The following is a 53,556-nucleotide window of genomic DNA, read 5'->3' on the forward strand; positions in this document are numbered from 1 at the left end:
GCCCGGTTACATTCCGAACCCGGAAGCTAAGCCTCACAGCGCCGATGGTACTGCAGGGGGGACCCTGTGGGAGAGTAGGACACCGCCGAACAATTATTGGGAAAACCCCCGCACCTTTGGTGCGGGGGTTTTCTGCATTTCAGGGTCTTTTCAGAAGGTCACGTCGGCCGTCTTGACGATTCCGCCCCGGCGGCCCGGTGCCGACTGGTCGCTCCAGTAGAGGTTCGTGTGGGCGATGACCTGCTCCGCGGCCGGCGCGCCGTACTCGGTGAGGTCCTGCGTGGTGTGGGCGTCGGCGACGAGTGTGGTGTCGTAACCCCGTGCAAGGGCGCCGTGCAGGGTCGAGCGGATGCAGAAGTCGGTCATGGCGCCCGTGACGAGCAGTCGGCCCACTCCGCGCTCGGCAAGGGCCGACTCAAGGACGGTGTCCTCGAAGGAGTCCCGGTAGGCCTTGGCGACCAGGAGTTCGGTGTCCAGGCGCTTCAGTTCCGGGACGAACTCCCAGCGCTCGGTGCCCGGCACCAGGTCCTCGTCCTGGTGCTGCACCCAGATCACCGGGACGCCGGCGGCGCGGGCCTTGTCGATGAGGGTCGTGATGTTGCTGATGACGGCGGCACGGCGGACGGCGTGCTCCACCACACCGTTCTGGACGTCGATGACGAGCAGTGCGGTGTGCGGGCGGTCGGGAAGTGTGGTCATGCGGACCACGATATGTCGTGTTACTGACAGGCCAGGCCGGAATGGGTGCGTCCTAGACCGGTAGGTGCTGGTGGGGCCAGCGGGTGCGGGCTTGTTCGGGGGAGCGGAGGAGGGCCAGGGTGGGGAGGCCCTGGTCGGCGCCCGTGGCCAGGAGGTCCGGGAGTTGGGGGACGGGGGCCACGGCCGCGATGTCGTCCAGGATCAGGGTGAGTGGTGGGTCGAGCCGACCGGAGGATGACCGTTCGGCCATGCGCCGGCCGCGCTCGACCACGCTGGAGACGAGGGCCGTGAGAAGAGGCATTGCGCCCGGGTGGGTCCGCGGGTCCTCGATGGAGTCACCCACCACATAGAGCGTTCCCCCTTCGTGGACAAAGGAATCCAAGGCGAGCGCATCTGTTCGGTTTGGAGTGCATGCCTCGCGGACGTTGACCGTGGAGAGGGCCGACAGGGCGCGGCTGGTCAGCTCGTGGGCCATGTCGCGGCGCTCGGGGTGTGCGGTGAGCGCGGCCTCGAGTTCGCCGGCGGCGCCCGGGGCGGCCTTGGGGTGGGTGCGCAGGGTGCGGACGGCGTCCTGGACCTGGGTGCCCTGGGCCCAGCGGTGGACGTGCCGGATCGTGCGGTTCTCCAGGGCGGCGGCGTGCAGGTAGCTGCGGAGCAGGGTGATCGCCGTGTCCGTGAGGATCTGGTCGATCTTGGCGGTGGGCTGCACCGGCGCGAGCAGGGCGGTCGCTCGCTGGAGGGCCGTCTGTTTGTCCTCGCAGCCGGTCACCGGGGACCAGTGCAGCCGGGCCGGGGTGTCGCAGAGGTGGGTGGGGTCGTAGAGGAGGCTGGGGCCGAGTTTGGCCCGGGCGTCCTTGGTGTCCTGCCAGAGCGCGGGGTTGGAGGTGACGAGGAGGGCGGGGCCCTCGGCGTCGAGGAGGGCCTGGGCGGCGGGGGTGTGGCGGGCTTCCCTGGGGGCGTAGAGCAGCACGGTTGGTTGGGCCGTGAGGGTGGGTGGAGTGGGTGGGGCGGGTGCCGTGGTGACTGTCCCTGGATCCCTCTCCGGCTCCCGCTGTGGCAGGGGGACGGCTTCCGTCGCTTGCGGCTGCGGCTGCGGCTGCGGCTGCGGCTGCGGTTGGGGCTGGGGTGCCGGTTCTGTGCGGGGTACGGGGACGTCGTAGCGGAGGTTCTGGGACTGGCGGGTGCGGGCTCTGGCCGTGCGCCAGCGGGCTACCGCGCCCATCACGAACACCGTGAGGACGAAGAGGATCATCAGCTGGGCGATGAAGAGGCCCCAGAACAGCCCCCAGCCGGAGAGCCGGCCGGCGGGGGTGTCGGGCCAGGCGCCGGGGAGGTCGTGGGGGTGGCCGATGAGGTGGCGCATGGCCAGGGGGGTGCGGGTGAAGGTGACGCCGTCGGGCCAGTCGCCGTGGGCGAAGAAGGACGCCAGGCCCGTGGCCGTCCACACCAGCACGGTCATGCCGAGGAGGAACGCGAGTATGCCGACCAGCAGGCCGTCCGGGATGCCGCCGGCCCGGCCGCCTGGGTGCCCGCCGCTCTGGTGCCGGTCGCGGCGCTCGTCGGGTGTCACCGTGTTCCTCCCCTGTTTCCCCGGCCTGCCCCGGGTCTCCCTGGCCCTGCCCGCCTACGCCACCGTCGACTCGGAGTCGCCCAGGTGCTGTTCCACGAAGGCGGCGGCCCGCTGCTCGGCCTCCAGTTCGGCGGCGTGCAGGGCGTCGTCGGCGGTGAGGTCGCTGGAGGACTCGGTCATCGCGCGGTCGGTGAAGACCAGGGGGCGTTCGGTCTCCGTGACCAGGTGTTTGACGACCTGGACATTGCCGTTGACGTCCCAGACGGCGATGCCGGGGGTGAGGGTGGGGATGATCTCCACGGCCCAGCGGGGCAGGCCGAGGACGCGGCCGGTCGCCCTCGCCTCGTCGGCTTTCTGGGCGTAGATCGTCCTGGTGGAGGCCATCTTCAGGATGGCCGCGGCCTCCTTGGCGGCCGCGCCGTCGACGACGTCGGACAGATGGTGGACCACCGCCACGAAGGAGAGTCCGAGGCGTCGGCCGAACTTCAGCAGGCGCTGGAACAGCTGGGCCACGAAGGGGCTGTTGATGATGTGCCAGGCCTCCTCGACCAGGAAGATGCGCTTCTTCCGGTCGGGGCGGATCCAGGTGTGTTCCAGCCACACGCCGACGATCGCCATGAGGATGGGCATGGCGATGGAGTTGCGGTCGATGTGGGACAGGTCGAAGACGATGAGGGGGGCGTCGAGGTCGATGCCGACGGTGGTGGGGCCGTCGAACATGCCGCGCAGGTCGCCGTCGACCAGGCGGTCGATGACGAGGGCGACGTCCAGGCCCCAGGCCCGTACGTCGTCTATGGCGACGTTCATGGCCTCGGCGGACTCGGGCTCGGGGTGTCGTAGCTGCTCGACGATGTCGGAGAGGACGGGCTGGCGGTCGACGATCGTCTCGTTGACGTAGGAGTGGGCGACCTTGAGGGCGAAGCCGGAGCGTTCGTCCAGGCCGTGGCCCATCGCGACCTCGATGATCGTGCGGAGCAGGGCCAGCTGGCCGGTGGTGGTGATCGACGGGTCGAGGGGGTTGAGGCGGATGCCGTGGTTCAGGGCGGCCGTCGGGTCGAGGCGGATGGGTGTTATCCCCAGCTCCTGCGCGATCAGGTTCCATTCGCCGACGCCGTCCTCGCCCTGGGCGTCCAGGACGACGACCTGGCGGTCCTTGAAGCGCAGCTGGCGCAGGACGTAGGTCTTCTCCAGGGCCGACTTGCCGTTGCCGGACTCGCCGAGGACGAGCCAGTGCGGTGCCGGGAGCTGTTGGCCGTAGAGCTGGAAGGGGTCGTAGATGTAGCCCTTTCCGGAGTACACCTCGCGGCCGATGATGACGCCGGAGTCGCCGAGGCCCGGGGCGGCGGTGGGCAGATAGACGGCCTGCGCCTGGCCCGTGGAGGTGCGGACCGGGAGACGGGTCGTCTCGACCCTTCCGAAGAGGAAGGACGTGAAGGCGTCGGTGAGGACGGACAGCGGATCCCGCATCGGCGAATCAGCCCCTACCTTCGGATGCCGGTGGCGAAGGGAAGTGTGTTCACGAAGGCGCGGTGGTGCTCTCGGTCGCACCACTCCAGCTTGAGGTACGACTTGCCGGCGGAGGCCCTTATCGTGCGCTTGTCGCGGGCGAGGGCGTCCGGGGTGCGGGAGGACACGGTGATGTAGCCGACCAGGTTGACGCCGGCCGCGCCGCTGGCGAGGTCTTCGCCGCGCTGGTCGAGCCGGTTGTGGGCGGCGATGTCGCGCGGGTCGACGGTGCGGTTCATCTTGGCGGCGCGGGAGGCCTCGGCCACGTCGTTGGTCTTCTCGGTCAGCATGCGTTCGATGGCGATCTCGGTGGGTTCGAGGTCCATGGTCACGGCGACCGTGCGGATGACGTCCGGGGTGTGGACGAGCAGGGGCGCGAGGAAGTTCACGCCGACGGGGGTCATGGGCCATTCCTTCACCCAGGCGGTGGCGTGGCACCAGGGGGCGCGGGTGCTGGACTCGCGGGTCTTGGCCTGGAGGAAGGTGGGTTCGGTGGCGTCCAGTTCGGCCGGCCAGGCGTTGCGCTGGGTCATCGCCTGGATGTGGTCGATGGGGTGGTCGGGGTCGTACATGGAGTGGATGAGGGAGGCGAGCCGGCCCTGGCCGAGGGGCTGGCGGACGCGGATGTCGGCCTCCTGGAGGCGCGAGCAGATGTCGGTCAGCTCGCGGGCCATGACGACGGCGAGTCCGGCGTCCCGGTCGACCTTGCCGCCGTGCGCGCGGACGGCGCGGGCCATGGCGTTGGCCTCGGCGGCGAGTTCGCGGTTGAAGTGCATGCAGGCGACGAGGTAGGCGCGGTGCTGCTCGCTGCTGGTGGAGACCATGGACTGGAGCTGGTCGTAGGACTGCTGGAGCCAGCTCGGGGCGCGGTCGTCGCCGCGCTGGGCGACGTCCTTGGCGTGGGCGTCGGGGTCGGCGGGGAGGGTGCGGGCGAGCATCTGGAGGCGGGTGACGAAGCCGTCGCCGTTGGCCACGTGCTTGAGGAGGGTGCCGAAGCGGTCGACGAGGGCTTCCTGGTCCTCGGAGTCGCGCAGGCCGACGCCGGGGCCCTCGATCTCGATGGCGGCGGTGACGGTCTTGCGGTCGGCGTGCAGGAGTACGGCGATCTCGTCGGGGCCGAAGGGGGCGGCGAGCCAGGTGATGCGGCCGATGCCGGGGGGCGGGCCGATCTCGATCTCGTGGCCGTCGAGGCGGGTGCCGGCCTCCATGGCGCTGGAGCGGTAGACGGCGGCGCCGCGCTTCAGGGTGCGCTTGTAGCTGCGGTTGATCTCGAACCACTTGTAGAAGGTGCGGCGCTTGTACGGCACGTAGACGGCGGCGAGCGCGAGCAGGGGGAAGCCGGTCAGCAGCACGATGCGCAGGGACAGGACCGGGACGAGGAGGCCGCACATCATGCCGAGGAACGCGCCGATGACGATGAGCGCGATCTCGCCGGACTCGCGGTTCCGGCCGATGATCGCGTTCGGCCGGGCGCGGCCGATGAGATAGGTACGGCGGGGCGTGATCGGGTGGGACGACAGGTGGGACTCGGTCGTCAACGCCCTTCACCTCCTGTGCGGTTGTTGCGGGTGTTGCTGGCGTGCGGGGTGTTGACCGGGCTGGGTGCGCGGGGGGCGGGGGTGGCGGAGGGGACGGCTCCGCCGGTGCCCGTGCTGGGGGTACGGCTGCTGTGGGCGGCGACGCCGCCGGTGGCGGGGTTGGCGGGGCGGGGGGCGCTGCTTGCGGTGCCGGCGGGGCCGTTGCTGTCGGCGCGGGTGCTGTGGGTCTTGATGCCCTGGGCGACGAGGCTGGCGGGGGAGCTGATGACGGCGGCGGCCTTGGATTCGGCGCCCTGCATGATGCGGTTGTTGCGGCCGGACGCGATCTCGTCGCCGAAGCCGGGGACGAAGCGGTAGATGGCGGCGCTGGCGAAGATGGCGAGCAGGATGATGGCGAGGCCGGAGACGACGGCGGAGAAGGCGTCGGGGCCGTTGCCGGAGGAGAGGGCGCCGGCGAGGCCGAGGACGATGACGATGACCGGCTTGACCAGGATGACGGCGATCATGATGCCGGCCCAGCGGCGGACGTGTCCCCAGAGGTTCTTGTCGACGAGTCCGGCGTAGACGACGGTGCCGAGGAGGGCGCCGACGTAGAGCAGGGCGGCGCGGATGACGAGCTCCAGCCAGAGGACGCCGGCGGCGAGGATGCTGACGAGGGAGACGACGATCAGCATGATGGGGCCGCCGCCGATGTCGTTGCCTTTGGCGAGGGCGCCGGAGAAGGTGCCGAAGAAGATGTCGGCCTGGTCGCCGGTGGCTTTGGCGAGGACGTCGGTGACGCTGTCGGTGGCGGAGACGACGGTGTAGAGGATCAGGGGGGTGAAGGCGGAGGCCAGCACGGTGAGCCAGAGGAAGCCGACGGCTTCGGAGATGGCGGTGGTGAGGGGGACGCCGCGGACGGCTCGCTTGGCGACGGCGAGGAGCCAGAGGACGAGGGTGAGGATGGTGGAGGCGGCGAAGACGATGGCGTACTGCTGGAGGAACTTCTGATTGGTGAAGTCGACGGTGGCGGTGTCCTTCACGGCCTTGCTCAGCTTGTCCACCGTCCAGGAGGCGGCTTGGGCGCAGCCTTTGGCGAGGGAGGAGAGGGGGTCCTGGGTGGAGGTGTCCGGGACGTTGGGAACGGCAGATCCGCTGGTTGCGTTGCCGCGTTCGCAGTACTTCTTGGCGGGTCCGCGGATCACGTCGCAGTGGTATTTGGCCGACGGCGAGGGCGACGGGCTGCCCGTGGGGGTGGGCGTGGGTGCGGCGAAGGCGCGCGTGGCCAGCAGCACGGCCGTGGTCTGCACGGCTGCCACGACTCCGGCGAGCTTCAGCGCACGTTGCGGGCTACCGGGCATACGTGAACCCTCCGTACTCCTCTACGGCCTTCGTCATGTCGTCGGCGGTGGAAGCTCTCTGATCACGGCCTACGGGGACGGGCCCGTCCTTTTGCTGGAAGTCGGTGACCTTCCAGTCGTTGCTGACCCATTTCAGCTCGAAGGTGTTGGTGAACCAGCTCTCGGTCACGGGGTTGGTCGATGATGTGCCCGACAGGCCGAACAGCGACGTGTACCAGACCTCCACCGTGGCGGTGTCCGTCGTTGACGCCGTGACCTTCGTACCGACAGGAATGACCCGGGAGACGAAGGTCTGGCCCGGTGGTGCGGTGCCGTCCTTCGTCAGGCCGATGTTGGAGAGGAACTCCTGGCTGGCGTACACGCGGTCCAACTCAGACTGCCGGGAAGCGGCGACGTCGGGCGTGTAGACCGTGTCGACGATCGCGTGCCGCTTCGTCATGTCGAACATGTCGGCCGATCCCATCGCCACCGCGTAGTTTGCCGCCGCGCTCTGCGCTCCCTGCTCCGTATGGGCGAAGCCCGAGGGGATGCCGGCGGTTTTCGTGTCCACCGGGCGGGTGCCGGACGGGGCGGTGGCCGTTGCCTGGGGCTGGGCGCCCTTTCCGGATGGGCTGTCGGCTGGTGAATCGTCTCCCCGGTTCGCGAATGCGATTGCTGCGATCAGGAGGACCACCACGCCGACGACCGTCACCAGGCTTTTCGAGGAGCTGCGGGTGGGGCGGCGGGGGGCGCCGCCGTAGGGGTCGTTGTCCGGTAGGCGGGTGCGGGTGTGGCCCGTGTCGGTGTGGTCGTGGTACGGCTGGTCGTCGCCGGGATTCATGGGACTCATGCCGTGCGTGCCCCCTCCGCCTCGTGGATATACGACGGTAGCCGTGCTGGTTCCCGCGCGGGCGCGGTGTGGTGACTCGACATCAGGGAAACGCAACCTCAGCCGGTGGGCACGACGGGTGGGTGGGGAGGGAGAGGGGGAGGGCTCAGACCGCCATGCCGTAGACGATGGTGAACAGTGTGCCGAGGGAGCCGATGATGAAGACTCCGGTGAGGCCGGCGATGATCAGGCCCTTGCCCTGTTCCGCGCTGAAGGTGTCCCGCAGGGCCGTGGCGCCGATGCGCTGTTTGGCCGCGCCCCAGACCGCGATGCCCAGGCAGAGGAGGATGGCCACGGCCATGACCACCTCGATCATCACCTTCGCCTCGTTGCCCAGGCTGCCGAAGGGGCCCCAGTTCGGGGCGATCCCGCCGATGATGGTGTTGATGTCTCCCTTGTCGGCCGCAAAGAGCATGTAAGTCACCGCCCCTGGTGGGTAGTTCCGCGAACGCCCCTGCGGGTGTGCAGAGGTCGGGCCTCATTCTCGCCGACAACGTCGCCTTCGTATGTCGACTTGACGTCATTGGCTGACGGGTTTCGTACGAATAGCTCGTACGGTCACTCTGTGTATCACGGCAGGTCACCCCGGGCAACGAGGTCAGATCGGAACCTGCCGTGGGTTCCGTCGTTGTCCCCCTTTACCGAAGATGTTCTCACGGTACGTCAGGCACCGGTCAGAACAGGGAAAACGGGTCACGGCCGGTTGCCGTGACCCGTCTTCCTTTCCGTGCCGCCGAGGGGACCCCACGTCCCCCTCGCACTGGCGGCTCCCCGTGACCCGACGGGGTGGACCTGTCGAGCCTGGTCAGCCCGTGAAGGCGTCCGTGCCCTCGGGGGTGCCCCAGCCGGTCGGGCCGTCGTAGCCGGACCGGGCGGTGCACAGGTAGCTCGCGCCGGCGGAGCAGCTGCCGTTGCTGCCGCTGGTGACGTCGTTCAGGGCGGAGGTGCCGGCGGCCGCGTAGGGGAACTCGGCCGGGTAGCTGCCGCTGCTGGGGGTGCCGGCGAGGGCGTAGACGCCGGCGATGATCGGCGCGCTGGCGCTGGTGCCGCCGAAGGTGTACCAGCCGGCGGTGACGCCGTAGGAGTCGTAGACCGCGACGCCGGTCGCCGGGTCGGCCACCGCCGACACGTCGGCGATGGTGCGCTTGGCGCAGCCGGTGTCCGTCTGCCAGCTGGGCTTGGCGTCGTAGGCGGAGCAGCCGGAGCCGGTGCCCTCGGTGGAGCTGGTGTTCCACACCTTCTCGGTCCAGCCGCGGGAGGTGGACGAGGTCGACAGGGCGGTGCCGCCGACGGCGGTGACGTACTTGGAGGCGGCCGGGTACTCGGCGCCGTAGCCCTCGTCGCCCGCGGAGACGGTGATGGCCACGCCCGGGTGGTTGTAGTACGAGGAGTCGTAGGTCGAGTCGGAGGAGGACTCGGAGCCGCCGTAGCTGTTGGAGACGAAGGTGGCGCCCAGCTTGACCGCCTCGTTCACCGCGGTGCCGAGGTTGGTCATGGACGCGGACTTGGCCTCGACCAGCATGATGTTGCAGTTGGGGCAGACGGCGGAGGCCATGTCCAGGTCGAGCGACTCCTCCTGGGCCCAGCCGGAGTCGGCGGTGGGCAGGGAGGTGGTGGAGCCGGTCTGGCCGACCTTGGTGAAGCAGCCGTTGGCGGTGGTGCAGGAGGAAAGGCCGTAGTAGGAGCGGTACTTCGCGAGGTCCGCCTCGGCGTTCGGGTCGTCGTAGGCGTCGACGATCGCGATGGTCTCGCCGGAGCCGTTGGCGGAGGCGGCGTCGGTCAGGCCGTAGGCGTCCTGGAGGTCGGAGGGGCCGTACCCGGTGGGGCTGGCGGCGGCGGCCTTCGGGGTGGCCTTGGCGGCCTTGCCGGTCCGCTGGGCCAGGGCCTTCTCGAAGGCGGTCACCCCGCCGGTGACCCGGAAGGAGTTGCAGGCCAGGTCGCCGTGGTGCTTGGGCGTGGCGCAGGGGGTGGCCGCCCAGGTCACCTTGGGGGCGGTGGCGGTGGCGGTGGCCGTGGTGGCGGCGTCCGCGTGGGCGGCGGTGGCCAGGCCGGCGGCGAGCAGGGCGGCGGTGGCCGCGACGGCCGAGCCGGCCCGGCGCCATCTGCCGGATATGTGGGGGGAGCTGGGGGTGGTCGTACGCAACGTACAGCCTCCTGGAAGTGGTGGGCAGAGGCCTGCGGGTGGGGGGACCACCGGTGGGTGACCGGTGGGGGCGGCGGCCCGCGCACGACACTCGCTTGTTGAGTACGCAACAACAAGCGGCTTTCGGAATTCTGACTCTCGCGTTACTGAAGGAGGCCCGGCGATTACCGGCCAATGGCGGTGGGATGGCTGTGCGCTGGCAGCCGCTTGACCGTGATCACAGCGGGGGCACAGGGGCGGGCCCAGGGGCGGGTCGCGTCGGTCAGCGGGGCGTGAGGCCGTGCAGCAGCAGATGGACGTGGTCGTCCAGGCCGGCCAGCGCCTCCTCGGCGTCCAGCGCGCAGGCGGCGATCAGCCCGGCGAGGCCGTGCAGGCTCGCGGCGGCGACCAGGGTGAGGCGCTCGGGGTCGCCCGGCACCAGCTCGCCCTGTTCCTGGGCGGCGGCGAAGGTGCGGGTCAGGGAGCCGAAGGAGCGGTCGACGGCCGCGGCGAGCCGGTCGGAGCTGTCCGGGTGGTGCTTGCGCGCGAACATCAGCTCCAGCAGTTCCGGGTTCTCCACGGCGAACTCGAGGTAGGCGCGGGCCAGGGCCGTCATCCGCTGTTCGAAGGTGCGGCCGGGCTGGGCGGCGGCGCCGTCCAGGGCCTGGGTCAGGCGCTCGTAGCCGTCCAGGGCGAGCGCGTCCAGCAGGGCCTGCTTGTCCTTGAAGTGGCGGCCGGGGGCGGCGTGGCTCACGCCGGTGTCCCGGGCCAGCTCGCGCAGCGAGAGCGCGCCGGCCCCCTTCTCGCGCAGGGTGCGCTCGGCGCTCCTGAGCAGGGCGGCGCGCAGGTCTCCGTGGTGGTAGGGGCGGCTCTGGCGGATGCGCGGCATGTGGGCCATCGTAACCGGATGTTGTCAGCGTCAGCTTTGTTGTCGTCGACTTCATTGTTGTCGTTGACTGCATTGTTGGCGGTGTCTACATTGGGTCCATGGCTGCTACGAGCGCACAGCGCGAGACCTGGAACGTGAACCGTCTGCCCGACCTGACCGGCCGTACGGTCGTGATCACCGGCGCCAACAGCGGCATCGGCCGCACCACCGCCCAGGCGCTGGCCCGGGCCGGGGCGCATGTGGTGTTCGCCGTGCGCGACCCGGAGCGCGGCCGGGCCGCGGCGGCACAGGCGGGCGGCAGCACCGAGGTGCGCCGGCTGGACCTCGCCGACCTGGACTCGGTGCGCGCGTTCGCCGCCGGCTGGGACCGCCCGCTGGATGTGCTCATCAACAACGCGGGCGTGATGATGCTGCCGGAGCTGCGCACCAAGGACGGCTTCGAGATGCAGTTCGGCACCAACCACCTCGGCCACTTCGCACTGACCAACCTGCTCCTGCCGCACATCACCGACCGCGTGGTGACCGTCTCCTCCGGGCTGCACCGCGGCGGCGACGGCGTGATCCACTTCGCCGACGTCAACCTCACCGGCCGTTACTCGCCTACCCGCGCCTACGCCCAGTCCAAGCTGGCCAACCTGCTGTTCACCCTGGAGTTGCAGCGCCGGCTGACCGAGTCCGGTTCGGCCGTGCGCGCCCTCGCCGCGCACCCCGGGTACGCGGCGACCAACCTCCAGAGCCACGCGGGCAACCCCCTGCTGCGGGCCGCCATGGCGGTCGGCAACCGGCTCTTCGCGCAGGACGACCGCTCCGGCGCCCTGCCCACGCTCTTCGCCGCGACCCAGGACCTGCCCGGAGCGGCGTACGTCGGTCCCGGCGGCCTCGGCGAGATGCGCGGCGCGCCCACCCTGGTCGGCCGGAGCGCGGCGGCGAGCGACCCGGCGGCCGCTCGCCGGCTGTGGACGCTGTCGGAGAAGATGACCGGGGTGACCTGGCCGTCGGCGCCGGTCAGCCGACCGTGATGTGCTGGTCCATGCCGAGCTGCTTGTGGCCGTCGACCGGGCAGTACAGGTCGTAGGTGCCCTTCTTCAGAGTGACCGTGAGCGTGGCGTGCTGCCCGCCCGCGATGGTCTTGGTGTGGGCGTCCTCCACGCCGGGTCCGTCGATCGACAGGGCGTGGGTGATGTGGCCGGCGTTGTCGGAGACGAAGGTGTAGGTGCCCGGGGTGAAGGACGACCGGGACAGCTTCAGCGCGTACTCCGTCTCGGTGACGGTGACCCGGGTTCCCGAGCCCGCCGTCCCCGAACTCGCCGTCCCCGGGCTCGTCGCGGGACCTCCGGTGCCTCCGCCGCCGGTGCCCCCGCCTCCGCCGCCTCCGCAGGCGGCCAGGAGGAGGGCGGCGGAGAAGGCCACCGCGGTGCCGCCGAGTGCCGTACGGGCTGTATGTGCCGTACGAGCGGTATGTGCCGAGAGCGCCATCAGAACCACCTCTTCCAGCTCTTTCCGGGTGCTCGCTCCCAGAGGTGCTTATAAGGGGTACGTCCGGACACGGCAGGGCGTTCAGTGGGGCGGTCGAGCGGATACGGTGACGGGGACGGAATCTTCCCCGCACACGGAGGGCGGCAGGGCATGGACGGCACCGGCGGCCCGGTCTTCCGGCTCGACGGCCGGACCGCCCTGGTGACCGGGTCCGTGCGCGGCCTCGGCCTGGAGATGGCCCGCGGGCTGGCCGGGGCCGGTGCGCGCGTCGTCCTCAACGGCCGTGATCCGGCCGCGCTGGAGGCGGTCGCGGCGGGGCTGCGGACGGACGCCGGGTACGACATCGCCACGGCCGCGTTCGACGTCACCGACCGGCCGGCCGCCGAGGAGGCGGTGAGCGCGCTCGGCGCCATAGACATCCTGGTCAACAACGTCGGCCACCGCGACCGCAGGGGCGTGGCCGAGATGACGCCCGAGCAGCTGGGCGCGCTGCTCGATGTGCATCTGACCTCGGCGTACGCCCTGAGCCAGACGGTCGCGCGGGGGCTGGCCGCGCGGGGCGCGGCGGGCCGGATCATCAACATCTCCTCGGTGGTCGGGCAGTTGGGCCGTACGGGTGATGTCGGCTACGCCACCGCGAAGGCGGGCCTCGACGGGCTGACCCGGGCGCTCGCCGCCGATCTGGGGCCGGGCGGTACGACGGTCAACGCGGTCGCGCCGGGCACCTTCGCCACCGAGGTCAACGCCGAGCTGGCCGAGGACCCGGACTGGCGGCGCTGGCTGCGCACCCGCACCGCCCTGGGCCGCTGGGGCCGCCCGGAGGAGATCGCGGGCATCGTCGTCTTCCTGGCGAGCGACGCGGCGTCCTTCGTCACCGGGCAGACCATCGCGGTGGACGGCGGCATGACGACCACGTTCTGAGCGGTGCCGCCCCTTTCTGGCGCGTTCTGCTTCCGTTGTGTCGTTTTCCCGCCCCGCTCCGACCTCACTTCGCACGCGTTTTCGGTGCTGCGGTGGCGGCAATACGGGGGTTCACAGGAAAATCTCAGTGAAGTCGGAGCGGGATTCTCACCTTCGTGAGACAGAGTGGGGCCTGATGAAGCGCATCTCACGCATCTGGATCACCGCACGTCCCACGCTGCTGTGTGTCGTGGTGACGCTTGCCCTGACCTCGGCGTCGGTGGCGGCTGCCGACGAGCCGGGTCCCTTCGGGATCACCGCGGAGGTCGGTGCCTCGAGGCAGAGTGCGCGGATCGGTGCGCTGTTCGGCGCGGACCGGGCCCAGAAGCTGGCCGGCGGCCACTACTGCACCGCCTCGGTGGTGCACAGCCCGCGGGGCGACCTCATCCTCACCGCGGCGCACTGCGTGGACGGCGTCGACGGCGACCTGGTGTTCGTGCCCGGATACCGGGACGGGAAGGCGCCGTACGGGGTGTGGAAGGTGCGGCGGCGCTTCGTGCCCGACGGCTGGGCCAAGGACCAGGACGAGGACAGCGACCTCGCCTTCGCGACCCTGGCCGAGCTGCACGGCAAGCGGATCGAGTCGGTGGTCGGCGCCAACCGGTTCACGCCCGGCACGGTGACCGGGGTCACCGCGGTGACGGTCACCGGCTACCCCGATGTCCGCGAGACGCCCATCGGCTGCACCAACCGGCCGTCCCGGCACAGCGGCACCCAACAGCGCATCGACTGCCCCGGCTTCACCAGCGGCACCAGCGGCAGCCCCTGGATCAACGGCGACAACCAGGTCGTCGGCGTCCTCGGCGGCCATGAGCTGGGCGGCTCGACCCCCGACACCTCCTACAGCGTGGTGCTGGGCGGCGAGGCGGCGGAGCTCTACAAGGACGCGATCGCGGCCTCCTGACTCATCGTCAGCGACCGCTGATTCGGCTGTACAGCCCCACGCGGGGCGCGAAATGACGCCACATCACCCCGAAATTGTCGTGAACGGCACCCACATGGGGGAAAGTTGACCCCGTGCGGAAGGTATGGGTGATCGGTGGAGCGGCCGTCGGGCTCGGGCTGAGCTTCGTCCTGCTGCTGGTCGTGGGGGTGTACGTCGTCGCCGGGAACATCCTGGGCGGGGTGACCTCGGGCAGCCGGGGGCTGGCCAAGGGCGCCGTGCCGGCCGCGTACAAGTCGCTCGTGCAGCAGTGGGGGAACCTGTGTCCCGCGCTCACCCCGGCGCTGCTCGCCGCCCAGCTGTACCAGGAGAGTGGCTGGAACCCGACCGTCGTCAGCCCGGCCGACGCCCGGGGCATCGCGCAGTTCATCCCGAGCACCTGGGCCACGCACGGCATCGACGGCAACGGGGACGGCAAGAGGGACATCTGGGACCCGGCCGACGCCATCCCGTCGGCCGCGTCGTACGACTGCGAACTCGCCAAGTACGTGAAGGACGTGCCGGGGAACGTCTCCGACAACATGCTCGCCGCCTACAACGCCGGTGCCTACCGGGTCATCCGCTCGGGTGGGGTTCCGGCCATCAGCGAGACACAGAACTACGTCCAGCGGATCAACAGCCTGGCCAAGAGCTTCGCCGCCCCCACCAGCCGTATCGACCCCACCCAACAGGCCGCCGGAGCCATCGAGTTCGCGCAGCAGAAGCTCGGCACGCCGTATCTGTGGGGTGGCGAGGGCACGCCGGAGCAGGGCGGGCGGTTCGACTGCTCGGGGCTGACGCAGGCGTCGTACGCCAGTGTCGGGATCACGCTGCCGCGGGTCGCCAACGACCAGTACAACGCGGGCCCGCACCCCTCGCGGGACCAGCTGCTCCCCGGTGACCTGGTGTTCTTCTCCAACGACCTGAGCGACTCCCGGGCCATCCACCACGTCGGGATCTATGTGGGCGGTGGGTACATGATCGACGCGCCGAGGACCGGCGCGGTGATCCGCTTCGACCCGATCGACAGCCCGGACTACTTCGGGGCCACCCGGGTCACCGAGGATGGCGCGAAAGCACTGCCCACCCATGTCTGAGCGGAGCGTGAAGTCACCCCCTGAGCTGCGATGACGAGTCTCTCTTCGATAACGTCTGCGTGATCATTCAGTGGAGAGTGGAACGTATTGATGGTGGCTGTGCGTTCCTGTTGACGTAGCCGAGCGGACGTCAGTACGGGCAGTGCGGGCAGGACCGCAGTACAGCGGAAGCGGATCTACGACACCACGGGGGTGGGAAAGCGGCGCACACGAGGTGCGTCCGGTAGCCGACGAAGGGGCCACAGCACCATGGCTGTACTCGCCGAATCCGGATCGAACCCCGACGTCGACCTGCTCTACGACATCAATGGTCTTGCCAAGGACGCCCCGCACTGGTTCGACCGGATCATGGCGTTCGTCGGTGAGTACGGCCTGTTGGTCGCGATGGTGCTGCTGGTGCTGTGGTGCTGGTGGTCCGTGCGGCGGTGGGGCGGCGAGGAGGCCGCGCCCTCGCTGGCCGCGCTGGTCTGGGCGCCGCTCGCGGCCGCGATCGCGGTGCTGGTGAACATCCCGATACGGGGTTTCGTGGAGCGCCCCCGGCCGTTCCGGGACCACCAGGGGCTGGACGTCCTGGTCTCCGGCAAGACCGACTTCTCCTTCGTCAGCGACCACGCCACCCTCACCATGGCGCTCGGGGTGGGGCTGTTCGTCGCCCACCGCCGCTTCGGCCTCGCCGGGATCGGGCTCGCGCTGTTCGAGGGGTTCTGCCGGGTCTTCATGGGCGTGCACTACCCGACGGACGTCATCGGCGGCTTCGCGCTGGGTACGGCGGTGGTGCTGCTGCTGTCCCCGCCGGCCACCGCGCTGCTCACACCGGTGCTGCGGGCGGTGGAGCGGTCGCCCCGGCTGGGCCGGCTGGTGCGCCGGCGTACGGCGGCGGGGGTGCCGGTGCTTCCGGGTGCGCGCAGCTCGGCGGAGCGCGAGGAGCGGGACCTCGCGGCGTGACCGGGTGAACCGCCAGGCCCCTAAGGGCTTACAGCCGGGCCCCTAAGGGCTTACAGGCTCTGGCCGTAGGAGAAGAAGCGGGACGGGTCGTACTGCTGCTTCACCTTGGCCAGGCGGGCCGCCGCGTCCCCGTAGTAGGCGCGCCGCCAGTCCTTCAGCGTCGGGTCCGTGTAGTTCTGGTACGCCGCGCCGGACGCGTACGGCGCCATCGCCGCGTGGGCCGAGGTCAGCCAGGACTGGGCCGTGCTGCCGGAGGACGCCGCGCCCCAGCTCGCGATGTACTGCGCCAGCATCCGCGAGCGGCGGTGGACGAACGCCGTGGCCGTCGGGGAGACCCTGTTGACCGCGCCGCCGAGCGCCGTGAACGCGATGCTGCCCCCGCCGCCCCGCACCGAGGCGATCTGCTTCAGCACCGTCTGGATGCCGGCCGCGGACAGCGAGCGGTCGAAGAAGTCGGAGCGGGCCGCGTAGGTCTCGCGGCCGAGCGCGCCCTGCGGGGAGCGGCCCGGGGTGGAGCCCGGGAGGTGGCACTGGGCCGGGGTGGAGAAGGAGGAGCAGCCGGCGTAGACCTCCATGGCCTGCTCGTAGCCGCGGCGGTGCAGGGAGACGGAGGAGGCGTCGGCGCCGGCCAGGTGGGCGAGGCGGTCCACGGCGTTCTGGAGCTCGCCGTAGGTGCCGAGGGAGAAGCAGGAGACGGAGATCGTCGGGGTGTGTCCCGGCGCGCAGGACAGGTGCAGGGCGGACCAGATCTCGTCCGGCTGGCTCGGGCCCCACTCCTGCCAGGCCTTCAGCACGGCGGCGGCCTTGGCCCAGGGCCAGGTGAGGTACGCGGTCACCGCCTGCGGGGCCGGGTGGGTCTTGAACTGGAGCTCGGTGACGACGCCGAAGTTGCCGTTGCCCGCGCCGCGCAGCGCCCAGAAGAGGTCGGAGTGGGTCGACGCGTTCGCGGTGATCTGCGTGCCGTCGGCCGTGATCAGGGTCGCCTGGGTGAGGCTGTCGCAGGTCAGGCCGTAGGCGCGGGAGACGACGCCGTGGCCGCCGCCCAGGACCAGGCCGGAGACGCCGACCGTGGGGCAGGAGCCGGCGGGTATGGTCACGCCCTTGGCGCCCAGTCCGCGGTAGACGTCGATCAGCTTGGAGCCGGCGCCGACCACCGCCTGCCCGCCGCTCACCCGTATCCGGTTCAGCCGGGAGACGTCGAGGATGAGGCGGTTGTCGCCGGAGGAGTAGCCGGCGTAGGAGTGGCCGCCGTTGCGGATCGCCACCCGGATGTGGTGGGCCTTGGCGTACGCCAGGGTCGTCCGGATGTCGTCGGCGTGCGCGACGTAGGCGACCGCGGCCGGCTTCAGGCCGTCGAAGCGGGTGTTGTACAGCTGGTGGGCGGTCTTCCAGGTGGTGTCGCCGGGGCGGACCAGGGTGCCGTCCAGGTCCCGGGCGAGGGCCGCCCAGTTCGCGGCGGCGCTCGCGCTGGTGGTCTTCAGTGACGTACGCGAGACTGTGGACGATGTGTTGAGCGCCGTGGAACCGGCGGCTGGTCCGCCGGTGCCGCACCCGGCGAGGGTGGCTGTCGCCAGCGCGGCCGCGCCGCCGGATATGAACGTCCGCCGTTCCATGCCCATGGTGTCCGTCGCCTTTCCTCGGCTCTCCTGGAACGAGACGACGTCCCGGGCGGCGGGGTTCCCCCGGAGGGGTGAAGAGCATCGAATACGCGTGCGTGTAACCCGCTCGTCGGAACCTCCACGTGCCCTCCCCGTAAGCATTCCGTGACCTCACCGGGCCGATGGCAGGGGTTCACTCCCCGTTCACTTCCGGCCATCGGCGGCTTCACCTGTTCTGCCTAATTTCGGCCGTACCGGATGAGGAGTGCGGCCGTAAGCGCGCTCCCGTCACCTGACTTTGCGCGCCGCCGACAGCGGCGGCTCCTGGAAGGAACTCCCGAAAAGTGAAGCTTCAGCGCAAGAACCGGCTGCGGGCCCTTTCCCTCGGTGCTGTCGCCGTCACCGGCGCCCTGGCCCTGACGGCGTGCGGCTCCGACGACACCGGCAAGAGCGGCTCGACGGGCGGTAACTCGTCCGCCCCCGCCGCCGGCTCCATCAAGTGCGACGGTGCCAAGGGGCAGCTGCTCTCGGACGGCTCTTCCGCGCAGAAGAACGCGATCGACGCCTGGGTCAAGAACTTCTCCCAGGCCTGTGGTGTGCAGATCAACTACAAGGCGGGCGGCTCCGGCGCCGGTGTGACCGCGTTCACCCAGGGCCAGATCCCGTGGGCCGGCTCCGACTCCGCGCTGAAGCCCGAAGAGGTCGCCGCCTCCAAGAAGGTCTGCTCCGGCGGTCAGGGCATCGACCTGCCGATGGTCGGCGGCCCGATCGCGATCGGCTACAACCTGAACGGCGTGGACAACCTGGTCCTCGACGCCCCGACCCTGGCGAAGATCTTCGACGGCAAGATCACCAACTGGAACGACGCGGCGATCGCGAAGCTGAACCCGAAGGCGAAGCTCCCCGACCTGAAGATCCAGGCCTTCCACCGCTCGGACGACTCCGGCACCACGGACAACTTCACCAAGTACCTGAAGGCCGCCACCCCGGAGAACTGGAAGTACTCGGGCGGCAAGACCTGGCAGGCCCAGGGCGGCCAGTCCGCCGCCCAGTCCTCCGGTGTGGCCCAGCAGGTCAAGCAGACCAACGGCGCCATCGGCTACTTCGAGCTGTCCTACGTCGGTGACGGCCTCAAGGCGGTCAGCATCGCCACGGGTGCCGCCCAGCCGGTCGCCCCCACCACCGACAGCGCCACCAAGGCCATCGCGGACGCCAAGGTCGTCGGCACCGGCAAGGACCTGTCGCTGAAGCTCAACTACACCACCAAGGCCGAGGGCGCGTACCCGATCACCCTGGTGACGTACGAGATCGTCTGCGACAAGGGCAACAAGGCCGACACCCTGCCGACCGTGAAGTCCTTCCTCAACTACATGGCTTCCGAGGACGGCCAGAAGATCCTCAGCGGCATCAGCTACGCGCCGATGCCCGACGCGATCATCGGCAAGGTCCGCTCCACCATCGCGGGCCTGAGCTGACCTGATCCGAGAGTGCGGCCCGGTTCCCACGGCCTTTCCGCGGGCCGGGCCGCACCGTCCGGTGCACCGCCGCCAGGAGCCGCCCACCGAACGTGGGCGGCTCCGCAGACCGGAGATCCCGATGGACATATCGACGACGAAGACAACCGACGCACCTCCCCCCATCCCCCAGCCGACCGCGACCGAGAACAAGCTCGCCGCCCGTGGCGCGACCCGCCCCGGTGACCGCATCTTTCTCGGGCTGTCCCGCGGCTCCGGCATCCTGCTGCTGGTGGTCATGGCCGCGATCGCGGTCTTCCTCACCTACCGTGCCTCGCTCGCGATCAGCAAGGACCACGGCAACTTCCTGACCACCTTCGAGTGGAACACCAACACCGTGCCGCCGGTCTTCGGCATCGCGGTGCTGGTCTTCGGCACCGTGGTCTCCTCGGTCATCGCCATGGTCCTGGCCGTGCCGGTCGCGGTCGCCATCGCGCTGTTCCTCACCCACTACGCCCCGCGCCGGCTGAGCGGTGCCATCGCGTACGTCATCGACCTGCTCGCCGCCGTACCGTCCATCGTGTACGGCCTGTGGGGCGCCCTGATCCTCGTCCCGCACATGACCGGGCTGTACGGCTGGCTGAACGACTACCTCGGCTGGACGGGCATCTTCTCCTGGCAGGGCGGCGCGCCGCGCTCGATGCTCACCGTCGGCGTGCTGCTCGCGATCATGATCCTGCCGATCATCACCAACGTCAGCCGCGAGGTCTTCCGGCAGGTCCCGCGGATGCACGAGGAGGCCGCCCTGGCCCTCGGCGCCACCCGCTGGGAGGTGATCCGGATGGCCGTCCTGCCCTTCGGTCGCTCCGGCGTGATCTCCGCTTCCATGCTCGGCCTCGGCCGCGCCCTCGGCGAGACGATGGCCGTGGCCACCGTGCTCTCGCCGACCTTCGACATCCAGAGCAGCCTGCTCGACCCGGGCGGCGGCACCTTCGCCCAGAACATCGCCAGCAAGTTCGGCGAGGCGACGCAGGACGGCCGGGACGCGCTCATCGCCTCCGGTCTGGTGCTGTTCGTCATCACCCTGCTGGTCAACGGCGCGGCCCGCGCGATCATCGCCCGCCGCAAGGAGTACTCGGGGGCCAACGCATGAGCACCGCAGCCGTCACCGACAAGCTGCCCGGCAGCCTGCGCAGCGCCCGTCTGCCGAAGTGGTCGCCGTGGGCGATCGCCGCCGGCTCCGTCGCCGTCGCGGTGGGCATCGGCCTCGCCGCCGGACTGCACAGCAAGGTGGAGTGGGGTCTGATCGCCGCGCTCCTCTTCCTGCTCGGCACGTTCGTCATCGCCACCCGCGTCGAGGGCCGCCGGCAGGCCAAGGACCGGATCGCCACCGCGCTGGTCTGGGTCGCCTTCCTGCTCGCGGTCATCCCGCTGGTCTCGCTGATCTGGACCACCGTCAAGCGCGGTGTGAAGGTCCTCGACTTCTACTTCCTCTCCCACTCCATGGGCGTCGTCGCCGACTCCGAGCCGGGCGGCGGCATCTACCACGCCATCCTCGGCAGCCTGGAGCAGGTGGGTCTCGCCACCCTGATCGGCGCCCCGATCGGTGTGCTCACGGCGATCTACCTGGTGGAGTACGGCCGCGGCAAGCTCGCCCGTGCGGTCACCTTCTTCGTCGACGTGATGACGGGCATCCCGTCGATCGTCGCGGGTCTGTTCATCCTCAGCATCATGCTGATGTTCCAGATGCAGCCGTTCGGCTTCGCCGGCTCGCTGGCCCTGGCCATCCTGATGATGCCGGTCGTGGTCCGCTCCACGGAGGAGATGCTGAAGCTCGTCCCGAACGAGCTGCGTGAGGCGTCCCTGGCGCTCGGTGTGCCGAAGTGGCGCACCATCCTGAAGGTGGTCCTGCCGACCTCCATCGGCGGCATCACCACCGGCATCATGCTGGCCATCGCCCGTATCGCGGGTGAGACGGCGCCGGTGCTGCTGCTGGTGTGGGGCAACTCCTTCATCAACGCCAACCCCTTCTCCGGGGCCCAGCAGGCGCTGCCGCTGTACATCTACCAGCAGTACGCCAACAGCTCCGGCTCCACCGCGGCCTATGACCGCGCCTGGGCGGCGTCGCTCACGCTGATCGCCTTCGTGATGATCCTCAACATGGTGGCCCGCGGCATCGCCCGCTGGAAGGCCCCGAAGACCGGTCGCTGACGCGGCCAGCGACTGACTGGAAGTGAAGTAGTAATGGCCAAGCGAATCGACGTAAGCGGACTGACCGCCTACTACGGCTCCCACAAGGCGATCGAGGACATCTCGATGACCGTCGAGCCGCGTTCGGTAACGGCGTTCATCGGCCCCTCCGGCTGCGGCAAGTCGACGTTCCTGCGCACGCTCAACCGGATGCACGAGGTCACCCCGGGCGGCCGCGTCGAGGGCAAGGTGCTCCTGGACGACGAGGACCTCTACGGCACGGGCGTCGACCCGGTGTCGGTGCGGCGCGAGGTGGGCATGGTCTTCCAGCGCCCGAACCCCTTCCCCACCATGTCGATCTTCGAGAACGTGGCCGCCGGGCTGCGGCTCAACGGCAACTTCAAGAAGTCCGAGCTGAACGACATCGTCGAGAAGTCGCTCAAGGGCGCGAACCTCTGGAACGAGGTCAAGGACCGCCTGAACAAGCCGGGCTCCGGCCTCTCCGGCGGCCAGCAGCAGCGTCTGTGCATCGCCCGCGCGATCGCGGTCGAGCCGAAGGTCCTGCTGATGGACGAGCCCTGCTCCGCCCTGGACCCGATCTCCACCCTCGCCATCGAGGACCTGATCGGCGAGCTGAAGGAGCGCTTCACGATCGTCATCGTGACGCACAACATGCAGCAGGCGGCGCGTGTCTCGGACCGTACGGCGTTCTTCAACCTGGCCGCGGTCGGCCAGCCGGGCCGCCTGATCGAGATCGACGACACCGAGCGCATCTTCTCCAACCCCTCCGTCCAGGCCACGGAGGACTACATCTCCGGCCGCTTCGGCTGAGCCGGACCCCGATACCCCTCGCGGTGCTGCATGGCGGTGCCACCGCGAGGTCGCAAGAGGGCCCGCCCCTGACTCCCGGGGGCGGGCCCCTTGCGTTATGCGCGTTCCCCGCGCTCGCGTCCCCAGGCGGCCAGCGGCTCGAGTGCGTCGTTGAGGCGCATCCCGTCCGCGGTCAGGGAGTACTCGACGCGGGGCGGCACCTCGTCGTAGGAGACGCGGTGTACGACGCCGTCCGCCTCCAGCTCACGCAGATGGGAGGCCAGCACCTTCTCGGTGATCCCCGGAAGCAGCCGGCGCAGCTCGCCGAAGCGGCGGCGGGGGTGCTCGTGCAGCGCCCAGAGGATCAACACCTTCCACTTGCCGCCGATCACCTCCATCGCGGCGTCGATCCCGCAGACGTGTCCGTCCGGTGCGCCCGGCCGGTTCAGCGTCGTCATGCCCCCACCCTTCCGACGTGCTCGCTCACCCCGGGGTAACCACCCACAACCAAGTGCGTACTTGATCACCCCCGGCCCTGTGACGAGCCTAATCGGCATGACACGCAACCCTGTTGAGAAGACTCCCGTCACTGTGCTGGGCCTCGGCGCGATGGGCACCGCGCTGGCCCGCGCCTGGCTCGCCGCCGGCCACCCGCTCACCGTCTGGAACCGCACCCCGGCCCGCGCCACGGCACTCGCCGCCGAGGGCGCACGGGTCGCGGACAACGCCTCTGCGGCGGCCGCAGCGACCACCCTGCTCATCGTCTGTCTCCTGGACGACGCCTCGGTCGACGAGGTGCTGGCCGACACCGACCTGGCCGGCAAGGACGTGGTCAACCTGACCACCAGCACCCCCGCCCAGGCCCGCGCCCGGGCCGCGTGGGCCCGCGAGCGCGGCGCCCGCTACCTGGACGGCGGAATCATGGCCGTCCCTCCGATGATCGGCGTCCCCGAAGCCGGCGGCTACGTCTTCTACAGCGGCTCGCGGGAGCTGTTCGAGCGCCACCAGGAGACCCTGGCCGTCCCCGCCGGCACCACCTACGTCGGCGAGGACGCGGGCTTCGCGGCCCTGCACGACGTGGCCCTGCTCAGCGCCATGTACGGGATGTTCGCCGGCGCCGCACACGCCTTCGCACTGATCCGCAAGGAGAACATCGACCCGGCGTCCCTTGCCCCGCTGCTGGCCGACTGGCTCGCCGCAATGGCCCCGTCGGTCCACCAGACCGCCGCCCATCTGCGCAGCGGCGACTACACCGAGGACGTCGTCTCCAACCTCGCCATGCAGGTAGCCGGCACCCCGACCTTCCTGACCACCGCCGAGGAACAGGGCGTCAGCCCACACCTGCTGATCCCCTACTTCGACCTGATGCGCCGCCGCCTGGCGGAGGGCAGCGGCGAGGAGGATCTGACGGGGGTGATCGACCTGCTGGTGCACTGACCAGCCGGCGTTGTCAGTCCAGGGTGGGCCGTGCTCTTCCGGCCTGCTGCCCACCCACCTCGAACCACAGCAGCTTCCCCGCCCCCCGATCCAACGGGCTGTCACCGAGCGGCCACCCGCCCCACGCGTCGGCGCATTCCTGTACGAGGTGCAGCCCCCGCCCCGCTTCGGCGCCGACCGGTGCAGGCGGAACCCGATCCCGGGGCGGCGCACCGAAAGGGGCGGGTACGCGGGGGTGGCTGTCCCACACGCCCACCCGGATCCGCCCGTCGCTGAGGGCGGTGAGCCGAAGGGAAGCGGGGCCGTCGGTGTGCCGGTAGGAGTTGGTGACCAGCTCGGACGTCAACAGTTCGACAGGGTCGAGAACTTCGTTTCTGCCGTGCTCGTTCAGGATGGCCCGGGCGGTCACCCGTGCGACGCGCACTGCTCGGGGATCGTGAGGCAGGCGAAGGGCGTACACCCAGGTGTCGGGCAGGGATACGGTGCCCATGAAGACCTCCGTCCAGAGAAGGGAACTTGGCTTCGCGCAACTGCTTCGCCCTGCGGTGGCTTGCCTCTGTGGGTGCGCTTCCGGCTGAGGAGCGGGAGGAGTTGGGCGGCTGACGCAGATAACATAGCGAGGGCGCTGGTAGGTATTCCATGGAATCGTAGAAGATCTACCAATTGCCACCCGTGTGAGTGACGTAGAAGGCCCGTGTCGAGGAGAACGCCGCCATGCCGCCCGCCCCTACCGCGACCCTTCGCCAGCAGCGCCTGGGTGCCGAGCTGCGCAAGCTCCGAGAACGTGCCGGACTCACGTCAACGGCGGCTGCCGCGCTCCTCGGCGCTCCGCAAGCCCGGATCAGCAACATCGAGGCCGGGCGCTACGCGGTGAGTGCCGATCGTGTGCGCACACTGGCCCGCAACTACAGCTGCGCCGACGAGGCGTATGTCGACGCGCTCGCCGGCATGACGGGTGCGCGGACGCGGGGGTGGTGGGAGGAGTATCGCGGCAACCTGCCGGCCGGCCTGCTGGACCTCGCCGAACTCGAACACCATGCCGTGACGATGCGGGTGGCTGTCACTGTTCACATGCCTGGCTTGCTCCAGACACCGGAGCACGCCCGCGCCACCATGCGAGAAGCCGTACCGCCGCTTCGCCCGTACGAGATCGAGCATCGCGTCTCCTACCGCGTGAAGCGGCAGATGGTTCTGTTCGAAGACACCCCCACCCGTTACACGGCCATCGTCCACGAGGCCGCGCTGCGCATGGGATTCGGCGGTGCCGAGATTGCCCGTGCTCAGCTTCGCCACCTCCTGGAAATGAGCGACGAGCCCACGATCACCGTGCTCGTGCTGCCGTTCGGACAGACCGGTTTTCCCGCCTCCGGCCAGCCGATCACCTACGCGACCGGGCCGGTTCCACAACTCGACACGGTCGTCCTGGACACGGACCACGGCTGCGAGTTCCTGGACGCGGAGGCACAGTTGCACCGCTATCGGTCGGTACTGGACCGCATGGAGTCGCGTGCTCTGCCCGAACCCGAGTCCCGGGATCTCATCCGCCGTATCGCAAAGGAACTTTGAGGAGCCGCCATGTCCGAGGTCACCTGGCAGAAGTCCACGTACAGCGCGGAAGCCGCCAACTGCGTCGAGATAGCGACCACTCGCGCAGGGCTCCATATCCGAGACTCCAAGAGCCCCGCCATGGCTCACCTCACCATCGCCCCCGTCTCCTGGGCGGACTTCCTCCGGTACCTGGCGGAAGCCGGAGGCGCGGACGCAGTTCGTTGACGGTTTCCAGAAGCGGAAACCGAGGGCTCTTGCCGGGCGTGGGACGGGGTCGGGACGATCAGTGGTGACGACCGGTCCACATGTGGGAGGAGCCTGCGGTGGTGAAGCTGACTCGGCTGGTGGGGGACTGCGATGAAGGCGAGTGTCCGACGCTGTATGCCACCGACCGGGGGACCTTGGTGGTGCAGGGCGCCCTGCTGGCCGACCACGGTCGGGACGTTCCGGCGCACGAGGCCCTCGTGGAGATCCCCGTCGCACTGATCCGAAAGGCTGTCCGTGACCACCTCGTCTAGCCGGACGCTCGGAGAATGGTTCACCGTGTTCGAGCGCGAAGCGTTCCGGCTGGAGACGTTCGACGACTACAGCCAGTCGGGCGGTGTCGAGGCCTACCAGGCCTTCCTGGCAGGGCAGGAGCAGCCGGAGTCGTACAAGACGGCCGCATGGCTGACAACGGTCGGGGAGGCCACCAGGGCGGGTAAGCGTGTGTACCGCGTGCATGTACTGTCCCGCCCGCTCAGCGACTATCTCCGGTTCGAGTTGTCCTGGGGATACCGGCGCAACATGGCCGCCGGTGAGGAGTTCTTCATCCTCGACACCACCGAGCAGGCGAACCCGATCCCTGATGCGCCCGACTTCTGGATGTTCGACGACACCGCTGCGGCAGTGATGGCGTACGACCGCGCAGGGAAGTATCTCGGGAGTGCGTTCGCGGAGGAGGAAGGGCTGGCTGAACTCCGGGCCTACCGCGACACGGCGCTGGCGCACGCCGTTCCGTTCACGGAATGGTGGGCACGGCACGGAGAGTGAACAAGGGCGAGCTGGGTTCCGCTCTGCGGGCGCTGCGGCAGGCATCCGGAAAGGAAGCCAAGACCGTCGCCCGCAGAGCGGCCATGTCCGGTTCCAAGCTGTCCAAGATCGAGAACGGCGGCATCATGCCGAGCGTCGTGGACGTGGAACAGATCCTTACCGCCTTGGGTGTCTCCGAGGACGTCAAGGCCGAGTACATGACGGCCGCTCGGGCAGCGGCGACGGAGGCGACGGCCTGGCGTCTGTACCGGCGGCTCGGATATCACCGGAAGCAGCAGCAGATCCAGGCGATCGAAGCCCGTACGACTCTGCTGCGGCTCTTTCAGCCCGCGCTTGTGCCGGGTCTTCTGCAAACACCGGAATACATCCAGGCCGTCCTCGGTCGTAAAGGTCTCACTGCGGACCAGCTTGCCCGGGCGGTAGGGGCACGGCTCGCGAGGCAGAGCATTCTGTACGGGCCGGGTCGGCGGCTTCGCTTCGTTGTCACTGAGTCGGTACTGCGGTGGAGAATCGTCCCACCACTGATGATGGCCGGACAGCTCGACAGGATCATTTCCGTTTCGCGACTTCCCAGCGTCGATCTGAGGATTGTGCCGCTGTCCGCGCGGCAGACTGATTTCCCCAGCCACTCCTTCTCGATCAAGGATGATCGGATGGTGACGGTGGAGACCGTGCATGCGGAGCTGGCGGTGACCGATCCGCGAGATGTCGCCCTCTACGTCGAGAAATTCGAGCAGTTTGCCCGCGTCGCCATTTCCGGGGATGCCATGCGGAGCTTGGTCGAAGACGTCCGGGATGAGTTCTTGAGGGAACAGGAAACCGACTAGAGCGGTGTCCCTGGCCTGTCGAAGATGGGGCCATGGAGAGCGACGAGTACGGGCTGGTGTTGGTCGGCGAGCCGTCGCCCAGGCCGAGTTGCCCGACGTGCCTGTCCTTGGCCGTCGAGCGGACGAACGCACGCTCCTGCGGAAATCTCAGCGCTGTGACCGACGCCAATGTGCTGCTGCGTCGACACCAGCAGCAGGCGCACTGACGTGACGGATCGGATCACATGGAAGAAGGGGAGGAAACTCTATGACTGTGGCTCCTGACAGGACGGCCGTCGCCTCGCGTCGCGGCCGGGATCTCGTGGCGCCCGAGTTGTTCGAGCGGATGACGGACTTCTGCGCCGAGGAGTACGGGTATGAGCGTTCCCTGGCCGAGCGGATCATGAGCGAGGCGCTGGCGTTCGTGGATGTCATGGGTGTGACCGGCGAGGCGATGTCGCCGTCCAGGGTCGTGGATCCGGGCTGGCACACGTTCATGCTGCATACGGAGGAGTACGCCGAGTTCTGCCTGACCCGGTACGACCGGTTCATCCACCATGCCCCCAAGTCCCGCTACCGGGACCGCGCCACGATGGCGGACGTGGTGTCCAGGATCCGGGCCCACGGCTACGAGGTCGACGAGTCCCTGTGGGGCGCCAAGGCGGAGTGCAACGAGCCGGCCTGCTGCGGCGACGGCCCCTGCTGCTGACACCGGGCGTTGTCAGTGCCCACCGCTAGAGTCCGGCCCTCGGAAATTCCGGACGTCAGGTGGCAAAAAGGGAGTTCTCATGGCGACTGCCGAGGGAGCCAAGGGGTGGGGGAGGGTGACCGTCTTCTCGCTGTTCGGGCCCGTCTTCGGCTACTCCTCCGTCCTTGTGGACGACCGTCAGGTGGCCTATGTGGGGCCACTGACCCCCGGGGTCGGGTGGCGGGTGCTGTGGCGGATGGCGGGGCGGTGCCACGGTGACGGGGTGAGCGAGACCAGGAAGGCCGAGTGGATCGTGTCGCAGGCGTCCCGGGCGTTCATCTGCGGGAGCGGTGTCGTCGTGAAGCTCGCCGACGCCGACTGGGTGATGGAGCCGGGCGGCTGGGTCGTGGAGTTGGGTGGGTCCTGGTGCAACCAGGATGTGCTGGTCACTGGGGATCTCGCGGTGCCGGAGCTGAGTGGCGAGCAGGTCGCGGCGAGGCGTACCTGGTATCCGCAGTATGGGGAGTGATGGCCGGGGGCCGTAAAGCCCATAAAGCAGCCCACCCGCCTCCAGGTCGATTTGGGGCGGGTGGGTCAGGTGTGGGGGAGAGGCGTTACAGCACCGTCAGTTTGAGGATGCCGAAGGCCGCTGCTGCCACCAGGGCTGCTGCCGGCATGGTGATGAACCAGCCCAGGACGATGTTCTTGGCCACGCCCCAGCGGACCGCGTTGACCCGCTTGGTCGCGCCGACGCCCATGATCGCCGAGGTGATGACATGGGTGGTGGAGATCGGCGCCTTGAAGAGGAACGCCGTACCGAACATGATCGACGCGCCGGTGGCCTCCGCGGCGAAGCCCTGCGGCGGGTCCAGCTCGATGATCTTGCGGCCGAGGGTGCGCATGATGCGCCAGCCGCCGGCGTAGGTGCCGAGCGACAGCATGACCGCCGAGACGATCTTCACCCAGACCGGGATCGGGGCGCCGAAGGTGGTGTGGCCGGAGATCACCAGGGCCATCACCACGACACCCATCGTCTTCTGGGCGTCCTGGAGGCCGTGACCGAGGGCCATACCGGCCGCCGACACCGTCTGCGCTATGCGGAAGCCCCGCTTCGCCTTGTGCGGGTTGGCGCGGCGGAACAGCCACATGATCGCCAGCATCGCCAGATAGCCGATGATCAGGCCGACCACGGGGGACAGGATCATCGGGATGATGATCTTGTCGACGACGCCGTTCCAGTGGACCGCCGTACCGCCCGCCAGGGCCGCGCCCACCAGGCCGCCGAACAGCGCGTGGGAGGAGGAGGACGGCAGGCCGTAGTACCAGGTGACCAGGTTCCAGGCGATGGCGCCGACGAGGGCGGCGAAGAGGATGCCCATGCCGGTGGAGCCGGAGGGCGACTCGATCAGGCCCTCGCTGACCGTCTTGGCGACCCCGGAGCCGAGGAAGGCGCCGGCCAGGTTCATCACGGCCGCCATGGCGAGGGCGGCGCGCGGGGTGAGGGCGCGGGTCGACACGGACGTCGCGATCGCGTTCGCCGAGTCGTGGAAGCCGTTGGTGTACGTGAAGAGGAGCGCGACCGCGATGGTCACGACCAGGGCGAGGGTGGCCATCGACGCCTCAGGACTCCTTGACGGCGATGGTCTCCACCGTGTTCGCCACGTGCTCGAACGCGTCCGCCGCCTCTTCCAGGACGTCCACGATCTGCTTGAGCTTGAGCACCTCGATCGCGTCGTACTTGCCGTTGAAGAGGTGGGCCAGCAGCTTGCGGTGGATCTGGTCGGCCTGGTTCTCGAGGCGGTTGACCTCGATCCAGTACTCGGTCAGGTTGTCCATCGTGCGGAGGTTCGGCATCGCCTCCGCGGTCAGCTCGGCCGCGCGCGCGAGGACCTCGATCTGCTGCTCGACGCCCTTCGGCAGCTCCTCGACGTTGTAGAGGACGACGAGGTCGACGGCCTCCTCCATGAAGTCCATGATGTCGTCCAGGGAACCGGCGAGGGCGTAGATGTCCTCGCGGTCGAACGGCGTGATGAACGAGGAGTTCAGCTGGTGGAAGATCGCATGCGTGGCGTCGTCACCTGCGTGTTCCGCGGCCCGCATACGCTCTGCGATCTCGGCCCGGGCGGACGAGTCCGCCCCGAGCAGTTCCATCAGGAGTTTCGAGCCCGTGACGATGTTGTCCGCGGATGCGGCGAACATGTCGTAGAAGCTCGTCTCCCTGGGGGTCAGACGAAAGCGCACGTGTGGTCCTCGGGGTGCTTCGGTTTCGGTCAGGCTGATGCTAGGCGCATCATCCGGCCACGGCTAATGGGCCGTCCCCCAGTGTCGCCCATCAGGCACAGTGATCAGCACGGGGGCGTACCAAGGGGTCCCTACCCCGCGAAGTTGGTTACCATATACCCAATGGGGGTATGTGTTCACAATTGCTCGTCCCTGGACGGAGGCCCGCGATGACGACGACCGAGGCCGGCGCCACGCACGCCACCACGCACGGCTACCACAAGCAGAAGGACGAGCACCTCAAGCGGCTGCGCCGGATCGAGGGGCAGATCCGCGGGTTGCAGCGCATGGTGGACGAGGACACCTACTGCATCGACATACTCACCCAGGTCTCCGCCTCCACCAAGGCGCTCCAGTCGTTCGCGCTCCAGCTGCTGGAGGAGCATCTGCGGCACTGTGTCGCCGACGCGGCGCTGAAGGGCGGGGACGAGATCGAGGCGAAGGTGGAAGAGGCGACCAAGGCGATCGGGCGGCTGCTGCGCACCTGAGCCGAGGCGTCAGCGGGTGGCTGAAACCGGCTGCTGGGGGGCGGGGCGGTCCTCCGAGACGCGGAGCACCTGGTCGATGCGCTCCGGGCTGAGCCGGTCCTCTGCGGCCGAGGCCGCGATGATCAGCTCTCCGCACAGCTCGATCTCGGCGAGGGCCACGTGGTCCTGAACCGCCGTGCCGCCGACCGGAGCCACTCGTCTCACCTCTTCTCTGCCGTCACCGCTTCCTAGGGTAGGGAGCTCCCTACGCACCGCGCATGGCACGGACGGGCTAGTAGGGGGTGGCGGCACGGACTAGTCGCGGCCCCTGGCACCGCCCCTTCCCCCCTCCTCTCCGCCGTCCTCCGCGATCCGGCCCGCGTAGATGTCCCGGCCGGCCGGAAGCCGTACGTCGGCGGGGCTGCCGAAGTCGTACAGCAGGGTCGTCGAGGCGACCGCCACGGGCGTCTGCTGCCGGCCGTTGACGAAGCTGAAGCGCTGCCTGAGCTTGCGGATCCGGCCCTGGTCGTCCAGATAGGCGTCGAACGGCACCTCGGCCGTGGCGAACCCTTTCGCCGCGGCGGCGAGCGCCGCCCGGTCGGGCGGGCCCGCGTACCGGGCGGCGCGGGCCAGGTCCGCCGTGCCCCGGTAGTGCCGTACCGCGGTCCCGGCGACCTCGGCCGGGCCCAGGTACGTCGCCTCGCGCGTCCCGCGCAGCACCTCCGCCGCCGTGTACGGGTCGGTCGCGCCGCCGGTGACCAGGTTGCCGTCGGAGAGGCCGGCGGTGTCCACCCGTACCCACTTGTCGGCCGGCACCCCGGCGCCGCGGTTCTTCATGAACAGCGCGCCCGGCGCCAGCAGCTCGGTGATGGGCCGGTGTTCCGGGGCGCCGGCCGGGTCCTCGGGCAGGACGACGGTGAGTCGGCCGAGGTGGCGCCGGTAGTCGTAGACGCCCTTGCCGCGGATGGTGACCCGGGTGCCGCCGGTGGCCATCTCCATGGAGGTGGTGGCCTTCGACGTGCCCGCTCCGGCGAGGTTGTCGGCCGCCCGGTGCAGCAGGGGCACCGGGTCGCCGGCGCCCTTGGCGGCCTCGGCGGCGGCGCCGCTGCCGGAACAGCCCGAGGTGCCCGATCCGAGGCCCAGCACGATCCCCAGGGCGAGGACCGTCCTGCCCGCGCGCCACCGCTGCCGCCGATCCATCGCCTGCCTACCCCCAGCCGGGTACGTCCGTCACGGGCCCACCTGTCGACCGGTTAACGACCGGTAGGGGGTGCCGTCACGCGCCGTCGGTACGGGGGGAGGAGCAAAAGGCATACGACCGTACGAGCCTTTTACCTCGGGTGGGTAACGTTGTCGGGGTGGCGCAGGAGGACGGGCCGGAGCGGGTCCGACAGGGGCAGGAGCACCTCACCTCGACGATGGAACAGGGCCGTTTCTGTGTGGCCCGGTGCAGTTGCGGCTGGCGCGGCCCCGCCCGCAGAGCCCGCAGCCAGGCGCGTACGGACGCGGAGCATCACGCCGCCGAGCTGTGAAAGGCGTCCACCAGGTCCCGGTCGCGGGGCTGGGTGAGCCGGGCGCGGGCCTCCTCCGGGGAGAGCCAGCGGACCCGGTCGACCTCGGCGTTCGGCGTGAAGTGGCCGGAGACCGCCTCGGCCGCCCAGTACCGCACCTGCTTCGGGCGGCCGCCCGCCAGATAGTGCAGGGTGGGCAGCTCGGGGCCGGGCCGCGCCGTGTAGCCGGTCTCCTCGGCGACCTCGCGCAGGGCGCCCGCGAGCGCGTCCTCGCCCCGCTTGAGCTTGCCTTTCGGATGCGACCAATCGTCATATTTGGGTCGGTGGACCAGGCAGATCTCCAGCTCGCCGGTGAGGGGCGAGCGGCGCCACAGGACGCAGCCCGCCGCCCGGACCGGGGTGTCGTTCACACCGCCTCCTGTCTAGGGAGTGCCGACCGTCTGCTTCTGCCAGGCCTGCTGGAAGGCGAACCTGGCCGCCTCGACCTCGTGCCGCTGGTCGGCGTGGAGGACACCGAGGGCGTAGGCCGTCGCCGGGGCGATCCGCGGGGTGCGGGCCGCCTGGGCCGCCGCGGCCGCCGCCTCCGAGGCGTCCCGGTGCCGGTTCAGGGCCCGGCCCGCGGTCAGCAGCCGTACGTCCACCGGGGTGTTGCCGCCGTGCAGCACCTCCTGGGCGTACCGGTGCAGGCGCAGCAGCAGGCGGACCTGGTGCCAGGGGCCGTCCTGGGGGTGCGGGGACGGGTCCGGGGACAGGCCGTGGACCAGGGCCTCCGCGTTGTAGGGGTGGCCGGCGGTGACCAGGGGCAGGGCGACGACGGCGTCCGTGAGGCGTTCCTCGGCGGCCCTGGCCAGGGGGTGCAGGCCGGTGTCGGAGGCGCCGGCGGTGAGTGGCACCTCGCTGGCGAGTAAGGCCACCTTGTCGGCCACGGCGTGGAAGCGGCTGGAGCCCAGGGCCTGGAGGGCCGTGGAGTGCGCCCTGGTCCGGGCGAGGGTGAGCTGGCGGTCCAGGAGGGCGCCCGCCTTCGCCGCGCCCACGGTGAGGTTGCCGCGCTCCGGGGCCGCTGTGGCGCGGGCCGGGCCGGCGGCGGTGTCCAGTGTCCGCGCGGCCGTGGCCGAGGCGCCCGCAGCTTTGGCCGAGGCGCCTCCGGCCCGGCCGTCGGCCAGGGCCTGGGCTCCTCCGGGGCGGCCGTCCGCCATCGCCTGGGCCGGGAACACCGTCGCCCCCGACAGCCGGTGCAGCGCCAGCAGCAGCCGCTCCAGGCGGGACTCGTAGGCGTGTTCCAGGGCCAGGGTGCCGGAGACCCAGGCCAGTTCGGGCCGCATCTCCTCGGCCCAGTCGGGGTCGAGGAGGGTGCGGAAGGTGTGCAGGCTGGCGCTGATACGACGGGCCGAGCGGCGCAGCAGCAGGGCCGCGTCGACGGTCTCCTCCGTGCCGCCGGCCGCGCTGCCGCCGGTCTCCCGGTGCAGGCGCAGCGCGCGGAGGAACTCCGTGGCCTGGGTGCGCAGATACGCCGCGAGGGCGTCCCCGGTCACCACCCCGGCCGCGGGGTCCGTCGGGTCAAGGTGTTGCTGTGCCACGCCGGCGCCTCCGGGCGTCTATGAGCATCTCCTGGACGTTGCGCAGGGGTTGGCCGTCCGCGTCGGTCGCGTGTCGCGTCCACTCGCCGTCCGGGCCGAGGTGCCAGGAGGCGGTGGAGTCGGACATGCCGGTGTCCAGCAGCCGGTTGAGGGCTGCGCGGTGGCCGGGGTCGACGACCCGGACCAGGGCCTCTATCCGGCGGTCGAGGTTGCGGTGCATCATGTCGGCGCTGCCGATCCACACCTCGGGCTCGCCGCCGTTGCCGAAGGCGAAGACCCGGGAGTGCTCCAGGAAGCGGCCGAGGACGGAGCGGACCCGGATGTTCTCCGACAGGCCCGCGACGCCGGGGCGGATCGCGCAGATGCCGCGCACCCAGACGTCCACCGGCACGCCCGCCTGGGACGCGCGGTAGAGGGCGTCGATGACCGCCTCGTCCACCATCGAGTTGACCTTGATGCGGACGAAGGCCGGGCGGCCCGCGCGGTGGTGCTGGACCTCCTTGTCGATCCGCGAGACCAGGCCGTCGCGCAGCGACTTGGGGGCCACCAGCAGCCGGCGGTAGGTCTCGCGGCGCGAGTAGCCGGACAGCCGGTTGAAGAGGTCGGAGAGGTCCGCGCCGACCTGCGGGTCGGCGGTGAGCAGGCCGAGGTCCTCGTACAGCCGGGCGGTCTTCGGGTGGTAGTTGCCGGTGCCGACGTGGCTGTAGCGGCGCAGGGTGTCGCCCTCCTGGCGGACCACCAGGGACAGCTTGCAGTGGGTCTTCAGGCCGACCAGGCCGTAGACGACGTGGCAGCCGGCCTCCTCCAGCTTGCGCGCCCACTTGATGTTGGCGTGCTCGTCGAAGCGGGCCTTGATCTCGACCAGGACCAGGACCTGCTTGCCGGACTCGGCGGCGTCGATGAGCGCGTCGACTATGGGGGAGTCGCCGGAGGTGCGGTACAGGGTCTGCTTGATGGCGAGGACGTCCGGGTCGGCCGCCGCCTGCTCCAGGAAGGCCTGCACGGAGGTGGAGAAGCTGTCGTACGGGTGGTGCAGCAGGACGTCCCGGGCGCGCAGGGCGGCGAAGATGTCGGGGGCCGACGCGGACTCGACCTCGGCGAGGTCGCGGTGGGTGCCGGCGACGAACTTCCGGTACTTCAGTTCCGGCCGGTCGAGGCTGTGGATGCGGAAGAGGCCGGTGAGGTCCAGCGGGCCGGGCAGCGGGTAGACCTCCGCCTCGGAGATCTTCAGCTCGCGGACCAGCAGGTCCAGTACCTCGCGGTCGATGGACTCCTCGACCTCCAGGCGCACGGGCGGCCCGAAGCGGCGCCGCATCAGTTCCTTCTCCAGGGCCTGGAGGAGGTTCTCGGTGTCGTCCTCCTCCACTTCCAGGTCCTCGTTGCGGGTGAGCCGGAAGGCGTGGGACTCCAGCACCTCCATGCCGGGGAACAGCTCTTCCAGGTGCGCGGCGATGACGTCCTCGACGGGGACGTACCGGCCGGGGCTGCTCTCCAGGAAGCGGGACAGCAGCGGCGGCACCTTCACACGCGCGAAGTGCTTGTGGCCGCTGACCGGGTTGCGCACGATCACGGCCAGGTTCAGGGACAGGCCGGAGATGTACGGGAAGGGGTGCGCCGGGTCGACGGCCAGCGGGGTGAGCACGGGGAAGATGCGGTGCCGGAACAGCGTGAACAGGCTGGCCTGCTCCTTGTCGGTCAGCTCGTTCCAGCGGACCAGGTGGATGCCCTCCTCCGCGAGCGCGGGGGCGACGTCCTCGTGGTAGCAGGCGGCGTGCCGGGCCATCAGCTCGCGCGAGCGGGCCCAGATCATCTCCAGGACCTCGCGTGGCTGGAGCCCGGAGGCGGACCGGGTGGCCACCCCGGTGGCGATACGGCGCTTCAGGCCGGCGACCCGGACCATGAAGAACTCGTCCAGGTTGCTGGCGAAGATCGCGAGGAAGTTGGCGCGCTCCAGCAGCGGGGTGTCCGGGTCCTCGGCCAGCTCCAGCACCCGCTCGTTGAAGGCGAGCCAGCTGCGCTCCCGGTCGAGGAACCGGCCCTGCGGCAGGGGGGTGCCGCCGGTCGCGGACTCCTCGTACGCGTCGAGGTCCGCGTCGATGTCGGGTTCCAGGTCGGAGACGGTCGCCGCCACGGTGTGCGGGCGGTGAGCGGCTATGGAGCCCACGGGGGGCTGGGCGGGCTGGACCGGTGCCTGGGCTTCTTGCTGACTCATGAACCCATTCTTCCGCGCCGAGGGCATCACAGGCGCGTCGGAACGTGCGGGCGGCAGCGGCACCACCCCGTTCGGCACCGGCCCCTCGGGGGGCGGCGAAGGCTCAGGCACGGCGGGCTTCATTGGCCGAGCGTCGCAAGCCCGGCTGAATCACTGGTTACGGCGACATGACGTGCGGGATAGCGGGGGGCGGCTCCCGAGGGGCCGGCGGCGGGTTGCCGCCGGCCGCGCTCACGAGGTGAGGCGGCGCAGCACGCGGAAGGAGGCGAGCGCCAGCAGGGCGGCGGCGGTGAGGAGCAGCGCGGTGGTGAGGAGTTGGAGCGGCCAGTAGTGCGAGGCGGGGTGGTAGGTGTTGAAGTAGCCGACGGCGTGCGCCCGGCGCAGGGCGGCGTCGCACTGGGTCTCGCTGAGGCAGTCCGGCAGCGGGAGCCGGGCGCCGGTGCGGGTGACCAGGCCCTGGCCGAGGGAGATGCCCACGCCCGTGGGGCCGCCCGCCTTCAGGTCGCTGACCTGGGTGACCGTGGGCCACAGGTGCGGCATCAGCTGCTGGGCGAGGCTCTGCACACCGAGGGTGACCGCCGTGCCGAGGGCGAGCGCGGGCAGCGTACGGCGGACCAGCAGGCCCGCCAGCGCGCCGGCCGCGAGCCCGGCGAGGGCCAGGGCGGCGATGGTGGGGCCGTTGGCGTGGAAGGTCCAGATGTCGTACCAGCTCTTGCGGGTGTCGATACGGCCCCGGCCCGCTTCCCAGGCGAGGCGGTGCAGCCAGAACAGCAGCGAGGTGCCGGCGGTGACGAGGACCGCGGGGACGGCCAGCCGTACGGCGAGCCAGCGGGCGGGGGAGGCGGCCTGGGTCCAGGCCAGCCGGGCGGTGCCGGTCTCCAGTTCCCGGGCGGTCAGCGTGGCGCCCGCCCAGGCGGCGACCAGGAGGGGCAGCGCGTCCAGGGCGTAGGTGAGCCAGTTGTAGGCGTCCTTGTAGCGGATGATCGCCGACTGGTCGTACCGGCAGCGGGGGGTCGTACAGGCGTTGTACTGCCGCCAGCCGTCGGCGGCCGCGTCGGCGAGCGGGCCGTGCAGCGCGAGCAGCGCGGCGGCCAGGGCGACGACCAGGGCCGCCCAGGTGTACAGGGCGGGGCGGTGCAGGCGCAGCAGCCAGCGGGCCTGGCGGGGGCGGGCCGGGGTGGTGCGGGCGGGGGCGATGGTCGCGGTGGTCATGCGGCGCACTCCTGGGTGAGGCTCGGCGCCTCGGGGTTGCGGAGATGGGCGAGGACCAGTTCCTCCAGCGAGGGCACCGTGGTGCGCCAGTCGGCGGGGAGCGGTCCGGTGGGGCGGAGCAGCGCGCTCAGCTGGCGGCCGGTGACCCGGGACTCCACCACGGTGTGCGCGCCGAGGTCGGCGGAGGCGGCGCCGGAGACCCGGCGGTGGGCGGCGAGCAGGTCGTCGATCTCCCCGGCCAGCCGTATCCGTCCGCCGCCGACCAGCAGCAGATGGTCGCAGGAGTCCTCCAGCTCGGCGACGACGTGCGAGGACATCACGATGGTGGTGCCGTACTGGGCGGCCTGGGACATCAGCGTGCCCATGAGGTCGTGCCGGGCCAGCGGGTCGAGGTCGGCCATCGGTTCGTCCAGGAGCAGCAGTCCGGGCCGTTTGCCGAGGGCGAGGGCGAGCGCGACGCGGGTGCGCTGGCCGCCGGAGAGGGAGCGGATCCGGGTGCCGGGGTCGAGGTCGCCGGCGGCGACCACGCGCGCGGCGAGGTCCGCGTCCCAGCGCTCCGGGTTGAGGTCGGCGCCCATGCGCAGTGTCTCGGCGACGGTGAGCTGCGGGTACAGGGGCTTGTCCTGGGCGACGAAGCCGACCCGGGGGCGGGCCGCGGCGGGGGTCGTGCCGAGCACCCGGAGCCGCCCTTCGGTGGGCGGGAGCAGTCCGGCGGCGAGGGCGAGGAGGGTGGACTTGCCGGCGCCGTTCGGCCCGACGAGCGCGCACACCCGCCCGGTGGGGAGCCGGAAGGCGCAGTCGCGCAGGCCCCAGCCTCCCCGGCGTCCGAAGCGCCTGCCGAGGCCTTCCGCCTCGATCGCGGTGCCGCTCATGACTGTTCTCCCTGGAAGTGCGTGTCGAGTACGGCGGTGAAGAGCGCAACCACGTCCTCGCGCTCCAGGCCCGCCGCGTGGGCGCGCCGGGCCCAGTCCGCCAGCTCGGTGCGGAGCGGGGAGTCGGCCGGGGCGGTGCCCAGCGTCCGGCGGACGAAGGTGCCGAGTCCGCGCCGCGCCTCGACCAGGCCCTCCCGCTCCAGTTCGCGGTAGGCCTTGAGGACGGTGTTGGGGTTGATCGCGGTGGCCTCGACCACCTCGCGGGCCGTGGGCAGCCGGTCGCCGGGCACCAGCAGGTTCAGCCGGATGGCCTGCTTGGTCTGCTGGACGATCTGCATGTAGGTGGCGACCCCGCTGTGCCGGTCGATGCGGTACTCGACCACCCGCTCCACCACCCTTTCACTAATTGAGTAGTGAAAGGGTGGTGGAAGCGGGGGTCGGAAGTCAAGCCGAAATTGCCCGGTGGTTCCGTGAACCGATCAGCCGGTCCGGTCCGATGAGGAGATGTGAGCGAGACGAGAAGCGACGGGGAGCTGCTGCGGGCCATCGCGGCGGACCGGGACCGGCGCGCGTTCGAGGAGCTGTACCGGCGGTACGCGCCCTGGCTGACCGCGCGGCTGCGCGGCCGCTGCGCCGACCCCGGGCTCGTGGACGACGTCGTACAGGAGACGTTCCTCGGCATCTGGCGGGGCAAGGCCCGCTACCGCGAGGACGGGTCCGCCCCGGACGCCGCCGGATGGCTGTGGCGGATCGCGGCGCGCCGGCTGGTCGACGCGCTGCGCGGCGACGGGGCCCGCGGCCGGCTGCGGCAGGCGCTGGCCCGGCTGCGCCACCGGGACGAGGTGTCCGCCGAGGAGCGGGTGCTGGCCGGGGTGGAGCACGGGGATCTGGCGGGCGCGCTGGTCCGGCTCTCCCCGGAGCTGCGGGCGGTGCTCCAGGCGACGGTGGTCGACGGCCTGACCACGCGGGAGGCGGCCGTCCTGCTCGGGATCCCCCCGGGCACGGTCAAGACACGGGCGATGCGCGCCCGGAAGCAACTGCGGGAGGCGCTGGCATGAGCCGGGACATGGCCGAAGGCGCCGGGGCGACCTGGCATCTCGGGTCGGAGGAGTTGCGGGCCTATGCGCGCGGCGAGCTGGTGGCCCCGCTGCTGTGGTCCGCCGACACCCATCTCGCCGGCTGCGCGCGCTGCCGGTCGGTGCTGGCCGAGGCCGCGGACCCGGAGGCGCTGGACGCGGGCTGGGCGCGGCTGGACGCGGAGCTGGACGCGCCGCGCCCTGGCCTGCTGGAGCGGCTGCTGGTACGGCTCGGGGCCGCCGACCACACGGCCCGGCTGCTGGCCGCGACCCCGGTGCTGCGCCGCTCCTGGCTCACCGCGGTGTCGCTGCTGCTGGCGCTGTCGGTGCTCACCGCGCACTCCGCGCACTCGGACCGGCTCTTCCTGGCCGTGGCGCCGCTGCTGCCGCTCGCCGGGGTCGCCCTCTCCTACGGGCCCGCGCTGGACCCGACGTACGAGATGGCGGTCGTCGCGCCGCTGCACGGCTTCCGGCTGCTGATGATCCGCACGGTCGCCGTGCTCGTCGCCGGGCTGGGCCTGACCGGGCTGGCCACGCTGTTCCTGCCGGGCTTCGGGCTGGGCGCGCTCGGCTGGCTGCTGCCCTCGCTCGCGCTCACCGCGACCGGGCTCGCGCTGACGCCCCGGCTCGGCCCCGTCCTCGCCCCCTCGCTCACCGGCGGGGCCTGGGCCGTGCTGCTGCTGGCGGCAGGCGGGGCACCGGGCGGCGGCGACCGGGTGCCGGTGCCGTTCACCGCGGCCGGGCAGGGGGTGGCGGCGGGGGTCGCCGCGCTCGCCGCCGCGCTGCTCTACCTCGCCCGCGACCGCTTCGACCGCTCGGTTCTCGCACACGGGGGTTCCGAGTGACGGGGGTGGCGGCCGGGCGGGTTCCGGTGGGGGTGCGGTGCGCCCTTGCCGGGGTCGCCGGGCCGGTGCAGGTGCCGTGTGCCCTTGCCGGGGTCGCCGGGCCGGTGCGGGTGCCGTGTGCCCTTGCCGGGTCGCCGGGGCCGTCCGGGTGCCGTGTGCCCTTGCCGGGTCCGCCAAGCCCGCCGTACCTCGCTGCCGACCGTTTCGACCGCTCGGTCCTCGCACACGGGGGTTCCGAGTGACGGGGGTGGCGGCCGGGCGGGTTCCGGTGGGGGTGCGGTGCGCCCTCGCCGGGAACGCCGGGCCCGTGCGGGTGTCGTGCGCCCTCGCCGGGAACGCCGGGCCCGTGCGGGTGCCGTGCGCCCTCGCCAGGTCCGCTGGGCCCGTGCAGGCGCCGTGCGCTCTCGCCGGGGTCGCCGGGCCCGTCCGGGTGCCGTGCGCTCTCGCCGGGCCGCCGTACCCCGCTCATGACCGTTTCGACCGTTCCGCCTGTACCCACGGGGGTTCCGTATGACCGACTCCGATCTGATCACCGTCTCCGCCTCCGGGCTGGAGCTGCGCTACGGCGCCGTCCGCGCCCTCGACGACGTCGCGCTGCGGCTGCGGCCGGGCGTCACCGGGCTGCTCGGTCCCAACGGGGCCGGGAAGACCACCCTGTTGCGGGTGCTCGCCACCGCCGTACCGGCCGACCGGGGCGCCTTCACGGTGCTCGGCCACGACCCGGCCACCGCCCGCGGCCGGCAGGACGTGCGGCGCGTGCTCGGCTATCTGCCGCAGACGCCCGGCTTCCACCCGGACTTCACTCCGTTCGAGTTCGTGGACTACGTCGCGATCCTGAAGGAGATGACCGACCGCGCCGCCCGGCACCAGGAGGTGCGGCGCGTCCTGGCGGAGGTCGACCTCGGCGACGTACGCGGCAAGCGCATCAAGAAGCTGTCCGGCGGCATGCGGCAGCGGGTCGCGCTGGCCGCCGCGCTCGTCGGCGACCCGGGGTTCCTGGTGCTGGACGAGCCGACCGTCGGCCTCGACCCCGAACAGCGCATGCGGTTCAGGGAGTTGATCGCATCCGCCGGTGAGGGCCGGACCGTGCTGCTGTCCACCCACCAGACCGAGGACGTGGCGATGCTCTGCCACCGCGTGCTGGTCATGGCCGGCGGACGCATCCGCTTCGACGGCACCCCCGCCGAGCTGACCGCACGGGCCGCCGGACGGGTGTGGAGCAGCACCGAGCGCGACCCCGGCGCGAAGGCCGGCTGGCGCACCGGTACGGGCGCCTTCCGCAACGTCGGCCGTCCGCCCGAGGGCGCCGACCTGCTCGAACCCACCCTGGAGGACGGCTATCTGCTCACCCTCGACGGCGACCGCGCGGAGGTGACGGCATGACCACCGCCCTCACCCGCAACGCCGCCCCGGCCGCCGCCGTACGCACCGGGAACCGCGGCTCGTGGGCGGCCGTCGCCGCCCTCGCCCGCTTCGAGGGCCGCAGGCTGCTGCTGCGCGTCCCCGTCCTCGTCGTTCTCGCCGCCTGCGCGGCCTGGATCGGCTGGCACACCACCCGGCCCGGGGACGACTACCCGGTCCTCCAGGACGCCGACCGCGCCACCCAGGGCGGCGGGCTGTTCGTCGGCCTCGTGGTGCTGGTGTGCGCCAACCACGCCGTGCTGCGCTCCCGGCGCCGGGACACCGAACGCCACTTCGCCGTGCTGGTGCTGCCGCCCGGCCACCGCACGGCCGCGCACGCGCTGTCCGTCGTACCGGTGGCGCTGGTCACCGCGGTGGGCGTGGCCGTCCAGTTCGGCTGGGAGGCGCTCAAGCCGGGTGCGGTGGGCCGGGGTTCGGTGGCCGAGCTGCTGGTCGCGCCGCTGGTGGTGCTGCTGTTCGGGGCGGCCGGGGTGCTGCTGGCCCGGCTGCTGCCGTTCACCGCCGTCGCGCCGATGCTGGTCGTGGTGTTCTTCCTGCTGTTCGTCGGCGCCGCCTTCCCCTTCGGCGGGGAACGGGGGGCCGCCTGGCTGCTGCCGGTGGTCTCCACGTCCGGCGTGCATCCCTTCCCCTCCGCCCTGCTGGCCCGCCCGGCCGGCTGGCACGCCCTGTATCTCGCCGGGTTCGCGCTGACGCTGACGCTGGCCGCGGTGCTGGTCGCCGGCGGCCGGGCGTGGGCCGTACGGGGGGCGTTCGCCCTCGCGCTGGCCGCGACCGTGCTCGGCGGGGTGGTGCAGACCGGGCCGCTGCCCGACGCGACGACCGCCGCCCGGGCGCGGGCCTCGCTCACCCCGGAGGCCGACCAGACCTGTGTACGACGGGGACCGTCCTCCTACTGCGCCTTCCCCGAGTGGACGCCCCGCGTCGCGGACTGGGCGCGGATCGTGGACCGGGTGCAGGCTCTCGCGGGCGGCGACGCGCACGGCCGGCCGCTGCTGGTACGACAGCGGCTGGAGGCGCGCTACGGCCTCGACGTGGACTCGGCGCTCGCCCCCGCGACCCGCCGCCACCAGGTGACCGTGGGCACCGCCTGGGGCGGCAACCGGGTCCCGGAGTTCTCCACGGCCGTGGCCGGGGTGCTGGTCGCGGGCGACGAGCGGGCGGCGAGCCGGCTGTGCGACGGGCGGATGGTCACCGTGATGTGGCTGTCCCTGGCCTGGCAGTCCGACCCGGAGACCGAACTGCGGCACGTACGGCTGGACGACAGCCTCTCCGGCGACGCGGTCGTGCTCTCCCGGACCGAGCCGCTGCGCATGACGGGCGCCCAGACCAAGGTGGTGCGGGCGCTGTTCCACCGGCCGCTGTACAGCGTGGCGGCGCGGATGAAGGCCCACTGGGACGAGCTGACCGCCCCCGGCGTCTCCACGTCCGAGGCGGCGCGGCTGCTGGGTGCGAAGGTGACGGTGGGGGCGGACCGATGCGGCACGTGACGAAGCTGCGGGACGGCCTGGGGGCGTTGGGGGCGGCGGTGTGGCGGATGTTGCCCTGGCGGGCGCTCGGGACCGCCGCGGTGACCGGGCTGGTGCCCCTCGCGGTCGCCCGCTTGGACGCCGGCAGGCCCGGTCCCCTCGCCGCGCTGCTCATGCTGCGCTGTGCCGCCCTCGCGCTCGCCCTGGGCGTCGGCTTCCTGCTGGACGACCCCGCCCGGCACACCACGGCCGCGGTCCCGGTCGGCCGGGGTGTCCGTGCCGTGCTGCGGGCCGCGCTGGCGGTGCCCTTCCTGGCGCTGTGCTGGACGGCCGCGCTGCTGCTGGTACCCGGCCCGGTCCGGCCGCCGTACGGGGGCGTCACCCTGGAGGCGGCCGCCGCCTGCGCCCTCGGGCTGGCCGCGGCCACGGTCGCCGGCCGCCTGACCGACGAGCCGGAACCCGGCCGCACGGTGGTGGCGGCCCTGCTCACCACCGCCCTCCTCGCGCCCTTCCTGCTGCCCCACAGCTGGGGCCTGTTCACCACCCCGGCCGACCCGGGGTGGGCCGGGGCGCACCAGCGCTGGGCGTGGCTGCTGGCGGGCGCGCTGGCGGTGGGCGCGGTGGCGCTCAGGGAGCCGCTGCGGCGCCGGGCCGGGGCGCTCAGGTCTCGGTGCGGTACATCAGGTCGGTCTCGTACGTCGTGAAGCCCAGCCGTTCGTACACCGACACGGCCGCCTTGTTGTCGGCGTCGACGTAGAGCATCGCGGTCGGCAGGCCCCGGTCGGCCAGGTGGCGCAGGCCGATCGTGGTGAGCGCCTTGCCGAGGCCGCCGCCCTGCTCACCGGGGCGCACACCGACGACGTACACCTCGCCGAGCTGCTCCGCCGCGTGCACCTTGGTCCAGTGGAAGCCGATCAGCTCCCCGTCCCGCTCGGCGAGGAAGAACCCGGCCGGGTCGAACCACGGCTCGGCCTTGCGGTCGTCGAGGTCCCGCTGGGTCAGCGAGCCCTGTTCGGGGTGGTGGGCGAAGGCGGCCGCGTTGACCGCTAGCCAGGCCGCGTCGTCCTTGCCGGGCACGAAGGCGCGCACGGTCACGCCCGCGGGCAGCACCGGGTCGGGCAGCTCCAGGTCCGCCAACCGGAGCCGCATCTGGCGCAGTTCGCGGAACAGGGTGAGGCCGAGCACCTGCGCGAGATGCCGGGCGGCGGCGTGCCCGCCGTGCGCCCACACCCGCAGCCGCTTGCCGGACGCGGCGAGCAGCGCGGTGCCGAGCGCCCGGCCGTGCCCGTGGCCGCGCTGTCCCGGGTGGACGACCAGCTCGGCGGCCGGTGCCTCCACCGGGTCGGTGTCCTCCAGCTGGGCGTAGCCGACGAGTTCGCCGTCGACGCTCAGCAGCAGGTGCGCGACGCCCTCGCGGGCACCCCCGCGCAGTTGCAGCCGGCCCTGCTCGGACACCGGCTGCTGGCCGTCGACCCGCGCGGCCTCGGCGATCAGCCCGAGCACGGCCTCGGCCTGGTCCGGGGTGAGCGCGGAGTAGGTCTCGATGGAGCGGGAGGGGAAGGCACGTACGGTGTCGTCGCTGCTCATGGGTACGAGGGTAGTCGGCCGGGCCCGGGGCGTGACCGAACACCGCGAAGCGGCCGGGGAGTCGAGCGGGCCCCGGCCGCTTCACCCCGCGGCGGATGCCTCAGGAAGCCGACGGGGTCCAGCCGCCCAGCCAGTCCGTGATCTCCTGGCCGGCCGCCTGGGCGTCCGTCAGCTGGGGGCGGTCGGGGCTCGCCGGGCCGGAGCCCGCGCCGGTGTTCCGGTACTCGGCGAAGCGGGCGTTCTTCCAGGAGAAGCCGCTCATGTCGGTCCACGGGGTGGTCTTGATCGCGGCGCTCAGCGAGGTGTCGCGGACCGTGGTCTGCGGGACGAGGGAGGCGTCGCCGCCGGCGTGCCAGGGGCGGCCCAGGGAGAAGCTGCGGTCGGAGACGTCGCCGGTCACCGCGGAGTCGGCGATGAGGAAGCCCTTGCGGTCCGCGGCGGTGGACGGCGCGGTGACGAAGCCGGCCGAGGAGCCGTCCCACCGCTTCTTCAGGGTGATCACCGACCTGTCGATCACCGCGGTGGCCCGGCCGAAGACGAAGTCGACGTTGCCGACGACAGAGGAGTTGGTCATGTAGACGCGGCCCAGCCGCTCCTTGGCCGCGGTGTCCAGCAGCAGGGTGTCCTGGTCGCCGCTGACGACGATCCCGTCCAGGAGGACCCGGTCGGCGGCGGTGCGCAGGGCCACCGCCTGCTGGGCGATGTCCTGGTGGGCGCGTTCGTCGAAGTCGTTGGCGACGGTGAGGTTGCGGGCCTGGAAGTCGTCGGCCTCCACGGCGACGGTGGCGCTGCCGCCGGTGCCGTAGGTCCCGGAGCCGTCCGGCTTCCGCGTGCCGGCCGCGTTGTTGTAGACGATCACGGTGTCCTTACGGCTGCCGCCGGTGCCCTGGATCGTGAGGTGCGGCTTGTTCGCGGGGACCTTCACCGTCTCCCGGTAGGTGCCCGGAGCCACCTTGATCACCACCCGGGAGGGGTTGTTCGCGGGTACGGCGTCCACGGCGGCCTGCACGGTCCGGTACTGGCCGGAGCCGTCCTGGGCGACGGTGAGCGTGGTGGCTGCCGCCGCGGCGGAGGCCTGCTGCTGGGGAAGGGCGCCGAGCAGGCCCCAGGCGAGGGCGCTGCCGAGGACGGCGGCGAGAGGCGCGAGCGCCTTGCTGCTTCCGGTGCTGTTGCTGGTGCGGGTGGGCTGGGACGGCATGGCCACTCCGGTCGGTCGGGGGTGTGGTGCCCCCGGGTCGCCACCGGACAGGGGAAGGTTGCCGCTAGCCGCCGAGCAGTTCCGGCCAGTTCGCGCCCGCGGCCCACTCGGTGAAGGTGTGCCAGCCGACCTCGGGATAGGTGCGGCGCAGCGCCGCGGTGTCCACGTCGAGGCCGGGGTCGGCGAAGTAGGCGAACATGGCCGCCAGGTCGGCGGAGTGGCTCCGGACGTACTCCAGGGGCACCTCGTGGTGGGTGATCGGGCGGCCGGTGGCGGTGGTGAGGGCGGCGGCGATCTGCGCGGGTGTGCACATGTCGGAGGCGAGGTCGATCCGGCGGCCGGTGAACTCCGCGCGGCGGTGCAGGACCAGTGCGGCGAACGCGCCGATGTCGGCGGCCGCGACGAGGGCGAACGGGCGGTCGGCGGGCAGGGGCCAGCCGAAGGTGTTCTCGCGCAGCCCTTCGAGGGTCCAGCCGCCGGCGTAGTTGTCCATGAACGCGGCCGGGGCGATCACCGTCCAGGGCAGTCCGGAGGCGGCCAGGTGCTGCTCGATCAGCTGCTTGCTGTCGTAGTGCGGGACGCCGGTGCCGCGGTCGGCGTGCGCGGCGGAGGTGAGGACGACATGGCCGAGGCGGGCGGACGCGGCGGCGTCGACGAGCGTACGGCCCTGCCGCACCTCGGTGTCGGTGCCGGTGCCGAAGGGGGTGGTGACCGCGAAGAGCGCGCCGGCGCCGGCGAGGGCCGCGTCGAGGGAGCCGCGGTCGTCGAAGTCGGCGTACCGGACCTCGGCGCCCAGGCTCCGCAGGGCCGCGGCGGCGGGGGAGCCGGGGGTGCGGGTCAGCGCGCGGACGGGCCGGCCGGCGGCCAGCAGGGCGCGGGCGGTGGCGCCGCCCTGGACTCCGGTGGCGCCGGTCACGGCGACGGGGGCGGTGCTGGACATGGGTGTGCCTCCGAAGGGGTGGCGGTAGGATCGGCAGCAGTTAGCTGCGTGGCGCATTTACTGCGCCGCGCAGCAGACTAACGGAGATTGCTGCGCGGCGCAGTGAATTGACCGGCGCAGTGAATGGATCGGCCGGGTGACCGGCTGCGGGAGGTGGCCCATGACCGACAAGCCGGACAAGCCGACCGACGACGGGCAGCGGGACCGGCTGCTCGAGGAACTCGGCACGGAATCCCGCCGCTATCTCGCGGCCTACGTCCTGTTCAACCAGGCCGTCGCCGACCACCTCGGCCTGCACCCCACCGACGTGCAGTGCCTGAGCCTGCTGACGGCCGAACCGGAACCGCTCACCGTCCGCCGGATCGCCGACCTGACCGGTCTCACCACCGGCTCGGCCACCCGCCTGGTGGACCGGCTGGAACGCAGCGGCTATGTCGTCCGCACGCCCGACCCGCAGGACCGGCGCCGGGTCCTGGTCGCCCCGGTCCCGGACCGCCTCGCCCGCCTCGGCGCCCTCTGGGGAGACCTCAGGCAGCGCTGGCAGACCGTCTTCGACGACAACACCGCCGAGGAACTGGAAGTGATCATCCGGCACATGCGCCGCTCCAACGACGTCAGCCGCGCCCAGATCCGGTACCTGCGCGAGCTGCCGAAGGCGGACTGACCGCCGCCCTCACACCGTCTCCGGCGGCGGCACCGGGGCCCCGGGCAGCCGTACCGTCGCCACCGTGCCCGCGCCGTCCGCCGCGCGGGCCAGCGTGACCTCGCCGCCCGCCTGCCGGACCGTACGGGCCACGATGGACAGGCCGAGGCCGGAGCCGGGCAGGGCGCGGGCGCTGGGGGAGCGCCAGAAGCGGTCGAAGACGTGCGGGAGTTCGTCCTCGGGGATGCCGGGGCCGTGGTCGCGCACGGTCAGTACGCCGTCGGCGAGCCGCACCTCGACCGTGCCGCCCTCGGGGCTGAACTTCACCGCGTTGTCCAGGATGTTGACGACCGCCCGCTCCAGCGCGGTGGGCTCCGCCCGGACGTACCAGGGCTCCAGGTCCGAGGTGATCGTCAGCTCCGGGCCGCGCAGCCGCGCCCGGCGCAGCGCGGCCTCGACGGTGTCCTGCAACGACACCACCTGCACCCGCTCCCCCCGCTGGCTCTCCGCGCGGGACAGTTCCTGGAGGTCGCCGATCAGCGAGGACAGCTCGGTCATCTGCGCCTTCACCGAGGCGAGCAGGGCCTTGCGGTCGGCCGGCGGGATCGGCCGGCCGGTCTCCTCGCTGCGGGTGAGCAGCTCGATGTTGGTCCGCAACGACGTGAGCGGCGTACGGAGTTCATGGCCGGCGTCGGCGATCAGCTGCTGCTGGAGGTCCCGGGAGCTGGCCAGGGAGGCGGTCATCGAGTTGAAGGACCGGGACAGCCGGGCCACCTCGTCCTCGCTGTCGTCCTCCACCGGGATGCGGATGGTCAGGTCCTCGGTCCGGGCCACGTGCTCGACGGCCTCGGTGAGCTTGTCGACGGGCCGCAGCCCGGCACGGGCCACGGCGAGACCGGCGGCGCCGGCGCCGACGACTCCTATGCCGGAGACGAGGAGCAGGACGAGGGCGAGGTCCTTGAGCGTCTTCTCGGTGTTCGCGAGCGGGACGGCGATGAGCACGCCCACATTGGGGCCGCGTCCGCCGCTCTCGGTCGCGGTGGGCCCGATGGCGCGGGTGAGCACACGCAGCACGTTGCCCTGCGCGTCGGTGCCGTTGCGGAAGTAGATCTTGCCGAGGTCCAGCGCCTTGATCTCGGCGCGGTCGGCCGGGGTGACCCTGATCCGGCCCGACGCGCCCCCGAAGAGGCAGACCCTGCCGTCCTCGGTGACCACCTGGGAGTACCGGTCCTTGAAGAACCCGGTCGAGGTCGGCGAGTCGGTGCAGTTCTGCAAGGTGAACTGGAGCTGGTCCAGCTGCGTGCTGCCGCGCAGCGACTTCTGGAGGTCGGCGTCCAGCTGGTCGTACAGCTTCCCCTGGACGATGAACCACGCCGTCATCGACACCGCCGCCACCGCGAACGCCACCGCCGCCGCGACCAGCATCGCCAGCCGGGCCCGGATCGGCAGCGCCCGGTAGCGGCGCAGCAGCCTCCTCACTCGGCCCCGCCCTGGCGCAGGACATAGCCCACGCCCCGCACGGTGTGCACCAGGCGCGGCTCGCCGCCCGCCTCGGTCTTGCGGCGCAGGTACATGACGTAGACGTCGAGGGAGTTGGAGGACGGCTCGAAGTCGAAGCCCCACACGGCCTTCAGGATCTGCTCCCTGGTGAGCACCTGGCGCGGATGTGCCATGAACATCTCCAGCAGGGTGAACTCGGTGCGGGTCAGTTCCACCGGGCGGCCGCCCCGGGTGACCTCCCGGGTCGCGAGGTCCATGCGCAGGTCGCCGAAGGTCAGCGCCTCGTCCTCCTGCGCCTCGGCGGACACGGCGGCCGCGTAGGAGCTGCGGCGCAGCAGCGCGCGGATGCGGGCGAAGAGTTCGTCCAGCTCGAAGGGTTTGACGAGGTAGTCGTCCGCGCCCGCGTCCAGGCCGGTCACCCGGTCGCCCACGGTGTCGCGGGCGGTGAGCATGAGGATCGGGGTGGTGTCGCCCGCGCCCCGGATGCGCCGGGCGGCGGTCAGGCCGTCCATGCGGGGCATCTGGATGTCGAGGACGACCAGGTCGGGCCGGTAGGCCTGGGCCTTCTCCAGGGCGTCCGCGCCGTCGACGGCGACCTCGGTGCCGTACCCCTCGAAGGCGAGGCTGCGCTGGAGCGCCTCGCGTACGGCCGGCTCGTCGTCGACGATCAGGATGCGCTGGGGGTCACGGTCGCCTTCGGCGGGGCTCATCGCTCGCGGTTCCTCAAGGGTGGTGGGCGGACGGATGCCTCTCAGCGTGCCATGGGCGCGGACGTGACGGCCCGGGCCAGGCTCAGGTCCGCACCACGCTCAGCCGGTTCAGCGGAACCTTGCGGCGGTGGGTGCGCACCGCCGGGGTGCGCAGGCCCATCAGCTGCGGCACGGCCGCCGGTACGACCTCGGGGGCGCGCTGCGCCGTCGGTACGGCCTCGGGGGTGCGCGGTGCGGGGATGGCCGGCGGGTGCAGCTCGTGTGCGATCGCCAGGGCCAGGGTGAGGGCGTCGGGGCCGGTGGCCGGCGCGCCGGTGTGCGAAATGTGCTTGATCATGACGTGCTCCCAGCCGACTCGTGGAGTCGTTAGCTCTGTGCGCCCGACCGCAGCTTGGCCAGGTCGGACGTGACCGTGTTGACGGGGATCGCGAAGCCGAGCCCGACGCTGCCCGCGTCCGAGGACGAGGAGGCCTGGGAACTCGACGAGTACATCGCGGAGTTGATGCCGATCACATGACCGCTCGCGTCGATCAGTGCGCCACCGGAGTTGCCGGGGTTGAGCGAGGCGTCGGTCTGGATGGCCTTGTAGGTGGTGGTGGAGGAGCCGGTGTCGCCGTTGAACTGGCGGCCGCCGAACTCGAACGGCCACTGGCCGTCGCCGCCCTGCCCCTGGCTCTGGCCCTGGCTCTCGTCGGTGGAGACGGTGACGTCCCGGTCGAGGGCGGAGACGATGCCGCTGGTGACGGTGCCGGTCAGGCCCTCGGGGGAGCCGATCGCGACGACCGTGTCGCCGACCCGGACCCCGCGGGAGTCGCCGAGGCTCGCGGCCTTCAGCCCGGAGGCGCCCCGGAGCTTGATCAGCGCGAGGTCCTTGGAGCTGTCGGTGCCGACGACGTCGGCGGTGTAGCTCCGGCCGTCGCTGGTGCGCACCCTGATCGACTGCGCGCCGGCGATGACGTGGTTGTTGGTGACGATCTCGCCGCCCGAGGTGATGACCACGCCGGAGCCGGTGGAGGTGCCGTTGTCCAGGGTGGCGTTGATCTCCACCACGCTCGGGCTGACGGCGGCGGCGATGGCGGCCACGTCCCCCCGCTTGCCGGTGGGCACCACGGTGGTGCTGGTACCGGCGGAGGCGACCGTGTCCGTGCCGGTCAGCTCCTGGAAGGCGTACGCCGTGCCGCCGCCCACCGCGGCCGCGACGATCGCGACCGCCGCGAGCAGGGCGAACGGTCCCCGGGTCCGCTTCCCGCGGTGCGGGCCGGGCGCGGTGGGCCCGTCCTCCGGCCGGTGCGGCGGCGGAGGCGGCCACTCGGGGTTCACCGGAGCGGAGTGAGAGGAGAAGGGGGAGTGGGACTGCTCGAAGGTGCCCTGGCTCTCGGTCATGACAGAAGCCTCCCCTGCGACCATGAGAGCTTCCTGAGTGCTCCCTGAGAAGCCCGGCAGAACCTTGTTTGTCCGATATAAAGACGGACCCCTGGGGGCCCTGCCGGGACGCGTCCGGCTACGACTCGCAGCCGCAGCTCGTCCGGACCACCAGCCGGGACGGGAACGTCTTCAGCCGCTCCCGCCGCGACCCGGGCACCCGCAGCCCGTCGTCCAGGACGAGGTCGACCGCCGCGCGGGCCATCGCCGAGCGGTCCGAGGCGACCGTGGTCAGCGGCGGGTCGGCGAGCGCGGCCTCCTTGATGTCGTCGAAGCCGGCCACCGCCAGCTCGCCCGGCACGTCGATGCGCAGCTCGCGCGCGGCCCGCAGCAGACCGATCGCCTGGTCGTCGGTGGAGCAGAAGATCGCCGGCGGCCGGCGCGGCCCGGCGAGCACCTCCAGGCCCACGCGGTAGGCGTCGTAGCGGTTGTACGGCGCCTCGAACAGCCGGCCCTCGGTGGACAGGCCCGCCTCGGCCATGGCCCGCTTCCAGCCCTCGACGTGGTCGGAGACCGGGTCGCCGACGGCCGGGGTCTCGGCGGTGCCGCCCAGACAGGCGACGTACTCGTGGCCGTGCTCCAGCAGATGGCGCACGGCGAGCTGGGCGCCGCCCAGGTCGTCCGTGACCACGGCGACGTCGTCGATGGCCTCCGGCCGCTCGTGCAGCAGCACCACCCGGGCGTCCCAGGCGTCGATCTCGGCGGCGGCCAGGTCGTTCAGGGCGTGCGAGACGAGGATGAGGCCCGAGACGCGCATGCCGAGGAAGGCGCGGAGGTAGTGGACCTCGCGTTCACCGATGTAGTCGGTGTTGCCGACGAGGACCATTTTTCCGCGCTCGGAGGCGGCCTGCTCGACCGCGTGCGCCATCTCGCCGAAGAAGGGCTGGCGGGCGTCCGGGATGATCAGGCCTATGAGGTCCGTGCGGCGCGAGGCCATCGCCTGGGCGACCCGGTCGGGCCGGTACCCCAGTTCCTTGATCGCGGCGAGGACACGCTCGCGCGTGGCCGGGGCGACCGGCCGGGGTCCGTTGTTGATGACATAACTGACGACGGCGGTGGAGGTTCCAGCCAGCCGTGCCACATCATCCCGAGTCACCTTGGCCACGCGCGGAGTCTACGCGGATTGACCCAGTTCGGGCAGGGTGTATCTCACGCCGGATGTGCGGAAGCAACGTCCGCACCGGCGCCCCGCCACCCCGTCCTAGGCCTCCGCGTGGACCTCGGCGCCGCTGCGGACGGCGGATGCGTCCGCATCGTCGGCCTTTGCCCGGCCGGCCTTGGCCTTCGCCTCCTCGGCGGCCCGCTCCACCTTCTCCGGGGTAACGAATCGGTAACCCACGTTCCGGACCGTGCCGATCAGCGACTCGTGCTCCGGGCCGAGCTTGGCGCGCAGCCGTCGTACGTGCACGTCCACCGTCCGGGTGCCGCCGAAGTAGTCATAGCCCCACACCTCCTGGAGCAGCTGGGCGCGGGTGAAGACCCGGCCCGGGTGCTGCGCGAGGTATTTCAGCAGCTCGAACTCCTTGAAGGTGAGGTCGAGGACCCGGCCCTTCAGCTTGGCGCTGTACGTCGCCTCGTCCACCGAGAGGTCACCGTTGCGGATCTCCATCGGGGAGTCGTCGTTGACGATCTGCTGGCGGCCCATGGCGAGCCGCAGCCGGGCCTCGACCTCGGCCGGACCCGCCGTGTCCAGCAGGACGTCGTCGATGCCCCAGTCGGCGGTGACGGCGGCGAGGCCGCCCTCGGTGACGACCAGGACCAGGGGGCAGCCGGGGCCGGTGGAACGCAGCAGCTGGCACAGGCTCCGGACCTGCGGCAGGTCGCGCCGGCCGTCGACGAGGATGACGTCGGCACCGGGGGTGTCGACGAGGGCGGGGCCCTCGGCCGGGGCCACCCGGACGTTGTGCAGCAGAAGTCCCAGTGCGGGCAGGACCTCCGTCGACGGCTGGAGGGCGTTGGTCAGGAGCAGCAGAGAACTCATACGTCTGGTTCCTCCTCGGTCCCTGCGAGGACGTGTGCGGACGGGCACTGCTCTGCGATCCCGAAGGCCCCGTACACCGGCGGTTCCCCCCAGCCTTCACCAGGGGTTTCCCACTTCGTATACAACGCTTCCGAAAGCACAAAAGGACCCGGGGGCTTCGCTGCCCGAGTCCTCTGCCCAGCAGAATAGCCCACATGAGCAACCGTCCGGCAGGTCATGTGGCGCGTTCCACCGTTCGTCCGAATGGCGAGACGGGCGGACGGGTCCCTATCCGGACGTATCTGACCACGGCCGATGGCATTGCGATCGATTCCGTATACAACCCGGGCCCGGTCGTATACGAAACCCCGCCGGACACCTCCGCTCCATCCCCCGATGGCCTGGCGTTCGTCGTCGCCCACGGCTTCACCGGGGACGTGGACCGCCCGCATGTGCGACGGGTGGCCGGCGTCCTCGCCCGGTACGGCGCGGTCGTCACCTTCTCCTTCCGCGGCCACGGCCGCTCCGGCGGCCGCTCCACGGTCGGCGACCGGGAGGTGCTGGACCTCGCCGCCGCCGTCGACCGGGCCCGCGCGCTCGGCCATCAGCGGGTGGTGAGCGTCGGCTTCTCCATGGGCGGCTCGGTGGTCCTGCGCCACGCGGCTCTGCACCCGGGTGCGGTCGACGCGGTGGTCTCGGTCAGCGCGCCCGCCCGCTGGTACTACCGGGGCACCGCCCCCATGCGCCGGTTGCACTGGCTGGTCACCCGCCCCGAGGGCCGGCTGGTCGGCCGCTACGGGCTGCGCACCCGCATCCACCACCGCGACTGGGACCCGGTGCCGCTGTCCCCGACCGAGGCGACCCGCCGGATCCCCCCGACCCCGCTGCTGATCGTGCACGGCGACCGCGACGGCTACTTCCCCCTCGACCACCCCCGCATGCTCGCCGAGGCGGCCGGGGAGCAGGGAGAACTCTGGATCGAGCCGGGCATGGGCCACGCCGAGCACGCAGCGGACGACACCCTGCTGACCCGGATCGGGGTCTGGGCCGCGGCGAAGGCGGGCTAGCCTGACAGCACTCTTATTTCTTTCTTGCCGTCGATTGAGGAACCAGATGCCCAAGGTCACGGTGCGCTACTGGGCCGCCGCCAAGGCCGCGGCC

At 71.4% G+C, this 53,556-nt stretch carries 60 protein-coding genes and 1 rRNA gene (1 of these 61 only partly in view); 29 read left to right on the forward strand and 32 right to left on the reverse strand.

Features of this window, described 5'->3' with window-relative positions:
- A 5S ribosomal RNA gene (gene rrf / locus ACFVIU_RS26280) occupies positions 1-91 on the forward strand; the annotation flags it as partial.
- A 59-nt stretch (positions 92-150) separates the two neighbouring features.
- On the opposite strand, the gene ACFVIU_RS26285 is transcribed toward rrf, so the two are convergent.
- From ACFVIU_RS26285 to ACFVIU_RS26325, 9 genes are all read right to left on the reverse strand, one after another.
- Entirely contained in the window at positions 151-699 is a 549-nt protein-coding gene (locus ACFVIU_RS26285; RefSeq protein WP_385845472.1) for a cysteine hydrolase family protein, read from the reverse strand.
- A gap of 52 nt (positions 700-751) precedes the next feature.
- On the reverse strand, positions 752-2,269 hold the full coding sequence (locus ACFVIU_RS26290; RefSeq protein WP_385845473.1) for a type VI secretion protein: 1,518 nt from the start codon (positions 2,267-2,269) through the stop codon (positions 752-754).
- Between the two features lie 54 nt (positions 2,270-2,323).
- The gene (locus ACFVIU_RS26295; RefSeq protein ID WP_385845474.1) at positions 2,324-3,736 is read right to left on the reverse strand and encodes an ATP-binding protein; all 1,413 of its coding nucleotides are present in this window, start codon (positions 3,734-3,736) and stop codon (positions 2,324-2,326) included.
- 14 nt (positions 3,737-3,750) lie between these two features.
- Positions 3,751-5,313 carry an SCO6880 family protein gene (locus tag ACFVIU_RS26300; RefSeq protein WP_385845476.1) on the reverse strand — a complete coding sequence of 521 codons (1,563 nt, stop codon included), beginning with the start codon at positions 5,311-5,313 and terminating at the stop codon, positions 3,751-3,753.
- A complete protein-coding gene (locus ACFVIU_RS26305; RefSeq protein WP_385845477.1) occupies positions 5,310-6,653 on the reverse strand; it encodes a hypothetical protein in 1,344 nt (447 codons plus the stop codon). The genes ACFVIU_RS26300 and ACFVIU_RS26305 overlap by 4 nt, the downstream gene beginning before the upstream one ends.
- Positions 6,643-7,473 (reverse strand): hypothetical protein, encoded by an 831-nt coding sequence (locus ACFVIU_RS26310; protein WP_385845478.1) that lies wholly within the window; start codon positions 7,471-7,473, stop codon positions 6,643-6,645. Before ACFVIU_RS26310 ends, ACFVIU_RS26305 begins: the two co-directional genes overlap by 11 nt.
- A 154-nt stretch (positions 7,474-7,627) precedes the next feature.
- The gene (locus ACFVIU_RS26315) at positions 7,628-7,936 is read right to left on the reverse strand and encodes a hypothetical protein (protein ID WP_009189392.1); all 309 of its coding nucleotides are present in this window, start codon (positions 7,934-7,936) and stop codon (positions 7,628-7,630) included.
- Positions 7,937-8,326: 390 nt separating this feature from the next.
- Positions 8,327-9,664 carry a peptidase S8 gene (locus ACFVIU_RS26320; RefSeq protein WP_385845479.1) on the reverse strand — a complete coding sequence of 446 codons (1,338 nt, stop codon included), beginning with the start codon at positions 9,662-9,664 and terminating at the stop codon, positions 8,327-8,329.
- 262 nt (positions 9,665-9,926) lie between these two features.
- A complete protein-coding gene (locus ACFVIU_RS26325; protein ID WP_385845480.1) occupies positions 9,927-10,532 on the reverse strand; it encodes a TetR/AcrR family transcriptional regulator in 606 nt (201 codons plus the stop codon).
- A 98-nt stretch (positions 10,533-10,630) separates the two neighbouring features.
- Here ACFVIU_RS26325 and ACFVIU_RS26330 point away from each other — a divergent pair, with 98 nt between their 5' ends.
- Positions 10,631-11,551 (forward strand): oxidoreductase, encoded by a 921-nt coding sequence (locus ACFVIU_RS26330; RefSeq protein ID WP_385845481.1) that lies wholly within the window; start codon positions 10,631-10,633, stop codon positions 11,549-11,551.
- On the opposite strand, the gene ACFVIU_RS26335 is transcribed toward ACFVIU_RS26330, so the two are convergent.
- Positions 11,538-12,008 (reverse strand): plastocyanin/azurin family copper-binding protein, encoded by a 471-nt coding sequence (locus ACFVIU_RS26335; RefSeq protein ID WP_385845482.1) that lies wholly within the window; start codon positions 12,006-12,008, stop codon positions 11,538-11,540. The two genes, ACFVIU_RS26330 and ACFVIU_RS26335, sit on opposite strands and share 14 nt — an antisense overlap.
- A 150-nt stretch (positions 12,009-12,158) precedes the next feature.
- Here ACFVIU_RS26335 and ACFVIU_RS26340 point away from each other — a divergent pair, with 150 nt between their 5' ends.
- The 4 genes from ACFVIU_RS26340 (at position 12,159) to ACFVIU_RS26355 (ending at position 15,932) form a co-directional block, all read left to right on the forward strand.
- Positions 12,159-12,929, forward strand: a complete 771-nt coding sequence (locus ACFVIU_RS26340) for an SDR family oxidoreductase (protein ID WP_385845483.1) — start codon at positions 12,159-12,161, stop codon at positions 12,927-12,929.
- 175 nt (positions 12,930-13,104) lie between these two features.
- Positions 13,105-13,872, forward strand: a complete 768-nt coding sequence (locus ACFVIU_RS26345; protein ID WP_385845484.1) for a trypsin-like serine peptidase — start codon at positions 13,105-13,107, stop codon at positions 13,870-13,872.
- Positions 13,873-13,985: 113 nt separating this feature from the next.
- Positions 13,986-14,987, forward strand: a complete 1,002-nt coding sequence (locus ACFVIU_RS26350) for an NlpC/P60 family protein (RefSeq protein WP_385845485.1) — start codon at positions 13,986-13,988, stop codon at positions 14,985-14,987.
- A 249-nt stretch (positions 14,988-15,236) separates the two neighbouring features.
- Positions 15,237-15,932 carry a phosphatase PAP2 family protein gene (locus tag ACFVIU_RS26355; protein WP_385845487.1) on the forward strand — a complete coding sequence of 232 codons (696 nt, stop codon included), beginning with the start codon at positions 15,237-15,239 and terminating at the stop codon, positions 15,930-15,932.
- 50 nt (positions 15,933-15,982) lie between these two features.
- Here ACFVIU_RS26355 and ACFVIU_RS26360 read toward each other — a convergent pair whose 3' ends face one another.
- Positions 15,983-17,545 carry an FAD-binding oxidoreductase gene (locus tag ACFVIU_RS26360; RefSeq protein WP_385845488.1) on the reverse strand — a complete coding sequence of 521 codons (1,563 nt, stop codon included), beginning with the start codon at positions 17,543-17,545 and terminating at the stop codon, positions 15,983-15,985.
- A gap of 329 nt (positions 17,546-17,874) precedes the next feature.
- On the opposite strand from ACFVIU_RS26360, the gene pstS reads away from it, so the two are divergent.
- The 4 genes from pstS to pstB all read left to right on the forward strand — a co-directional run bounded on the left by pstS (position 17,875) and on the right by pstB (position 22,005).
- A complete protein-coding gene (gene pstS, locus ACFVIU_RS26365; protein ID WP_385845489.1) occupies positions 17,875-19,005 on the forward strand; it encodes a phosphate ABC transporter substrate-binding protein PstS in 1,131 nt (376 codons plus the stop codon).
- A gap of 121 nt (positions 19,006-19,126) precedes the next feature.
- Positions 19,127-20,137 (forward strand): phosphate ABC transporter permease subunit PstC, encoded by a 1,011-nt coding sequence (gene pstC / locus ACFVIU_RS26370; protein ID WP_385845490.1) that lies wholly within the window; start codon positions 19,127-19,129, stop codon positions 20,135-20,137.
- Positions 20,134-21,195 (forward strand): phosphate ABC transporter permease PstA, encoded by a 1,062-nt coding sequence (gene pstA, locus ACFVIU_RS26375; RefSeq protein ID WP_385845491.1) that lies wholly within the window; start codon positions 20,134-20,136, stop codon positions 21,193-21,195. The genes pstC and pstA overlap by 4 nt, the downstream gene beginning before the upstream one ends.
- 33 nt (positions 21,196-21,228) lie before the next feature.
- Complete coding sequence (gene pstB, locus ACFVIU_RS26380) at positions 21,229-22,005, forward strand: phosphate ABC transporter ATP-binding protein PstB (protein ID WP_385845493.1); 777 nt, start codon at positions 21,229-21,231, stop codon at positions 22,003-22,005.
- 95 nt (positions 22,006-22,100) lie between these two features.
- Here the strand turns inward: pstB and ACFVIU_RS26385 are convergent, their stop codons facing one another.
- Complete coding sequence (locus tag ACFVIU_RS26385) at positions 22,101-22,442, reverse strand: winged helix-turn-helix transcriptional regulator (RefSeq protein ID WP_385845494.1); 342 nt, start codon at positions 22,440-22,442, stop codon at positions 22,101-22,103.
- 97 nt (positions 22,443-22,539) lie between these two features.
- On the opposite strand from ACFVIU_RS26385, the gene ACFVIU_RS26390 reads away from it, so the two are divergent.
- Complete coding sequence (locus tag ACFVIU_RS26390; protein ID WP_385845495.1) at positions 22,540-23,421, forward strand: NAD(P)-dependent oxidoreductase; 882 nt, start codon at positions 22,540-22,542, stop codon at positions 23,419-23,421.
- 13 nt (positions 23,422-23,434) lie between these two features.
- Here the strand turns inward: ACFVIU_RS26390 and ACFVIU_RS26395 are convergent, their stop codons facing one another.
- A complete protein-coding gene (locus ACFVIU_RS26395; RefSeq protein ID WP_385845496.1) occupies positions 23,435-23,911 on the reverse strand; it encodes an ATP-binding protein in 477 nt (158 codons plus the stop codon).
- 224 nt (positions 23,912-24,135) lie between these two features.
- Here ACFVIU_RS26395 and ACFVIU_RS26400 point away from each other — a divergent pair, with 224 nt between their 5' ends.
- The 8 genes from ACFVIU_RS26400 (at position 24,136) to ACFVIU_RS26435 (ending at position 28,024) form a co-directional block, all read left to right on the forward strand.
- Positions 24,136-24,987 carry a helix-turn-helix domain-containing protein gene (locus ACFVIU_RS26400; protein ID WP_385845497.1) on the forward strand — a complete coding sequence of 284 codons (852 nt, stop codon included), beginning with the start codon at positions 24,136-24,138 and terminating at the stop codon, positions 24,985-24,987.
- Between the two features lie 9 nt (positions 24,988-24,996).
- Positions 24,997-25,194, forward strand: coding sequence for a DUF397 domain-containing protein (locus tag ACFVIU_RS26405; protein WP_385845498.1), 198 nt, complete (start codon positions 24,997-24,999; stop codon positions 25,192-25,194).
- Positions 25,195-25,295: 101 nt separating this feature from the next.
- Positions 25,296-25,487, forward strand: a complete 192-nt coding sequence (locus ACFVIU_RS26410) for a hypothetical protein (protein WP_385845688.1) — start codon at positions 25,296-25,298, stop codon at positions 25,485-25,487.
- 25 nt (positions 25,488-25,512) lie between these two features.
- Complete coding sequence (locus tag ACFVIU_RS26415) at positions 25,513-26,001, forward strand: DUF6879 family protein (RefSeq protein WP_385845499.1); 489 nt, start codon at positions 25,513-25,515, stop codon at positions 25,999-26,001.
- Entirely contained in the window at positions 25,998-26,828 is an 831-nt protein-coding gene (locus ACFVIU_RS26420; protein WP_385845500.1) for a helix-turn-helix domain-containing protein, read from the forward strand. The genes ACFVIU_RS26415 and ACFVIU_RS26420 overlap by 4 nt, the downstream gene beginning before the upstream one ends.
- A gap of 32 nt (positions 26,829-26,860) precedes the next feature.
- Positions 26,861-27,034, forward strand: coding sequence for a hypothetical protein (locus ACFVIU_RS26425; RefSeq protein WP_385845501.1), 174 nt, complete (start codon positions 26,861-26,863; stop codon positions 27,032-27,034).
- A gap of 41 nt (positions 27,035-27,075) precedes the next feature.
- Positions 27,076-27,516, forward strand: coding sequence for a hypothetical protein (locus tag ACFVIU_RS26430; RefSeq protein ID WP_385845502.1), 441 nt, complete (start codon positions 27,076-27,078; stop codon positions 27,514-27,516).
- A 79-nt stretch (positions 27,517-27,595) separates the two neighbouring features.
- Positions 27,596-28,024 (forward strand): hypothetical protein, encoded by a 429-nt coding sequence (locus ACFVIU_RS26435; protein ID WP_385845503.1) that lies wholly within the window; start codon positions 27,596-27,598, stop codon positions 28,022-28,024.
- An 85-nt stretch (positions 28,025-28,109) separates the two neighbouring features.
- Here the strand turns inward: ACFVIU_RS26435 and ACFVIU_RS26440 are convergent, their stop codons facing one another.
- Both ACFVIU_RS26440 and ACFVIU_RS26445 read right to left on the reverse strand, forming a co-directional pair.
- On the reverse strand, positions 28,110-29,108 hold the full coding sequence (locus ACFVIU_RS26440; protein ID WP_385845504.1) for an anion permease: 999 nt from the start codon (positions 29,106-29,108) through the stop codon (positions 28,110-28,112).
- Positions 29,109-29,115: 7 nt separating this feature from the next.
- The gene (locus tag ACFVIU_RS26445; protein WP_015493282.1) at positions 29,116-29,736 is read right to left on the reverse strand and encodes a DUF47 domain-containing protein; all 621 of its coding nucleotides are present in this window, start codon (positions 29,734-29,736) and stop codon (positions 29,116-29,118) included.
- A 209-nt stretch (positions 29,737-29,945) separates the two neighbouring features.
- Between ACFVIU_RS26445 and ACFVIU_RS26450 the strand changes: the two genes are divergently transcribed.
- Positions 29,946-30,263, forward strand: a complete 318-nt coding sequence (locus ACFVIU_RS26450; RefSeq protein ID WP_385845505.1) for a metal-sensitive transcriptional regulator — start codon at positions 29,946-29,948, stop codon at positions 30,261-30,263.
- 9 nt (positions 30,264-30,272) lie between these two features.
- Here the strand turns inward: ACFVIU_RS26450 and ACFVIU_RS26455 are convergent, their stop codons facing one another.
- Both ACFVIU_RS26455 and ACFVIU_RS26460 read right to left on the reverse strand, forming a co-directional pair.
- On the reverse strand, positions 30,273-30,467 hold the full coding sequence (locus tag ACFVIU_RS26455; protein ID WP_385845506.1) for a hypothetical protein: 195 nt from the start codon (positions 30,465-30,467) through the stop codon (positions 30,273-30,275).
- 90 nt (positions 30,468-30,557) lie between these two features.
- The gene (locus tag ACFVIU_RS26460; RefSeq protein WP_385845507.1) at positions 30,558-31,442 is read right to left on the reverse strand and encodes a hypothetical protein; all 885 of its coding nucleotides are present in this window, start codon (positions 31,440-31,442) and stop codon (positions 30,558-30,560) included.
- Positions 31,443-31,600: 158 nt separating this feature from the next.
- On the opposite strand from ACFVIU_RS26460, the gene ACFVIU_RS26465 reads away from it, so the two are divergent.
- Positions 31,601-31,774, forward strand: a complete 174-nt coding sequence (locus tag ACFVIU_RS26465) for a hypothetical protein (RefSeq protein ID WP_385845508.1) — start codon at positions 31,601-31,603, stop codon at positions 31,772-31,774.
- Here the strand turns inward: ACFVIU_RS26465 and ACFVIU_RS26470 are convergent.
- The 6 genes from ACFVIU_RS26470 to ACFVIU_RS26495 form a co-directional block, all read right to left on the reverse strand.
- A complete protein-coding gene (locus ACFVIU_RS26470; protein ID WP_385845509.1) occupies positions 31,756-32,163 on the reverse strand; it encodes an NUDIX hydrolase in 408 nt (135 codons plus the stop codon). The genes ACFVIU_RS26465 and ACFVIU_RS26470 overlap by 19 nt on opposite strands.
- A 12-nt stretch (positions 32,164-32,175) precedes the next feature.
- Positions 32,176-33,330, reverse strand: a complete 1,155-nt coding sequence (locus ACFVIU_RS26475) for a CHAD domain-containing protein (RefSeq protein WP_385845510.1) — start codon at positions 33,328-33,330, stop codon at positions 32,176-32,178.
- Positions 33,311-35,665 (reverse strand): RNA degradosome polyphosphate kinase, encoded by a 2,355-nt coding sequence (locus ACFVIU_RS26480; RefSeq protein WP_385845511.1) that lies wholly within the window; start codon positions 35,663-35,665, stop codon positions 33,311-33,313. The genes ACFVIU_RS26475 and ACFVIU_RS26480 overlap by 20 nt, the downstream gene beginning before the upstream one ends.
- Positions 35,666-35,773: 108 nt before the next feature.
- Positions 35,774-36,754, reverse strand: coding sequence for an ABC transporter permease (locus tag ACFVIU_RS26485; RefSeq protein WP_385845512.1), 981 nt, complete (start codon positions 36,752-36,754; stop codon positions 35,774-35,776).
- A complete protein-coding gene (locus ACFVIU_RS26490; RefSeq protein WP_385845513.1) occupies positions 36,751-37,626 on the reverse strand; it encodes an ABC transporter ATP-binding protein in 876 nt (291 codons plus the stop codon). The genes ACFVIU_RS26485 and ACFVIU_RS26490 overlap by 4 nt, the downstream gene beginning before the upstream one ends.
- A complete protein-coding gene (locus tag ACFVIU_RS26495) occupies positions 37,623-38,009 on the reverse strand; it encodes a GntR family transcriptional regulator (protein ID WP_385845689.1) in 387 nt (128 codons plus the stop codon). The genes ACFVIU_RS26490 and ACFVIU_RS26495 overlap by 4 nt, the downstream gene beginning before the upstream one ends.
- 123 nt (positions 38,010-38,132) lie before the next feature.
- Between ACFVIU_RS26495 and ACFVIU_RS26500 the strand changes: the two genes are divergently transcribed.
- The 5 genes from ACFVIU_RS26500 to ACFVIU_RS26520 all read left to right on the forward strand — a co-directional run bounded on the left by ACFVIU_RS26500 (position 38,133) and on the right by ACFVIU_RS26520 (position 43,139).
- Positions 38,133-38,684, forward strand: a complete 552-nt coding sequence (locus tag ACFVIU_RS26500; RefSeq protein WP_385845514.1) for an RNA polymerase sigma factor — start codon at positions 38,133-38,135, stop codon at positions 38,682-38,684.
- On the forward strand, positions 38,681-39,547 hold the full coding sequence (locus ACFVIU_RS26505) for a zf-HC2 domain-containing protein (RefSeq protein WP_385845515.1): 867 nt from the start codon (positions 38,681-38,683) through the stop codon (positions 39,545-39,547). Before ACFVIU_RS26500 ends, ACFVIU_RS26505 begins: the two co-directional genes overlap by 4 nt.
- 510 nt (positions 39,548-40,057) lie before the next feature.
- On the forward strand, positions 40,058-40,930 hold the full coding sequence (locus ACFVIU_RS26510; RefSeq protein WP_385845516.1) for an ABC transporter ATP-binding protein: 873 nt from the start codon (positions 40,058-40,060) through the stop codon (positions 40,928-40,930).
- Positions 40,927-42,456 carry an ABC transporter permease gene (locus ACFVIU_RS26515; RefSeq protein WP_385845517.1) on the forward strand — a complete coding sequence of 510 codons (1,530 nt, stop codon included), beginning with the start codon at positions 40,927-40,929 and terminating at the stop codon, positions 42,454-42,456. The genes ACFVIU_RS26510 and ACFVIU_RS26515 overlap by 4 nt, the downstream gene beginning before the upstream one ends.
- Positions 42,444-43,139 carry an ABC transporter gene (locus tag ACFVIU_RS26520; RefSeq protein ID WP_385845518.1) on the forward strand — a complete coding sequence of 232 codons (696 nt, stop codon included), beginning with the start codon at positions 42,444-42,446 and terminating at the stop codon, positions 43,137-43,139. The genes ACFVIU_RS26515 and ACFVIU_RS26520 overlap by 13 nt, the downstream gene beginning before the upstream one ends.
- Here ACFVIU_RS26520 and mshD read toward each other — a convergent pair.
- The 3 genes from mshD to ACFVIU_RS26535 all read right to left on the reverse strand — a co-directional run bounded on the left by mshD (position 43,096) and on the right by ACFVIU_RS26535 (position 46,160).
- Positions 43,096-44,022 (reverse strand): mycothiol synthase, encoded by a 927-nt coding sequence (gene mshD, locus ACFVIU_RS26525; protein WP_385845519.1) that lies wholly within the window; start codon positions 44,020-44,022, stop codon positions 43,096-43,098. The genes ACFVIU_RS26520 and mshD overlap by 44 nt on opposite strands.
- 100 nt (positions 44,023-44,122) lie before the next feature.
- Positions 44,123-45,220, reverse strand: coding sequence for a pectinesterase family protein (locus ACFVIU_RS26530; RefSeq protein ID WP_385845520.1), 1,098 nt, complete (start codon positions 45,218-45,220; stop codon positions 44,123-44,125).
- A 64-nt stretch (positions 45,221-45,284) separates the two neighbouring features.
- Entirely contained in the window at positions 45,285-46,160 is an 876-nt protein-coding gene (locus tag ACFVIU_RS26535) for an NmrA/HSCARG family protein (protein WP_385845521.1), read from the reverse strand.
- 160 nt (positions 46,161-46,320) lie between these two features.
- Between ACFVIU_RS26535 and ACFVIU_RS26540 the strand changes: the two genes are divergently transcribed.
- A complete protein-coding gene (locus tag ACFVIU_RS26540) occupies positions 46,321-46,824 on the forward strand; it encodes a MarR family winged helix-turn-helix transcriptional regulator (protein WP_385845522.1) in 504 nt (167 codons plus the stop codon).
- Between the two features lie 9 nt (positions 46,825-46,833).
- Here ACFVIU_RS26540 and ACFVIU_RS26545 read toward each other — a convergent pair whose 3' ends face one another.
- The 6 genes from ACFVIU_RS26545 to ACFVIU_RS26570 all read right to left on the reverse strand — a co-directional run bounded on the left by ACFVIU_RS26545 (position 46,834) and on the right by ACFVIU_RS26570 (position 52,416).
- The gene (locus ACFVIU_RS26545; protein ID WP_385845523.1) at positions 46,834-48,282 is read right to left on the reverse strand and encodes an ATP-binding protein; all 1,449 of its coding nucleotides are present in this window, start codon (positions 48,280-48,282) and stop codon (positions 46,834-46,836) included.
- Entirely contained in the window at positions 48,279-49,013 is a 735-nt protein-coding gene (locus ACFVIU_RS26550) for a response regulator transcription factor (protein ID WP_385845524.1), read from the reverse strand. Before ACFVIU_RS26550 ends, ACFVIU_RS26545 begins: the two co-directional genes overlap by 4 nt.
- Positions 49,014-49,095: 82 nt before the next feature.
- Positions 49,096-49,350: a hypothetical protein gene (locus ACFVIU_RS26555; RefSeq protein WP_385845525.1), complete on the reverse strand. Its 255-nt coding sequence runs from the start codon at positions 49,348-49,350 to the stop codon at positions 49,096-49,098.
- Positions 49,351-49,379: 29 nt separating this feature from the next.
- The gene (locus ACFVIU_RS26560) at positions 49,380-50,396 is read right to left on the reverse strand and encodes a S1C family serine protease (protein ID WP_385845526.1); all 1,017 of its coding nucleotides are present in this window, start codon (positions 50,394-50,396) and stop codon (positions 49,380-49,382) included.
- Between the two features lie 118 nt (positions 50,397-50,514).
- The gene (locus tag ACFVIU_RS26565) at positions 50,515-51,540 is read right to left on the reverse strand and encodes a LacI family DNA-binding transcriptional regulator (RefSeq protein WP_385845527.1); all 1,026 of its coding nucleotides are present in this window, start codon (positions 51,538-51,540) and stop codon (positions 50,515-50,517) included.
- A gap of 96 nt (positions 51,541-51,636) precedes the next feature.
- On the reverse strand, positions 51,637-52,416 hold the full coding sequence (locus ACFVIU_RS26570) for a response regulator transcription factor (protein ID WP_385845528.1): 780 nt from the start codon (positions 52,414-52,416) through the stop codon (positions 51,637-51,639).
- Positions 52,417-52,610: 194 nt separating this feature from the next.
- On the opposite strand from ACFVIU_RS26570, the gene ACFVIU_RS26575 reads away from it, so the two are divergent.
- Together ACFVIU_RS26575 and ACFVIU_RS26580 are read left to right on the forward strand one after the other, a co-directional pair.
- Positions 52,611-53,462, forward strand: a complete 852-nt coding sequence (locus ACFVIU_RS26575) for an alpha/beta hydrolase (protein WP_385845529.1) — start codon at positions 52,611-52,613, stop codon at positions 53,460-53,462.
- Between the two features lie 46 nt (positions 53,463-53,508).
- Positions 53,509-53,556 carry the 5' portion of a MoaD/ThiS family protein gene (locus ACFVIU_RS26580; protein WP_385845530.1) on the forward strand. Its footprint extends 207 nt past the window's final position, so only the first 48 of its 255 coding nucleotides appear in the window; its start codon is at positions 53,509-53,511; the stop codon falls past the right edge of the window.

This window comes from Streptomyces sp. NPDC127190 (assembly GCF_042672505.1).
Taxonomy (GTDB): domain Bacteria; phylum Actinomycetota; class Actinomycetes; order Streptomycetales; family Streptomycetaceae; genus Streptomyces.

Coding starts and splice junctions, on each gene's coding strand:
- ACFVIU_RS26550 (WP_385845524.1), bottom strand. CDS start 49,013: ATGAGCCCCGCCGAAGGCGACCGTGACCCCCAGCGCATCCTGATCGTC.
- ACFVIU_RS26480 (WP_385845511.1), bottom strand. CDS start 35,665: ATGAAGCCCGCCGTGCCTGAGCCTTCGCCGCCCCCCGAGGGGCCGGTG.
- ACFVIU_RS26520 (WP_385845518.1), top strand. CDS start 42,444: ATGCGGCACGTGACGAAGCTGCGGGACGGCCTGGGGGCGTTGGGGGCG.
- ACFVIU_RS26305 (WP_385845477.1), bottom strand. CDS start 6,653: ATGCCCGGTAGCCCGCAACGTGCGCTGAAGCTCGCCGGAGTCGTGGCA.
- ACFVIU_RS26450 (WP_385845505.1), top strand. CDS start 29,946: ATGACGACGACCGAGGCCGGCGCCACGCACGCCACCACGCACGGCTAC.
- ACFVIU_RS26385 (WP_385845494.1), bottom strand. CDS start 22,442: ATGACGACGCTGAACCGGCCGGGCGCACCGGACGGACACGTCTGCGGG.
- ACFVIU_RS26315 (WP_009189392.1), bottom strand. CDS start 7,936: ATGCTCTTTGCGGCCGACAAGGGAGACATCAACACCATCATCGGCGGG.
- ACFVIU_RS26530 (WP_385845520.1), bottom strand. CDS start 45,220: ATGCCGTCCCAGCCCACCCGCACCAGCAACAGCACCGGAAGCAGCAAG.
- ACFVIU_RS26485 (WP_385845512.1), bottom strand. CDS start 36,754: ATGACCACCGCGACCATCGCCCCCGCCCGCACCACCCCGGCCCGCCCC.
- ACFVIU_RS26555 (WP_385845525.1), bottom strand. CDS start 49,350: ATGATCAAGCACATTTCGCACACCGGCGCGCCGGCCACCGGCCCCGAC.
- ACFVIU_RS26335 (WP_385845482.1), bottom strand. CDS start 12,008: ATGGCGCTCTCGGCACATACCGCTCGTACGGCACATACAGCCCGTACG.
- pstA (WP_385845491.1), top strand. CDS start 20,134: ATGAGCACCGCAGCCGTCACCGACAAGCTGCCCGGCAGCCTGCGCAGC.
- ACFVIU_RS26570 (WP_385845528.1), bottom strand. CDS start 52,416: ATGAGTTCTCTGCTGCTCCTGACCAACGCCCTCCAGCCGTCGACGGAG.
- ACFVIU_RS26505 (WP_385845515.1), top strand. CDS start 38,681: ATGAGCCGGGACATGGCCGAAGGCGCCGGGGCGACCTGGCATCTCGGG.
- ACFVIU_RS26490 (WP_385845513.1), bottom strand. CDS start 37,626: ATGAGCGGCACCGCGATCGAGGCGGAAGGCCTCGGCAGGCGCTTCGGA.
- ACFVIU_RS26430 (WP_385845502.1), top strand. CDS start 27,076: ATGACTGTGGCTCCTGACAGGACGGCCGTCGCCTCGCGTCGCGGCCGG.
- pstB (WP_385845493.1), top strand. CDS start 21,229: ATGGCCAAGCGAATCGACGTAAGCGGACTGACCGCCTACTACGGCTCC.
- ACFVIU_RS26405 (WP_385845498.1), top strand. CDS start 24,997: ATGTCCGAGGTCACCTGGCAGAAGTCCACGTACAGCGCGGAAGCCGCC.
- ACFVIU_RS26285 (WP_385845472.1), bottom strand. CDS start 699: ATGACCACACTTCCCGACCGCCCGCACACCGCACTGCTCGTCATCGAC.
- ACFVIU_RS26345 (WP_385845484.1), top strand. CDS start 13,105: ATGAAGCGCATCTCACGCATCTGGATCACCGCACGTCCCACGCTGCTG.
- ACFVIU_RS26330 (WP_385845481.1), top strand. CDS start 10,631: ATGGCTGCTACGAGCGCACAGCGCGAGACCTGGAACGTGAACCGTCTG.
- ACFVIU_RS26510 (WP_385845516.1), top strand. CDS start 40,058: ATGACCGACTCCGATCTGATCACCGTCTCCGCCTCCGGGCTGGAGCTG.
- ACFVIU_RS26325 (WP_385845480.1), bottom strand. CDS start 10,532: ATGCCGCGCATCCGCCAGAGCCGCCCCTACCACCACGGAGACCTGCGC.
- ACFVIU_RS26340 (WP_385845483.1), top strand. CDS start 12,159: ATGGACGGCACCGGCGGCCCGGTCTTCCGGCTCGACGGCCGGACCGCC.
- ACFVIU_RS26515 (WP_385845517.1), top strand. CDS start 40,927: ATGACCACCGCCCTCACCCGCAACGCCGCCCCGGCCGCCGCCGTACGC.
- ACFVIU_RS26440 (WP_385845504.1), bottom strand. CDS start 29,108: ATGGCCACCCTCGCCCTGGTCGTGACCATCGCGGTCGCGCTCCTCTTC.
- ACFVIU_RS26390 (WP_385845495.1), top strand. CDS start 22,540: ATGACACGCAACCCTGTTGAGAAGACTCCCGTCACTGTGCTGGGCCTC.
- ACFVIU_RS26310 (WP_385845478.1), bottom strand. CDS start 7,473: ATGAATCCCGGCGACGACCAGCCGTACCACGACCACACCGACACGGGC.
- pstC (WP_385845490.1), top strand. CDS start 19,127: ATGGACATATCGACGACGAAGACAACCGACGCACCTCCCCCCATCCCC.
- ACFVIU_RS26540 (WP_385845522.1), top strand. CDS start 46,321: ATGACCGACAAGCCGGACAAGCCGACCGACGACGGGCAGCGGGACCGG.
- mshD (WP_385845519.1), bottom strand. CDS start 44,022: ATGAGCAGCGACGACACCGTACGTGCCTTCCCCTCCCGCTCCATCGAG.
- ACFVIU_RS26295 (WP_385845474.1), bottom strand. CDS start 3,736: ATGCGGGATCCGCTGTCCGTCCTCACCGACGCCTTCACGTCCTTCCTC.
- ACFVIU_RS26535 (WP_385845521.1), bottom strand. CDS start 46,160: ATGTCCAGCACCGCCCCCGTCGCCGTGACCGGCGCCACCGGAGTCCAG.
- ACFVIU_RS26425 (WP_385845501.1), top strand. CDS start 26,861: ATGGAGAGCGACGAGTACGGGCTGGTGTTGGTCGGCGAGCCGTCGCCC.
- ACFVIU_RS26560 (WP_385845526.1), bottom strand. CDS start 50,396: ATGACCGAGAGCCAGGGCACCTTCGAGCAGTCCCACTCCCCCTTCTCC.
- ACFVIU_RS26395 (WP_385845496.1), bottom strand. CDS start 23,911: ATGGGCACCGTATCCCTGCCCGACACCTGGGTGTACGCCCTTCGCCTG.
- ACFVIU_RS26460 (WP_385845507.1), bottom strand. CDS start 31,442: ATGGATCGGCGGCAGCGGTGGCGCGCGGGCAGGACGGTCCTCGCCCTG.
- ACFVIU_RS26355 (WP_385845487.1), top strand. CDS start 15,237: ATGGCTGTACTCGCCGAATCCGGATCGAACCCCGACGTCGACCTGCTC.
- ACFVIU_RS26400 (WP_385845497.1), top strand. CDS start 24,136: ATGCCGCCCGCCCCTACCGCGACCCTTCGCCAGCAGCGCCTGGGTGCC.
- ACFVIU_RS26360 (WP_385845488.1), bottom strand. CDS start 17,545: ATGGAACGGCGGACGTTCATATCCGGCGGCGCGGCCGCGCTGGCGACA.
- ACFVIU_RS26435 (WP_385845503.1), top strand. CDS start 27,596: ATGGCGACTGCCGAGGGAGCCAAGGGGTGGGGGAGGGTGACCGTCTTC.
- ACFVIU_RS26575 (WP_385845529.1), top strand. CDS start 52,611: ATGAGCAACCGTCCGGCAGGTCATGTGGCGCGTTCCACCGTTCGTCCG.